Below are 56,992 nucleotides of genomic sequence, written 5' to 3' on the forward strand. Positions count from 1 at the left end.
GCATGTATTAGGCACGCCGCCAGCGTTCGTCCTGAGCCAGGATCAAACTCTCCATAAAAGTGTTTGAGTTGCTTCACGTTTGTGTTACAACATAGCTCAAAAGCATCGCTAACGATACTAATTTATTTCAACCTATCTAAATGATAGGATTTAATTGACGAGATAACATGTATCTCTATTTCGCTTGGCTTTTGTTCAGTTTTCAAAGAACTACTTGTCACTCGTTAGCGACTTGAACATCATAACATCAATACTTAAAATGTGTCAAATGTTTTTTCGCGCCTCGTCAGCGACAAGTAATAATATATCATGACCCAATCATTCCGTCAACACTATTTCAAAACTTTTTCACCTGATAAAATGTTTTTACGATTCCGTCTGCTTTTGTTTCTACTTTCTTAATTGAAATAAAGCCTTTTTCAACTAAATGGCGGATCAGTAGTTCAAGGTCCACACAATAGTCTTCCACCTCATTTAAGGACATCCAATCAGAGATCGAAAAAATATCATTCGACCCTTGCACAAGAGAGAGGAAATGCTGACTACCTATTTCTGTTTTCGAATGAATGGCAAGTTCCGTTGCTAAAATAAGAAGTTCAATGCGCTTCTCTAAAGTCTCTTCACTTTTTAAAAGCTCTTGATACAACTTATATGTTTGAGGTTCAATATGTCGCACCTGTTCCCAAACTGTCACCTCAGGATAAAAGCCATGATGGATAACTGACAAACGAGCGAGATGATGAAGCGAATGCATCATGTTACTAAACGCATCAAAATAATGACCATTGTGAAACAATGTTTTTCCTTCTTCAAATCTTCTTAACATCTTCGTAAATTGGATTGTCATTTTTTTCGTGCGATCTCCTGGAGGAAACGATTCAATTCGTTCTTTCACGTCTTTAAGAAACTCATTACGATCAAAGACAATCCTCCCGTTGACTAACCAATCTACTAAACGTCGATGGTTTCCTACTATTAATGTTTGATGCATCATCGCTTGACTAAGGGAGTGAAAAGAAACACGTCTTTCACCAACCTGATAATGTTTTACTTCCCATGAAATATCTTTGTTATGATTTATCAGTACAATAACAAATTCAAAGCCGTCTGTTACAGATAAAGGTAGTAGGTCTTTTTCTATAATAAGAATCGCGAGTGTTCCTTCCTCACTTGCCCGATCCTGATAAAGTTGCCGTAATAAAACGTCCATAAAATGTCCCCTCTCAAATAACTACTTCGACTCCTACATGTAACAGCTTAGAAACTAACATCTAACTCGCTACCAAAGGATTCAAACATAAATACGTTCTACAAAAGACTGTCATTTCCTGCAAAACATGAAAGGAATCTTCATAACCTGTTAACAATTCAATAAGAGAGAATGGACAATTTATATGCTATACTACTAGTGCATGTCCAATAAGGGTGCTGATTGCTTCAAGGTTTAGGAGGGACTATCTTGGCTTTAAAGTATACAAACAAAATAAATAAAATTAGAACATTTGCCTTATCACTTGTCTTTGTAGGTATCCTTGTCATGTATATTGGAATATTCTTTAGAGAGTCCTATATCATCATGACAATCGCTATGTTACTAGGTTTCCTATTTATTATCGGGAGTACAGTTGTTTACTTTTGGATTGGGATGCTCTCAACAAAGACCATTCAAGTAGTCTGTCCAAACTGTGGTGGTGCCACAAAAATGCTTGGTCGTGTAGATGCTTGCATGCATTGCAGCGAACCATTAACAATGGACAAGTCTCTTGAAGGCAAAGAATTCGACGAAAACTATAATCGCAAATCAAAGAAGTAGAAACATCTACTTCTTTTTTTCTTGAGCTCTTCTCTTTCAAAGTTTACGTTGTTTCCAACAACAAAAAACACCTCCTTGTAAGGAAGGTGCATAAACTATTCTTAATTCTTAATGCTTAACTTTATCTTTGCACTTCGAACAAGTTCCATAAATTTCCATGCGGTGATTATGAATCCTAAATCCAGTTACATGTTCAGCTAATGTTTCTACTTCGTCTAAACCAGGATAGTGAAAATCGACTATCTTTCCACAATCCTCACAAATAACGTGATAATGGTCAGATGTCACAGAATCAAATCTGCTCGATGCATCACCATACGTTAATTCTTTTACGATGCCAGCTTCCTTGAATACACGCAAATTATTATATACAGTCGCGACACTCATATTGGGAAACCGTCCCTCTAAAGCTTTGTATATATCATCAGCAGTTGGATGCGCAGTTGATTCATAAAGGAACTCTAGTATCGCATGACGTTGTGGAGTCATACGCACACGTGTGCTTTTTAAAGTATCAAGCGCATGTTGTAAGCGATGATCTGACATTGTCATGCACCTCTCTTTCAAGTAACCATTCTTACTTTGTAATTAGTATAATATAAAAGAGGGATTTTTGTCAACGTTCCCCTTGACACCCTACTTTCCAATCGTCATAAATGGAGCTGCATCTTTTACATCAAGTAAGAAGGAAGTATAGCGATGTGCTTGTTTACTTTTTCGTTGCTTTCTTTTCTCAAGATCAAGACAAGTAGACTTTAACGCTTCTTGCAATTGACCTATGTCATTTTCTTCCACTCCAAATAAGAAGGTTGTATTGCCCTTTCTCCAAAAACCTCCTGAACTTGCTAATTCTGTCATCCTGTACCCCTGCTTTTTTAACTGTAATTCCACTTCATCCGCATATACATTATCAATAATACACACAAGAAGTTTCACAGTTATCCCTCCATTCTAATTGCCTTTACCTACATTATTCGATTTCAAAGAGAGGTGTTCCTACTTAATAAAAACACCTTTCTCAATTCCTTTCTATTGCTGATAAGATGAGGTAAGTTACTAACAGGAAAGGATAAAGTCTGAATCTTCCCTTCTACACTCCCATTTAGGGTACTGTAGGAAATACCCCTATTCACCAAGCTCCTCTTTTACAAATGCAAGTGCATCTCCCACATGATCTTTCACCTTTACTTTTCGCCACTCTTTCACCAATTTTCCTTCTTTATCAATAATAAAAGTGGAACGTTCAATTCCCATATATTCTTTTCCGAAGTTCTTTTTTAATTTCCACACTCCATATTGCTCAGCAACTTTATGCTCTTCGTCAGCTAGTAGGATAAATGGAAGCTGATATTTTTCAATAAATTTCTCATGTCTTGCTACCGGATCGGGACTTACACCAATAATGACCGTATTAAGCGCGGAAAAAGTCTCCACCTCATCTTTAAAATCACAAGCCTGAGTCGTACAACCTGGTGTCATATCTTTAGGGTAAAAATAGAGAACAACATGTTTGCCACGATAATCTTCTAACGATACAACTTCACCATTATTTGCAGGTAAAGAAAATAAAGGAGCCTCTTGTCCAACTTGTAAATTCATGTACACTCATCCTTTCGGGTATTGTCTAAGATAAGCGTAGCCCAAGTTTACATTAAAGACAACTATTCTTCCTTCTTTGTTACATGTAAAAATGTTGTTACCACAAAGGCTGCCGGTAGTAAATAACCGAACAGCGCCTGAACTATCGCAATGAAACGACCTATGCCAATAGGAACTAAATCACCGTACCCCACAGAGAGAAGTGTGACTGCACTAAAATAAATGATATCTTCTAATAGATGGTTTACGGTTCCCTCCACATGAGAATTCCCTTCTTTCAACACTTCCACCCCGAGTAACTCTAACCCTAGATAAAGAATCGAAAATGATAAAATAACCGTAATATAAACAAGGACTAGCAATGTAAAATGCCTTAACGAAACTGAATGAGTACCGCGGATCGGACGATAACGCAAAAGCATTAATAGACTCACAATGGTACCAACAGTTGCAATAATTAACATCACAGATAATATCCAATTCACTTTATCACCTCTCCCCCTCAAATAAATTTATGAAGAGGTCACACTCTCTAGAAGAGGTTGTTCCAAAAGGACGGCTTTCCCTTTTGAAACAACCTCAAGGCATAGCCCGACCGTATCAACTTTTCAACCTGTCCTGTCACTAATAATGAAACATACTTGCTCTAGGTGCCTCTCTATGGTTGAATAACTTACAGAAGATACTTGAATCTACGGGAGGAACAATCATGAAGTGGACGCACTCAGAAGAGTTATATAAAGAAGCACAAGAACATATTGTTGGCGGAGTCAATAGTCCTTCTCGTGCTTATAAAGGTGTAGGTGGCGGGACTCCTATTTTTATGGAGCGAGCTAAAGGGGCTTATTTTTGGGATGTTGACGGGAACCGTTATATCGATTATTTAGCAGCTTATGGTCCTATTATTACCGGACATGCTCATCCTAACATTACAAAAGCAATTTCCCAGACAGCAGAAAACGGTGTGTTATATGGAACTCCGACAAAGTTAGAAAATCGATTTGCTAAAATGCTAAAAGATGCAATTCCATCTCTTGAAAAAGTTCGTTTCGTTAATTCTGGCACTGAAGCAGTCATGACGACCATTCGAGTTGCAAGAGCCTACACAGGTCGAGATAAAATCATTAAATTTGCTGGATGCTACCACGGGCATTCAGATCTTGTACTAGTAGCAGCTGGATCGGGACCTTCCACTCTTGGTACTCCTGATTCTGCAGGTGTTACAAAGAGTATCGCGAAAGAAGTTATTACCGTCCCTTTTAATGATATTGAGGCATATAAAGCAGCACTCGAAAAATGGGGAGATGATATTGCTGCAGTTCTTGTCGAGCCAATTGTCGGCAATTTCGGAATTGTTGAACCCGAGCAAGGCTTCTTAGAAGCAGTCAATAAACTAACCCATGAAGCGGGGGCACTTGTTATTTACGATGAAGTCATAACCGCTTTCCGATTCATGTATGGCGGGGCACAGAATTACCTTGGCGTTGAACCTGATATGACGGCACTTGGTAAGATTATTGGTGGCGGGCTCCCAATTGGCGCGTATGGTGGCAGAGTCGATATTATGGAAAAAGTCGCTCCACTAGGCCCTGCATATCAAGCGGGGACAATGGCTGGTAACCCTGCATCCATGAGTGCTGGTATCGCTTGTTTAGAGATTCTAAAAGAAGAAGGCATCTACGATAAATTAGATCAGTTAGGAGCGCTTTTAGAAACAGGCATTCTGGAGCTTGCCCAAAAGCATGAGCAGACCATTACGATTAACCGATTAAAAGGCGCACTTACCGTTTATTTCACTTCTGAAACGATAAAAAATTATAAGCAAGCTGAACAAACAAACGGCGAGCTCTTCGGAACCTTTTTTAAAGAATTGTTAAAAAGAGGAATCAATTTAGCCCCATCCAAATATGAAGCATGGTTTCTGACCACTGCTCATACAGAAAAGGATATTAATGAAACGTTGCATGCTGTAGATAAAGCATTTGCTGCTATGAAAAAATAATGTTTACCTAGGATGATGAATGTAGCCAAACTTTTTTTGTTAGAAGGCTTACATTTGTTATCCTCTTTTTTATTCCCACTAAAGACACTTGATTAACACGAACATCCATTGTATAGTACCATTCGGTATTAAAATTTAGGGTATTCTCCATCCGTATTTGCAATACTATTATAAGAGCGTCATCTCTACTATTTTCAAGCTTGCTATTTGCGGGTTTCTAATAGTCGAGATCACTGCTTCGCCTTTTTTGAACAAAGCTATTAGGTAAGAAAAACAATATGTTAAAAAGAAAGAATCGAAGGAGTTAATTCTATTTATGAAACTAGGAGCTCGTATCTTTAAAACAGGGCTTGCTGTAATGCTTTCACTTTATTTAGCGAAGTGGTTCGGACTCGAGCCACCGATGTTTGCAGCCCTCGCTGCAGCGATAGCTGTCCAGCCTTCTCTCTATAGGACATTCCAAACGATTTTAGAGCAAGTACAAGCGAATGTTATAGGTGCTGTTATAGCGATTATTTTCGTCATGACGTTTGGCCATGATCCTTTTGTTGTTGGTCTAGTTGTCGTACTTGCGATCGCGATTATTTTGAGAGTTAAACTAGAGCCTACTACAATTCCATTAGCAATCGTTACGGTCATTATTATTATGGAAAGTCCCTCAACAGATTTCATTCAATTTGCAACAGGAAGATTTTCACTTGTTATTCTTGGGGTTTTAGCAGCATTCATTATCAATCTTTTCTTTATTCCTCCAAGATATGAAACAAAGCTCTATCACAAGTTCCAAAAGGCAACTGAAGATATCAACCAGTGGACGATGTTGCTCATTCGGCACGCAGCTGACCACCGGGCATTAAAAAAAGATTTAAACCGTTTAGAAGAAGTAATGGTCAAACTAGAAAATGTCTACTTACTCTTTAAAGAAGAGAGAAATTACTTTATGAAGAACAAATACGGAAAAGCTCGTAAGGTTGTCCTTTATAGACAAATGCTCGTCACCGCTAAAAAATCGCTCTTTGTTTTAAAGAACTTAGAAAGACGTACAGAAGAGCTAAATTTAATGCCTGATGAGACTCATAAGAAATTTGAGAAACAACTTGATTACTTAACAACGTTTCATGACAGAATTTTATTAAGGTATGTTGGGAAAGTTCATTCTAGTCACTCAGACGGATTAATTGATAAGATGAATAAAGGAAAAAAGGATTTAATGAGCCACTTCATTTGTCTTAAAGATCAACCTTGCATTGATTACAACCAGTGGTTACATCTCTTACCTGCAGTATCACAAATGATTGAGTATCAGGAACAACTAGAGCATCTTGATCACTTAGTTGCTAGCTTTTTTGCTTATCATGAAAATGAAGTAAAAATTCAAGAACTGGAAGAATGAAAAGGGTATGACCTGAGGTCACACCCTTTTTGCTTTTTTTTAACAACCTCGTTAGGTTAACTGCTGCACTTCAAACAACTTTTTATAACTGCCCGCTCGGCTCATTAATTCGTCATGACTACCAACTTCAGCAATTTCTCCGTTTTCAATGACAACGATACGATCTGCATGTGTAATCGTAGATAAACGATGAGCCACGATAAAGGTCGTCCGGTCTTTTGCCAATTTTTCAAGAGCTTCCTGGATAAAATGTTCACTTTCTAAATCGAGAGCCGATGTAGCTTCATCAAAAATAAGGATTGGTGGATTTTTCAGGAAGACCCTTGCAATTGCCACACGTTGCTTTTGGCCTCCAGAGAGTTTCACTCCTCTTTCTCCAACCTCGGTGTTATATCCGTTTGCAAGTCCCATTATAAATTCATGAGCATTGGCAGCTCTTGCTGCTGCAATCACCTCTTCATCAGTTGCTCCTGGTCTTCCCATTAATATATTCTCTTTTACAGAATCACTAAATAATATATTATCTTGAAGAACCATTCCGATATTATCGCGCAAACTCCGTACTTGATACTGCCTTATATCTACTCCATCAAGTAAGATCTGACCAGACGAAACATCATAAAATCGTGGAATCAAGCTGATAATAGTACTCTTACCACCGCCACTCATCCCAACAAAAGCAATGGTCTCTCCCTGCCTCACATCTAATTGCAAATGCTTTAATACAGGCTTTTCCTCTTCACTATATTTAAATGTAACATCTTTAAATTCCAAATGGCCTTGTGCTCGGTTTAGAAATTTCGCATTAGGCTCATCTTCAATGTCATATTTCTCATCTATAAACTCAAACACCCGGTCCATTGATGCTATTGATTGCGTCAAAGTCGTTGAAGAATTAATCAGTCTCCGTAATGGACCATACAATCGCTCCATATAAAGAACAAAGGCTGTCATAGCACCGACTTCGAGACTACCTGTAATAACAAAATAACCCGCAGCAAAAATAACAAGTAATGGTGCAACATCTGTAATCGTATTAACAACAGAAAACGTTTTTGCGTTCCATTTTGTATGGTCAATTGCTCTGTCTAGAAAGCGTCTATTTCTTTTGGCAAACTGAGTTTGCTCATGATCCTCTAGAGCAAAACTTCGAATGACGCTCATTCCTTGTACACGTTCGTGCAAATGTCCTTGTACTTCAGCTAACGCTTGGGAACGAACCCTCGTTAAGTGTCGTAACTTCGCATAAAAATACTTGACTGAAAACCCGTAAAAAGGAAACATAGAAACAGCAACAAGCGTTAACCACACGTTAAGATTCAACATAATAATAATGGCAATAACAATCGTAAAAAGATCGAGCCAAATATTCATCAGGCCTGTAATAACAAAGTTCTTCGTTTGCTCAACATCATGTATGACACGAGAGATCACTTCTCCAACTTTTCGATTGGAATAAAATCTTAAGCTCAATTTTTGAATATGCGTAAATAATTGATCACGGATATCATACAGAACTTTACTGCCAATCCATTGCGCAAAATATTGGCGGAAATATTCAATGGGTGGTCGTAAAACAACAAATATCACAAACATAATAGCCATAATTTTCATTAGCAACGTGATTTTTTCATCCTGTGTCATCGCTTCTGCAAAAATAATATCATCAATGATATATTTCATGACAAGTGGGATTAATAATGGAATACCAAATTTGAATATTCCAATCATAATCGTAATCATGATCTGTTTCCAATATGGCTTGACGAATGCCATGTAGCGTTTCATGCTATCCAGCTTCGCCACCCCCTCTTTTTTAAGACAAAAGCCTGACTCATGACGAGAGGAAAACATGTACTCTCTAACAGGAGTCAGACTCTATTTTATAGTATCAAAACGTACAAACGTTCCTTCCCCTTCATAATCAAAGGAAAAAGATGTTTATGAAAAACTTAGGTTCTCGCTAGAATTCGGTCTTTAGCTTTTTTGAAAATAGAGAATTATCTTTGCATTTTCGGAGCTAGCGATAGCCACATTCTTCTATCGGTATTGTAAAAATCTTTCATACCAATTTTCAACAAATTGCGGTGCGAACGGTCCTTTTCTCTGGTGAATCCAAGAGATTAATTCATCTACACTTCTTTTTAAGATGTCATCAACAGCTGGTGGATAATTCATCTGTTTTCTGTGCAAATCATATTCATCTTCATCTAAGAGCTTAAAGGTCATGTCTGGGAACACCTTAATATCAAGGTCATAATCAATATATTTTAACGCTTCTTCGTCCCATGTAAAAGGTGACCCAAGGTTGCAATAGTAATAAATACCATCTGATCGAATCATACCGATTGTGTTAAACCATTGTTCGGAATCAAAATAACAAATAGCCGGCTCACGAGTTCTCCAATTCCTTCCATCCGATTCCTTCACTAGGATACGGTCATTCCCTCCAATTACAACCTTTGACGTCCCTTTAAGCACAATTGTTTCTTCCCAAATGCGATGAATCAATCCATTATGCTTATAGCTATGGATTTGAATATTGCTTCCTACTTTGGGAAAATTCATAATAAACTCCCTTCTGCAATTATTTCGGACGTCAGTAGGGTAGAGTAGAGCAAAATCACTTTATTCTTTAAACTATTTTGACCTCGTCATACTCTATTCTCTACTAATAATTCTGACTTAACCATTTCAATTGCTTCCATTCACTCTTATTATAACGTTTCCGTACTTATTTTGAAATGTTAAGATCATTTTTGAGTAAAATGCCTAAAAGAGATAGCATAAAAAAGGGTGGGGTTTCCCTTTTTTATGCTATCTCTCAGCAATGAGCGGAGCCGCTGCTTTGTTTTTAGCCCAATCTGAAATCCTAAACAAAAACAAACACCCTTTGGACGAAGATGCCAAAGGGTGCTTTGTTTTTGTGCATTATTGTTGCTGTTGGTTGGAAGATGCTTGCTTTTTGCGAGCAGCTGACTGAGCGTTTTGCTGACGAACTTCTTGTGCGTTTGTTTCGCTAGCAAACTCAGTGTTATAGCTGTTCCCTTGAGCAGAAGCTTGGTTTTGCTTTTTTACTTGTTGCGGATTTGTTTTTGACGCTTGTTGTTGGTTTTGTTGTTGTTGTTTATCCATGTGATATCACCTCCACGACTATTAAGATGTCCGGGGGGGCGACTCTTTATTCAATTAATTTTTTTATTTATGCTAAAAGTGAAATTCCACCATCGACAATAATTGTTTGACCACGTATCATTTGGGCTTCTTCAGATAACAAGAATAAAACCGTATTTGCTAAATCCTCAGCTTCTACAATACGTCCAGCTGGTGTTCTTGCTGCTGCATCGGCAAGTAATTCTTCGCGATTTGGGAAATGAGTTAATGCATCTGTGTCAACAGCTCCACCAGACACTGCATTCACAACAATTCCTTTTTCGGCAAGCTCAACAGCTAAATAACGTGTTAACGCCTCGACTGCCGCTTTTGATACCCCAACCGTTGTGTAATTCTTTAAATAGCGAATCGATCCTAACGAGCTTAAACTAACGATGTGACCACCACCCGTTTTCTCCATTCTTTTGGCTGCTTCTTGTGCACAAAAAAGTAAGGCTTTACTATTAATATCCATCGTCCAGTCCCAATGACTTTCTTCTAGCTCCATAAGAGGACGGAGCACTCCAGAGGCAGCATTATTGACTAAAATATCTAACCTTCCATATTCTTCATCAATCTTTTCAAAAAGTTCTTTAATCTTTTCTGGTTTTCCTACATTTGCTTTCACGACAAGAGCTTTACGGCCAAGGGTCTCAACTTCTTTTGCTGTATCTAACGCTGCTTGTTTACTTCTTGCATAATTAATGACAATGTCATATCCTTTGGCCGCTAATTTAAGTGCAATCATTCTTCCTATCCCTCGACTGCTTCCTGTTACTAAGGCTACTTTTTGTTCCATATTCAATCCTCCAATATACTCTTATGCTCCTCATTATATCGTATAGCCACACACACGAACAGGAACACTATCAGAAATAACGTTAGGAGGAATCAAATTATGTATGTTGGAAGAGATATGACAGAGCTTTCCATGATGTCCATTGATCAATGGACCGAGAAAGAGTTAGCTTATTTTCACCACGGTTTACAACAGATGACACCTTATTTAAACGCTGAAGGTAGTAGCATTCACAGAGAGATTATTCGTGAAATTGAGTCACGAGGCGGCATACACCAAGAAGCTACGTGGACACAAGGTACGAAACCTCATTACGATTAATGATATTCGTTTTTCTAGATGTTAAACGAGCAGAGACTGACTCCGTTACTGGAAAAATACAAAGACGAATAAACAGCTACTTTAAGAGTAGCTGTTTATTCAGTACAAATTCTTCCCATAGGAAAATGGCTATTTTTCGTTTAGAATTAAGAGAGAGAAAATCTATGTATATACATAAAAGGGGAGAGGTAAAAATGAGAGCGGTTGTTTATGAAACGTATGGTGATCCTAACGTACTTACTGTATCTGAAGTACCCAAGCCATCCATTAACTCAGATGAAGTGCTCGTTAAAGTGAAAGCGAGTGGCATTAATCCTGTCGATACGTACTTTCGAAAAGGAATTCGTCCAGTAGATTCTTTTCCTCACATTCCTCATTTTGATATAGCAGGAGAAATAGTTGAAATCGGCTCAGCTGTTAACAATGTTCACGTAGGAGATCGAATTTGGGCAACAAACGCCAAAGGAGCTTCCGCTGAATATGTAGCTACTTCTGCTGATCTTGTTTTTCCACTACCTGCTGATCATAAATTTGAGGAAGGTGCAGCCATTGCGATGCCTTTTATGACAGCTTATCTATCGTTGTTTAACAGAGGATATTTGCAATCAAATGAATCCGTGCTTATTTTTGGAGGTGCTGGCGCAGTTGGACACGCAGCTATTCAACTTGCTAAAAAAGCTGGTGCATATGTCATTGCAACTGCTAGTTCAAAAGATAAAACTATCATTGCTAAAGCAGCCGGCGCTGACGAAGTGATTGTTTATCAAAAAGAAGATCTCGTATCTCGAGTGAAAGAACTTACTAACGATGTTGGCGTTTCCCTTATTTTGGATATGTCACTTAGTGAAAACATGGAGAAAGATCTCGAGATGATAAAAGTGGGAGGCCGAATCATTACTGTCGGATCACCGGTCAATAACAATCCCCCTTTACTATGGAGGCAATTAAATATGAAGCATGCCTCACTTACAGGGGTATTTTTATTTACTGCTCCTAGAAATGAGTTGATCCATGCAGGAAAGGAAATAACTGAAGGTTTTGCTTCTCAGTCACTTACTGCACATATTGGAAAAGTTTTCTCATTAGAAGAGGCAGCTAAGGCTCATGATGCAGTAGAGAAAAAAGAATATGACGGTCGCATCATTCTCAATCATTTCTAATCCACTCTCATAATGGTTCTTTAAGCAACTACTGCAAAATTTCATTCCATAAATAATTTCAAAGTAAGATTTTAATTTCTGGAGAAAATAAAAATAGCTTACTTTGGAAAGGAGCTTTTTATGGAAAAGCAATTGTTCTATGTCAATTTAAACCCAATCAGCATGGATACGATTAACCCAACACGTGTGGATGACGGACAATTAATTGAATATGAAATTGAAGCAACTCCAGCAGAGAAAAAGGCTTTAGAAGATTTATTACATGAAGTACAATCACATGATCTCGAACTTGGCAATTTATTTACGTTTCGACATTTCGATGATAGGAAAGCAGACGAAGATCGTAACGAATTCCAACGAGGATTAAACGACGTTTACGAAGAGCTTTACCGATTAGGAACGGCAGAAACCAAAGAGAAAATAAAAGAAATTCATATGATAAACGACGATCAGTAAGGAAGTGGGGTCTGACCCCACTTCCTTACTATAAAGTGCCAAAGAGGGGTCTGACCCCATTAAAAGTTAGATTTCGATTGGCCTCCGTCTACATTGATTGTTGCACCGACAATCCAGCTTGCTTTTTCTGAAGCTAAAAATGTGACGACATTTGCGATTTCTTCTGCCGTACCAAATCGACCAGCTGGTATTTCATCTTGAACAAACTGCTTCATTTTTTCAGGACTTTGTTCTATTCTTTTTTGCCAATTCCCTGTAGGGTGCAAAATAGAACCTGGAGCAACCCCATTTACACGGATTCCGTCTTTAATGACCTCATCTGCGAGTGATTTTGTAAAGCTAATCATAGCTGCCTTCGCGCTATTATACGTTACTTTCCCACCAGACTCCCGACCAAAAATTGAAGAAATATTAATAATGCTTCCGGTCTTTTTCGCTTTTAAATAAGGCAATACAAGCTTACTGAAATGAACAGCAGAGAAATAATTGACTTCAAACGCTTCGTGGAATAAACATAAATCTGTTTCTTCTGTTGTTGTACCATTGCTACCACCAACATTGTTTATAAGGATGTCAATGGTGCCAAAATACTCAATAATGTCTTCAAATACCTTCTCCCGCTGGTTTTCAATTGATAGATTTGCTTGAAAGATATAAATACCTTCTATCTCACTTTGGGCAAACTCCAACGCTTTCTTATCTCTTGCCACGATAGCAACTAGAGCACCTTCATCTTTGAATCCTTTTGCAATTGCTTTTCCGATTCCTTTTGAACCACCCGTAATCAATACAACTTTATCTTGTAAATGTAACTCCATTTATCAAAGCCTCCCAAATGTTATTTCTTAAATATTCTCAATATACCTCATGAGGAAACCTTCTTCCTTGCAACTATTGGATTACTGACTGCTGAATAATTTTTTGGTGAGATACCGGAAATGCATATTTTTCTAAATCCTTTTGTTCTATCCACTTTCTTGAAGCATGTTCGATCCCTGGTCGCCCTATTGCCTTTGTTTCATACACAGAAATATTCCATATGAGGTGCGAAAATACATGTTCAACTTTTTGTATCGGCTCTTGTATCTCAGCATCAATACCATATTCTTTCAACAAAATGTCTGCTAGAACATATGACTGATTATCGGTACTTTCCATTTCAAAATTGGGAAATTGCCAAAGTCTTGCTAAAAGACCAGAATCAGGCCTTTTCTCTATTAACACTTCACCAAAATTATTCCGAATAACGACAGCTGCCATTTGCTTTGACGTCTGTTTTTTCTTCTTTGACTTAATAGGTAACTCAGATTGCATTCCTTTATCATAAGCTTGACAATGTACACGTACTGGACATAGAAGACAGCCAGGTGAAGTCGGTGTGCAAATCAAAGCCCCAAGCTCCATCAAACCTTGGTTAAATGATGAGGGATCCTCTTTTGACACAAGATCATATAATATAGTTTCAAATACTTTCCGGGTCGATGACTTAGCAATATCATTATCAATCAATAATATTCTTGATAATACACGCATGACATTTCCATCAACAGCTGGTTCTGGTTTGCCGTATGCAATACTTAAGATAGCTCCTGCTGTATAGGGACCGACGCCTTTTAAACTAGATATTTCCTCTCTTGTATCTGGTACTTTTCCACTGTATTCGCTTACGACCTCTCTTACAGCTGTTTGTAAATTACGAACACGAGAATAATACCCAAGACCTTCCCACGCTTTTAAGATACGATCTTCCTCTGCATCAGCGAGGGCCTCAAGTGATGGAAATTCACGCATAAATGCCTGATAATAGGGGATAACCGTCTCAACCCTTGTTTGCTGCAGCATCACTTCAGAAACCCATACACGGTATGGATTCTTTGACTCGCGCCAAGGTAACTCACGTTGATTTTCTCTAAACCAATTGACTAAATCATGTTGAAATGTTGAAATGTTAAATCCATTAAGTTGCTCTTGCTCCACTTTCCTACTCACTATTCCTTCCTTTGAAAAGCCCAACAATGTATTTTTTCTACTCCGCCATTAATATAAGGAACGATTGCACTAAAAACAGGGTGTTCTTTGGATCTGCGTAATTTCTTTAATACTTGATAATGTGATGTTGTAGGGACTTCATACATTTCGACATATAGATGAGGTTGATCTTCAGCTACGTACCATTGAATGTTTTTTGCTTCATAGTCAGGAAGTGTGCTTATAATTTCTTTCATTGCACCTTCATATTCTTCAATTTTCGTCTGATCAACTTTATATTCCATAAAAATCTGTAAAGGTTTTGTCATTTCTTCATATCTCCCCTTTTTAATCAGCCATATTTCGGGTATAAATAAACTATATCATCTTTTAGTGATAGTTAGTAAACGGATCGTTTTCTCTTTATGAACTATCTCGAAACAATGAGCAGAAACATTTGTACACACTTTTTAAACAATAAGGAGGTATCTTACACGATGGACACAGGTACTCATGTAGTGATGGGTGTTGCATTAGGGGGATTAGCAACCATCGATTCAACTATAGCAAATGACCCCTTATTACCTACCACGGTCATGATAGCCACAATTATCGGCTCTCAAGCACCTGATTTTGATACCGTATTAAAATTACGAAATAATGCTGTGTATATACGAAACCATCGTGGATTAACACATTCCCTACCAGCGGTAATTCTGTGGCCAATACTAATTACATGTGGAATTGTCTCATTCACACCCGAAACAAATTGGTCTACTGTCTTACTTTGGTCATTCATCGCAGTTTTTTTGCATGTATTTGTCGATATTTTCAATGCGTATGGAACACAAGCGCTAAGACCTCTTTCAAATAAGTGGGTTGCACTCGGTGTTATCAACATTTTTGATCCTTTTATATTTTTTAGTCATCTTGTTGCATTTGCAATATGGGGATTAGGGGTAGCTTCACCAGGTCCAACCATCCTTGTTCTTTATTTACTTTTAATTTGTTACTATGCATGGCGTATCGCGGAGAAACAGCGAGTTGTTAACGATGCCAAGAAACTACATCCAGATGCAACACATGTTTTTGTTTCACCGACGATTCGTTGGAATCAATGGCACGTTGTCATTAGAACCCCTGAAATTATGTTTGTGACAGAGTCCCGTAATCACGAAATTGAATATTTTGAACAATACTCATTTGACCCTATTCCAAATATTCCCGTTATAAACGTAGCTAAACAAGACTCTAACTTATCTGCTTTTTTATCTTTTTCACCAACATATCGCTGGGAAGTCGAAGATAAAGAAAATGGAGTTACTGAGGTTCGTTTTATTGATTTACGCTATCGTAGTAAAGGACACTATCCATTTGTAGCCATCGTTCAGCTTAATCAAGATCTTACTATTATAAGCTCTTATACGGGATGGGTATTCAGCGAAGAAACACTTCAAAAGAAGTTAAACATTGTTACGGAGTAGAGGGTAAGGGTGTGTGAACGAGCCCACTGAAAAAGTTAAAAAGCAACCTTTTTCAGTGGGCTCGCGTGAACACATCCACATCCTCTTTTAGTGTTTACGTTGATCATCTTGATTTAAATGCGAAAATTTTTCTTTGTTTGAGGCATACTTGTGTAAGAAAGGTCCATATTGTTCTATCCACTTGACAACAATTTTTTCCGTAGCATCCTGCCCTTTATAAGACCAACCACCTTTTGCTCGTGTTGTTTCAAAATCTTCCCACAAACTTTCTACCCATGTTCTTGCTTGAGTAACTGTAATATTGGAATTTATTGATAATAATTGTTCTGTTAAGCGTTGGAAACGATCCTCCATACTCTTTCCTCCTTTGACAATGTTTTCGTCTTATAACTCAGGTTGCAAATGTTTATACTAGTACTGAACACGTTGGAAAGGGGGTCCACTAATGCGAAACAAAGCAACAGGCTTTCCAAATCATATTAAATTCGAGGGGAACTCACCAAAGGATATCAGAAATAATAACGAATCGAAACGCGCTGATTTAAGTATTCAAACACGACCTAGAGAGCGTATGCGAAATTCTGATGGTGATACGAACAATTAATATTAGTAATTAATATACATCATTAATTACACCAACGTATTCTGGAGGTGCCAAACTATGGGTAAGAGGAGTCAGAATTTCCAAGCTGGACAAGAGTATAAAAGTCCCTTTGATTCACCACGTGCTAATCCAAAGCATTCAGCTCACCAAATAGGCGGCGAGACCCAAATGAGTCAAACAGATATAAAGGTAAGATCTCACCGTAAAGCACAAAGATAATGACATTAGGTTTTAAAAGGAGAAGCTCCTCTAAGCTTCTCCTTCTTTTTTCAAAAATATTGAAATAGGAACTGCTTCAAGAGTCGTTTGATTATCACGATAACCCCAGGCGAAGTAACCATTCATATAGGAAATTTGAAAGCTTGATCCTCCTTCAATTTCATACGTTTTTCCAGGCTCGTAATCATTTGGATCAAGTAAGTATGCTTTTGCTAAAAGTACTCTACGTTCATAAACAGCAAATTCACTTGACATCCCTAACTGTTCCGCTTTTTTCGCTTTTTCGTTTAAGCGTGCAATTTCTGTTCGAAGTTCATACTCTGTCATTTCGCTAAATCTTTTTTGTTGTTCCATGTCCTTTTATCCCTCATTTCATCATCCTATATTATAGAGGAAAGAACTTATTACAACAAATATGGATAATACAAGACCAATAATCCCTGAAGCACCCGAATGATTGCTCTTTCTTTCCCAGCAAGACCTACAACAAAAGCAGCAGCTACTACATATACAACACATATATCATACATATGCCTGCATTAGCTTGTGTTAATGTAATGAGTGTCACCATTTATTTTCCTCTCCTTCAACAACTGTATAAGTCATATAATTAGTATGTCTTCTCACTTCTATTTTTTACAACTTGACTTGCGCATCATCCACAAACTTTGCGAACAAAAAAGGAGAAATCATCCTCCCTCTTCTTCTATATAGCGATCAATTAACTCCATTGAAAAACCTTTACGATATAAATTCTGTTTTACTCTTTGCCAATATTCCCATCCGGTATATTTATTCTCGTACTTCCTTCTAATTTTTTCTCCTTGAAAACAAATGGCTTCCCACTCTTCAATTTGTTCACTTTGAAAATCAATTAACTTGAATGCTTCAACGATCACTTGGTGAGAAAATCCTTTTGCTAACAGTTGAGTCGAAAGTTTATCTTTAAATGCGTTAATCGATAATTTATTACTACGCTTCGTCTGTTGCTTTTCTAACCATTTGGCTAATTGGTCGATTTGCTCAAGTACTGAATAGGATTGCAAGGCTTTATCAATAATTGAGTCGTTTACTCCTTTTTGCTTAAGCTCTTGTTTTAATTTCAAAGGTCCTTTCATAAGTGTTAATCGTTTTGAGCGAATATAGGCAGAAGCAAACTCTTCATCGTTAAGTAACCGCTGATTCACTAAATGGTCAAGTACTTGATCGATGTGCCTTGGCTCTTTTTCCTTTTTCTCTAAATACTGTCGCATTTCTAGAATCGAACGCGGACGGTAAGATAGATAATGAATAGCAAGGTTGTACGCTTTCTTTTTTTCATCTTCATCAATTAATTTAATTAATTGATCCTCATCTATTTCAAGTCCTTTTGTTAATCCATACTTAAGTAACAAATCCTCATCGACACTAAGGGCATACTCAGTTTTTTGCCCTTTACTTAGAAAAATGTTGTAGCGACCTTTATTTCTTTTTTGAATTTCAATTTTCGCAATAACAGCCAATTAGATCACTCCACACGTAACTACTTATTTTTTTTGCAAACATTTTACAATTAAACGTACACTATTTATACAACAGTTGAACTGGAAGTCTTGCATTATGAATATTGCGATTGCCGGGGCTCAGGTTTTCTCAGAACCAAATTAACCGATCACTTAATTGAACAAAAACATACTATTTTCATTTTAACAAGAGAAACCTCAAACAAACCAGCTAAACCTCACGTTCAATATGTCGAATAGCTCAACGAACATACTACTCCAGTAGAAAATCTCGAAATCTCGAACCAATTTTTATTCTTGCCGAGGAATCAATTCGTTCAGGAAGATGGATCTCAAAGCGAAAAGAAAAAAACCTTCAAAGTCGCATCTACTCAACTCGTCTTTCGTTGATCTAATAAATTTTAACAAACCTGACGTACTTATTTCCTACCTTACAGTCAGCTTAAGAAGATACCCTCAAACCGTAACGTTACTCTTTACAATTTGAGAGATTTTTTCACGAAAAATTTATAAAAAACAGGTATCTTTTTCAGAAAAAAACATTTAATATATAAGAGTATTAAAGAGTAAATGAGCGTATTACACTCATATTACATCGTTCACCTAATATAAGGACGCTAGAATACCCTATACTGCTTTATAAACATTTATATGAGCATTGGGAAGGCAATTGGTGCGCCACCAGCGATGCTGGTTCTAGTGGGTTCGATTCCCACCCCGAATTTGATATGAACGACTATTAAATTCGAGGGTGGAGCGACATCTCTGCCCTCATCAAGAGGAGGGCTTTTTGTGATTTTAAAAAAACGAGACGTCGCTGATTGTCATGCTTTGTTCGAATTATTAGTGGACCCGGCCGTGTTTCCATTTGTTCGTCAGAAGGCACATTCATATGATGAATTTGTGTTCTTAACAAAACAGACAATAGAAGCTGAAGAGCGTGGCGAACTCATCTCCCGCACAATTGTCGATGAGTGGGGCGCACCAATTGGCACGATTAATTTGTTTGACATTTCGAATAAGAGTGGTTTTTTAGGAACGTGGATAGGAAAACCTTACTTTGGCAAAGGCTATAATAAGACAGCAAAAGACGCATTCTTTGAGGAACTCTTTTTCTCTTGTGATATTCAAACTGTATTTATGCGCATACGAAAAGAAAACATTCGTTCCAACATGGCTGCAAATAAATTGCCTTATTGCACACTTGCGAACGAATTCAGACGCGATGTATATGAACAACTTAATGCTGCAAATGATGTTTATAATCTATTCCAAATAGAAAAAGATCAATACCATCTACACTTGATGAGAGCGCAACAAGATTCTCTTGAAATTAAAGAAGCCTAAGACGATTAACATAATTCAACTTTGACCATACTGAAACTAATCTTATAGAAAGTGGTGATCAGTATGGAAAGTAAGAAACGACGTGCTCAAGAAGAACGTAGTACATTACGAAAGGCTCAAGAAGTTCGTTACGGATCAGAGTTTAAAGCAGCTGATCGCATAGCAAATAGGAGTAAGTCGTAAGAATACACTGACCTAAAAAGAGAAAGAAAGCCTTTTTTAAAGGTTTATCTTTCTCTTTTTATTTATCTGCACATTTCCCGAAGCTTCAAAACCGCTATTCCATAAGGGTTCTGAAGCTTAAGATCAATCTATCTATTTCAATTAGTTAGAAAACTTAACCATTCAGAAGCATTTTCAGCAATGGTTGCCCCCACATACCTTAATCACAGCTAAGCGTTCCTCATGCTAGTTAATCCCTGTTAAGCTAAGTTGCGTCCTTTTCCTACTCCCCTTATGATTATACAAGTAAACAAAATATTGATGTAAGGGGGACACCAACATTAAAAGTCAAATGGCTCCTGCTCTTGAGAAAATAGATACGGTTTGCTTTGATAAACCAACTGTTGAAGATGGAGCAGCAATGTGGGAATTAGTAAATGAGTCGACACTCGACCAAAACTCTGCTTACAAATATATTATGATGTGTGAGTTTTTTGCTGAAACATGTGTTGTTGCGAAAGAAGACGATCAAGTTGTTGGATTCGTCACTGCTTTTATTCCTCCAGAGCGACAAGATGTTGTATTTGTTTGGCAAATCGGTGTTCATTCTTCGCAAAGAGGAAAAGGATTAGCTTCAAAATTATTAGAAGAGCTCGTGCAGCGAGATGGCTGCACAGAGGTAAAATATGTTGAAGCTACGGTTACTCCATCAAATGAAGCATCTCAAGCGCTATTCCGTCGCTTAGCCCGTAGTTATGATACCGAATGTGAAGTACATGATTGTTTTTCAGAAGATCTCTTCCCGGAAGATGGTCATGAAAAAGAACTTACTTTCCGAGTAGGTCCGATTAAATAACGACAAAAGGCTAAATATGACGAACAAACAAAAATACATTACCTAGTATAGGTATTATAGGAGGAGAAATAGATAATGAGTCAAACAGATATGACAATTTTTGAAAAACTTGAATCTGAAGTACGCAGTTATTGCCGTAGTTTTCCTACTGTATTCACAAAGGCAAAAGGATATAAAATGTGGGATGAAAAAGGAAAAGAATATCTAGATTTCTTTTCAGGTGCAGGAGCACTCAATTATGGGCATAATGACCCAATGATGAAAGCAAAGTTAGTCGATTATATCTTAAGTGACGGCATCACACATTCTCTTGATATGGCTACAGCACCGAAGGCAGAATTCTTAACAACATTTAACGAAGTTATCTTAAAACCAAGAAACTTAGAATATAAAATTATGTTCCCCGGTCCTACTGGAACAAATACGGTTGAAAGTGCTTTAAAATTAGCACGAAAAGTTACCGGACGTACAGATATTATTAGTTTCACAAATGGTTTCCATGGTATGACAATTGGGGCACTTTCTGTTACTGGTAATGCTTTTAAACGTAAAGGTGCTGGAATTCCATTACAAAATGTTGTGACAATGCCTTATGATAGCTTTGTTAATGACAACCTCGACACTCTGGAGTATCTCGAGCGTTTCCTAGAGGATGGAGGTAGCGGAGTTGACATTCCTGCTGCAATGATCCTCGAGACAGTCCAAGGTGAAGGCGGTATTAATGCTGCAAGTTTCGAGTGGTTACAACGCGTAGATCAAATTTGTAAGCGTTGGGACATTCTGCTTATCGTTGATGACGTTCAAGCAGGTGTAGGTCGTACTGGAACATTCTTTAGTTTTGAAAAAGCTGGAATTAAACCTGATATCGTATGTATGTCTAAATCAATTGGTGGTTATGGAATACCATTTGCCATTACATTAATTCGTCCTGACTTAGATATTTGGGCTCCAGGTGAGCATAACGGTACCTTCCGTGGGAACAATCATGCTTTTGTTACAGCAACTGCTGCCCTATCATATTGGGAAGATGAAAACTTTGAAAAGAATATTCAAGAAAATTCGAAGAAAATCTTCAATTTTCTTGAAAGAATTGTTGCTGAATACCCTGAATTAAAAGGTAAGGCTCGCGGTCGCGGATACATGGTTGGGATTAAGTCTGATGTCGAAGGGTTATCAGGACAAATTGCAGCAGAAGCATTTCAGCGTGGATTAATTATGGAAACATCTGGTCCTAAAGATGAAGTCTTTAAGCTCTTCCCACCACTTACTATTGATAATGAGGGCTTAGAAAAAGGATTTGAAATCATTGAAGACAGTGTGAAAGCTGTTCTTGGAGCAAAAGAATTAGTAACATCTTAATAAAAGAGGAGTTAGTTACTCCTCTCTCAAATATTTTTCGTAATAATACTTGGAGGTAATAGACATGAAAGTAGTTAAACTAGCAGATGTACTTGGAACAGATCAAGAAGTAGATGGCGGTACTTGGGTCAGCCGTCGCCTTGTATTAAAAAAGGACGAGATGGGTTATTCCGTTCACGACACAATTATTAAAGCTGGTACAGAAACTCATATTTGGTACCAAAATCACCTTGAATCTGTTTATTGTATTGAAGGTGAAGGAGAAGTCGAGACTCTTGCAGATGGTAAAGTATGGCCTATTAAGAAAGATGAAATCTATGTATTAGATAAACATGATGAGCATCTACTTCGCGCAAGTGAAAAGGGCGATATGCGTATGGTTTGTGTATTTAACCCACCAATTACAGGTAGAGAAGTACATGATGAGAATGGTGTTTATCCTGTTGATGAAGACTAGTTATAAAATCATGATTTAAAAAGAACAGCTGACTTATTATCAAGTCAGCTGTTCTTTTATTTGTTTATTCCTTTTAACTGAAAGTTGATCTCTCTAAAAGGATTACAATGGCTTCACTCTCTGCACGCATTGATCGAGGTAGTTCAAAAAGGGCAAAATCGGCCTTTTTGAACTACCTCTTTAATGAATATACAATTGTTGAAATGTCAGATCATTTTTTTCAACTCCAAGCGTCTCCAAAAATTCATACACATCATGAAAAGACTCCACAGGATATTGAGTTTCACATATATGAGAAGCTTGGCTTAGATTCTCAAGAAATTGCTTATCTTGAGCTAATTCTTTTTGGAGCTTAAGCAAAAGTTCGAGTATTTCATTATCTTTTTCAAAGGTGACATGTCCATTACTCTGATTAAAATAAACAATTAATGGCACCTGAGTATGTGGGTGAACAAAATGGGCTTTATACAGGTTCATCTTTCCCCTCCTTTTCACTCTTTCTCTATCTTACGAACAAGTATGCAATAAAATCATGTTACTAACAAATGTAATTAATGCTACAACTATTTTAATTCGACAAATTCCAACGAAAACCTCCTAAATTACTGATTAACTAAAGGGAACTTAGCCAGTTTTGGTGGATTCATATGAATTATGTCATTATTATATGTCCAAAGGTCTAGGAGAAGCAATCTGCTCTCAATTACTTAGCGAAAAAGAAACAACTCACAATATTTATAACTTTTCATGAAAATAAATTAAAACGCATTTATTACCCTTTCTTATAATACGCTTAAATGTAACAGCTATTATATGGAGGGATGCTCAATGTCTACAGAACCTGCTCAACCTTTAAAAAATGCAGGACTAGCCGCAGTTCTTAGTGCTCTTTGGTGCGGACTTGGCCAAATATACAATGGCCAAATAGGAAAGGGAATTGCCTTTATGATTATTCAATTTATTAACGCACTACTCATGTTCATTATTATTGGCTTCATCACTTATCCAATCATGTGGATTTGGGGAATGGTAGATGCATATCGACATGCTGAACAAATGAATATGCAGTCTCGAAACGTAGATAATTAACTTAAAGGGTCTGGCTCCAATTGCAACACAATTGGAGCCAGACCCTTTTCAACTTTATTCAGAAAAATACTTTTGTAAGATAAAGAACGTTTGCTCTTTTATCACTTCTGATTCGTTCAATAGCTGGTGACGTCCATTTTCAATCAATATGATGATACTTTTCGGATATAACATAATTACTTTTTTTATTCCAAACGTTCCATTAACAGTCCGATCGTTCTGCCCTTGGATCATTAAAAAAGAGAGATCTTCTCGTACCTCTTCATGTTCATCCTTCAACCATCTACCTAAAGCATGAAGCCAACTTACTGGTAAGACCTTTTCCTGTAGTGGGTCCTCTTTTGTAAAAGAAAGATACGCCTCTTCACTAGAATTTTGTGAGAATATCCGTTTGAACTTCTTTAAGAATGGTTTTGCTACAACTAGACCTACATGAGAAGTTCGCCATAAATGCGGACGAAACAATGGAGCAATGAGTGCTATTTTAGCAAAAGAACCCTTGTTTCGCTTTTCAAATTCAAGTCCAATCATCGCACCCGTACTATGTGCAACAAGAAGGAGCGAATCGGTTTTCGATAATACGAGTGAATCATACACTACTTTTAATGTATCGATATATTCTTCAAAATGATTAATCGTCATTCGTTCCCCACTAGACAGTCCATGCCCAGGTAAATCATAGCAAATCACTTCATACTGCTGCTTGAGTAAATAAGAAATCGTCTTACTTAATGATCCAGCATGATCAAGATAACCATGCAGTAACAATACCGTTCCTCTGCTTTTTTGGGGATTAAACTGTTGAGCAAATAAATCATAACCAAGTGCCTCGATGTATCCGTACCGGTGAACACCATTTGGAAACAATAAATCATAGAACTCTTTATATACTTTTATATGAAGAGATTCTTTCCCAAATGGAAGACGTTCAGCTTGAATCATTTTAATGGCTCGTGAAATCATTCTTTTCTCACAAGCTCTGTCACACTTTCAACCTGTGATGTCCATGGAAACATATCAACCGGTTGGATTGATTTGACTCTATAGCCTTTTTTACATAAGCGATCCACATCTTTCGCTAGCGTAGACGGATTACAAGAAACATACACCAATTGCTTTGGTTTCACTTCAATAATTGTCTGAAGCAATGTATCATCACAGCCTGACCTAGGGGGATCCACAACTACAACATCAGGCTTCCATCCTTCTTTTTTCCAACGTGGGAGCCACGTTTCAGCTTTTCCTACTTCATAGGTTACGTGATCATACCCATGATTTTTCGCATTGACCCTTGCATCTTCAATCGATGCTTCAATGACATCCATCCCTCGCACTTCAGCCGCTTCACTTGCCAACCATAAACCTATCGTTCCAACCCCACAATAGGCGTCCACAACCTTTTCATGACCTGTTAAGTTTGCAGCCTTTTTGACAACATTATAGAGCTTTATCGTCTGTGTTGGATTTAATTGAAAAAAAGCACGCGCAGATAAAGAAAAAGAGAGATCACCAAGCTTTTCTTCGATCACTTCTTCGCCAGCCAAATGAACCGTTTTATCCCCAAAAATGACCGATGTTTTCTGCCCATTTATATTTTGAACAATTGATGTAACTTCTGGTAGTCGTTTTTGTATTTCCCCAACAATTGCCTCTTTACGAGGTAGTGTTTCGTCTTTTGTAACAAGAACAACTTGCACTTGTCCTGTCGCAAATCCCACACGTGTCACAATTGTTCTTACAATGCCTTTATGCTTTCGTTCGTTATAGATCGATACATTAAGGTCCGCTAATATTTGTTTAACGATTTGCGTCACCTTATTTGTTGCTTTGTGTTGCACCTTGCACTCTGAAAGGTCTATTAATTTATGGGAGTTCATTGCATAAAGACCAGCAATTACGTCTTCACCTTTTTTAGCTACTTGAAGCTGACTTTTATTTCGATAATCCCACGGATCTTCCATTCCGATGGTTTGATGGATTGATATGTGATTAATATTTAGCTTCGTATGACGTTCAAAAGCTTGTCTTACAATATCTCGTTTTTCTCGAAGCGTTGCCTGATAATCCATATGCTGCAACTGACATCCCCCGCACTCAGCATAGACAGGACATGGCGGCTCAATCCTCTCGTTTGAACGCTTACGAATTTTCACCACTTTTGCTTCAGCAAAACGTGGATTTACCTTCGTCACCTCTGCTACAATCTCTTCATTTGGAAGAGCTCCAGGAACAAAAACGACTTGCTTTTTAAAATAGCCTACTCCTTCTCCATTAATCCCAAGACGTTTAATGGTAAGTGGAAATTGCTGGCCTATTTGCATACTAACTGTTTTCTCTATTTGTTTTTGTTTCATCATATTCAACTCCGTCCTTATTTGCGCCCCTATTATAGCATGTTCCCACATTTCTTCCTAAACTTACTAGACCGAAAGTTGCTGTATATCTGCTAAAATAGACAAGGAGATTTAAAAAGAGGAGAGATTATTTTGTCTATACCTACAGATGTAGCATCACTACAAATTATGGCCCACGTCTACAAGCGGGAAAGTTTACAGTCGGTATTCAATAAAACTGTTGAAAGCCTTGTAGAACAAGTACTTTATATTGATTGGGTCGGTATTTATATGTATGAAAATTTAGATCATAAATTGGTGGCTGCTTCTTCCTTTGAAGATGACATTAAGTGGGAATGCAACGGAGAATTAAAATTCCCTATTACAAATTCAATGAAAGAAGAAATTGGAATGATGGTTGTTCGTAGTCGTCAACCAATAGCATTTGATGTAACGGATGTTAGTACGCTAGAAACAATTGCTGCAGCAATTGGCCAAGAAAGTTTTGCAAATTAAAATATGTAAGTCAGTTAAAAAGGGTCTGACCATCCTAGTGTATATATTCTGCACTAGGAGTCAGACCCTTTTCTTTCGATTATTACGGAAATGGTAAACTTTCTGTTTGTTTTGTAAACATTAAATCATCTAAGCTTTTGAATTCGTAGCCCTTCTTTCTCGCATCTTCAATTACGCGAGGCAACGCTTCGGCATTATCACTTGATACGGAATGGATTAACATAATCGCACCTGGGTGAATTCGTTTCATAATTTGATTGTAGGCATACTCTCCACCCTTTTGTTTATCTACTTCCCAATCTTTATAAGCCATTGACCAAAAAACATTCGTATAGCCTAGCTTATCTGAAAGAACTAATGAACGTTCACTAAATTGTCCTCTTGGCGGACGAAGGTAATTCATTTCTTTCACTCCTGTAATTTCCGTAAAACGCTCTTTCACATTGTTTAATTCATTCATTAAACGCCCGTCCCCAACTTCTGGCAAGCTTGGGTGATGCCAAGAATGATTACCCACAATATGTCCTTCCTCAACCATTCGTTTTACCAAATCTGTTGAATTATTTAAATAATGACCCGTTACAAAAAAGGTGGCTGGAACCTCCTTTTCTTTTAGGACATCTAGAACTTTTGCCGTATAGCCATTTTCATACCCATTATCAAATGTTAGATAAAGTTCTTTTTTTGATGTATCACCGATGAAAAAACCATTTGTCTTCTCGAGCAACTCTAAATACAGAGGTTCGGTACTAACGGGTTTGTTTTCTTTTTCTGGCTTATAGCTCCAATTGTGAGTCGTGTTGCTGTAAGCCGAAGCTAAAGGCGTTACGCATCCCATAAGTGCTACGAAAATGAGCGTCGCTACGACTGTTGTTTTCTTTAGCATCAAGCATCATTCTCCCTCATTTTTTTGTTAGTTTATCACTTTTGAAAATCGTTTATGTATGTTGACCGATTAATATTATAGAATGTATTAAACGCAACGTGCGGTGCCATTTCCTCTTCTTAGAAGATCTCATTTTTTGTTTTTTCAGTGCCCTCTTGTTTTCCTGTTTTCTTTGAAACGATTAGTAATCCATATATATCCCTTTACTGTTATCCTACTTATTTTTTGTTTCAAAAAAAGAAGGAATCGCTAGTAACGACTCCTTCTTTGCTGTCTTAATTAAAAACGGGCTCTTTAAACTGCGCTAGCTTTTCAAGTGATGACTGATCAACATCAGCGTGTAGGCTATTGCCATGAGAATCCATCGTTACAATCGCGGCAAACCCCTCAACTTCTAAATGCCACATTGCTTCAGGAATTCCAAATTCCATTAAGTCTACACCTTTTACCTTCTTAATACAGTTTGCATAGTATTGTGCTGCTCCCCCAATTGCATTGAGGTATACACCACCATGTTCTTCTAGTGCTTTTAATGTCTTAGGTCCCATTCCACCTTTTCCGATAACAGCACGAATACCAAATTTCTTCATAATATCACCTTGATAAGGTTCCTCGCGAATACTCGTTGTTGGTCCAGCTGCCTTCACGTGCCACTCCCCTTGCTCGTCTTTCATCATAACAGGACCACAGTGATAAATAACTTGACCATTTAAATCAATTGGTGCATCATGATCCATTAAATGGTGGTGAATCGCATCTCGTCCTGTATGCATCATTCCATTAATGATAACAACGTCGCCAACTTTTAGCTCACGAATTTGATCTTCGGTGATCGGTGCTTGCAAAACAACTTCACGAACTTCACTTTTCTCTTCAACTGCATCTGAAATTTCCTTATCTGATTTGTTTAAATCAATTTGTTCGCCATCTTTGTAAAGCCACTCTTGAATTTCTCCTGTGTCTTGATCAAGGATCACACCTAAACGGCGGTATGCCCAACAGTTATAGGCGACTGATACAAAAAAGCTTGCTGGCAAACGATTCATCGCACCTACTTTACAGCCAAGTAGCGTTGCTTCGCCACCAAACCCCATTGTTCCAATACCAAGCTTATTCGCATTTTCTAACACATAATCTTCGAGAGTACGAAGTTCTTCATTTTCATTTACATCATCAACCGTACGGAATAGCTGTTCCTTTGCTAATGAATAACTAGTTGTCCGGTCTCCTCCAATACCAACTCCGATGAAGCCCGCACTACAGCCTTGACCTTGAGCTTGATAAACAGAATGCATAATACATTTGCGAATTCCATCTAAATCACGTCCAGCTCGTCCCAAACCTTCTAATTCTGTTGGCAGGCTGTATTGGATATTTTTATTTTCACAGCCCCCACCTTTTAAAATAAGGCGCACATCAATCACATCTTTTTCCCACTGTTCAAAATGAATAACTGGAGTTCCTTCTCCTAAGTTATTACCTGAGTTTTTCCCTGTAAGCGAGTCGACTGAATTGGGACGAAGCTTGGTATCAGCTGTTGCTTTTTCAATCGCTCGATAAATTGCTTTCTTTATTTCAATTTGGTTTACACCAACTGGGACTTTGATTTCAAAAGTCGGCATCCCAGTATCTTGACAGATTGGAGATACATTCACATCGGCCATACTAACATTTTCCGAAATGGTTGATAGTGACAATGCAGCTCGTGTGCCTGCGTTTTCTTTTTCTTTTGCAGCGGCAATAGCTCGTCGTACATCATTTGGTAGATTCGTAGATGTATCAACAATTAGTTGATACATGCTTTCTTCTAATTTCTTCAATTCATCCATCTCCCTTTTTACGTACAATCAAAATTTCTTCCACTACTATTATAATGTTAGTCTAAAAATTCCGAAAGAGTAAAGTGGAAGCGCGTTCAAGAAAATGTTGAAATAGTAGACTTTTTCGCTTATATCAAACAACAAAAGACGCAACTCACAAATTATTAGAGAGCGCCTTAGTCAGTTGTAATTTTTAGAGAAAACCTAATTGAGCCTGATCATCGATTAGCGATTCTAAATGCTCAGTTCGATTCGTATAATGGATCAAGGGTTTCTTGCGCTTTTTTGACCATTCGATGTGTGTAATACTCGTGTTGCTTATTTGAAACGGTCGGTGAAACACATGCCACTGATTTCCTGTTAACAAATACATGAGAAGAATACTTATAAACCCTCCATGAGATACGATAGCGACATGGTCAGCCTCATGAGCCAGCTGCAATTGACTGATTACATATTGACATCGTTTTGTTAGTTGGTCAGTCGTTTCCGTCCCCTTAATTCCAGAGGTTAAAATAGATCTTTCTATTGTCATCGGATAGGTTTCATATATTTCGGCTCGAGATAACCCTTGCATTGGACCAAGGTTTACTTCTCTTATTTTATCCCATTTGTGTACTGTAAGGTTTTTTGATTTACCAATTATCCTAGCCGTTTCATACGCCCTAGTTAGATCACTACTATAGATATAATTAAGCTGAACATCTTTTAAATAATGGGCGACAGACCTCACTTGTTGTTTACCCAATTCTGATAATGGATAGTCCATACAACCTTGAATCTTACCAGTTAAATTCCCAAGTGATTCACCATGTCGAATCAGGTACAAGTTCATGATTTCAACTCCTTATTCTGACCAATCGTAACGGAATTGTTTACACTTCGTCTCAATGTCATCTAACATTGCGAGAAGGCGGTCAATTTCTTCCACTCCTGCTTCTTCTGGATTTATACTTTCAAGAACGTTCATCACCATATCAAGTCTGTTGTGCAAGTAGTTCATTTGTTCTTTTCTATCATGAATTGCTCCACCCAATTACGTTCTCTCCTTTAGCTAACAAGTCTTCTTCTTATATTTAAAGTGTAACAGATTTGATCTTCGTCCACAATGAAGCGAAACCCTTCAAAGAAACTAGCCCTTTTGAAACAATGGTTTTTACGTTATGATTAATAATAGTAATGATAAAAAAGGAGTACGATCTTTGTGATTGACATTTATCCAAAAATAACCCCTTCCTATGATCCTTGGGAAGCGTACGAAGATATAAAAGAGTTTGGAAAACTACAACTGACAAATATTGAATTTACAACAACAACATTATGTAATATGCGTTGTGAGCATTGCGCAGTTGGGTATACATTGCAACCGAAAGACCCAGTTCCTCTTCCCCTTGACCTGCTTATTAAGAGATTAGAGGAAATTCCAACTTTGCGTTCCTTTAGTATCACAGGCGGAGAACCGATGCTCTCCATGTATTCAGTTGATCATTATGTTGTCCCCCTCCTAAAATATGCTCATGAAAGAGGAGTCCGCACTCAAATTAATTCGAATTTAACTCTTGATTTAAAGCGATATGAGAAAATCATTCCATACTTAGATGTTCTTCACATTTCTCATAATTATGGTAGTGTTGATGATTTTGCTGAGATTGGATTTGCCGTGATGGACCGAAAGCCTAGCTTTGCACAACGGGAAAAGTTATTCAATCGAATGGTTGAAAATGCAAAGATACTAACGAGTCGAGGTGTGATTGTTTCAGCCGAAACAATGATTAATAAGCGTACACTGCCTCACCTTGAAAAAATCCATAATCAAATTGTCGAAATGGGATGTCAACGACACGAAGTTCATCCAATGTATCCAAGCGACTTTGCAAGCCAACTAGAAGTTGCATCTCTTGCAGAAATTCGTTCAGGAATCCACCGACTACTTGATTCACGAAATAAGAATATTTGGATGCTATTTGGTACTCTTCCTTTTTATCCTTGTAGTGAAAACATGGAAGACCTTCTCTTACAAAAAAGGCTTATGGCAGAGCTAAATGTTACCGTTCGAAACGACCCAGACGGACGCTCCCGCCTTAATGTGAATATATTTGATGGGAACATTATTGTAACGGACTTTGGTGATACCCCTGCTTTAGGAAATATTCGAAATACGAAGTTGGAAGACGCTTATGCAACATGGATGAATTCTGACCTTGCTAATTCCTTAAACTGTCATTGTCCTTCTGTAAACTGCTTAGGTCCTAATGTACTTGTAAAAGAAGCTTATTATAAAGATCTAGACTTTACCAAACGCAAATCAAATATCTAAAAAAGAGGTTGACTCAAATCAAGGGTCTCACCCAAGCCGCACAGTATATGGGATCTTCATACTCCATAAGAGGTCAACATCCATATATTGCGCTGACTTGTTGGGCTCAGACCCTCATAAGAAAACATCACTTATTTGGGTTGATTTGCCGCTACAAACGCAAAGGAAAGATGGTCTTGGACTGGGATCCATGCACCAATTCCTTGTTGTGTTACATTTTTCACCTCAAGCTTGCGCTTTCCTCCTTTAAACGTCAAATAGACCTCGCCATACGTCACTTTCCCTTTTTCATTAGCAGCAGGAACGTAACTATGCAAATAACCTACTTGTTTAGGTGCTATGTTATAAGTATTATTTTTTTTCGTTCCTTGACCAATAACGGTTTCAAACGATAAAGGTAAATTGGTATGCTCTGTCGCTTTAATCATCATCATCTTTTTAACTGCTTCACTATTCGGAATCTTAGCCGTTAACCCCCCACTCACTTTCTTTTGTTGTTCTTGATAATACGTTAATTTTTGCGGTGAACGTCCGCCACGATTATCTGTATAGTTTGTATTCACTTTTTGATACTCCCAGTTCACCTCGGTTCCCTCTGATTCATAAGCCAACGGCCACTCCCCTAAATAAATGGAAGCTCTAAAACCTAATGCTAATTTAGAATCATTTATCGTTGATTCATTTAGTATCCGAACTAAATCTGGGTTCTCTATTTGGACATCAGTTGTTTCTAATAACTCTTCTGCCAATGCACTTGGTTGTAGATAAGGCAAATCTTGAGCAGGATTGGTGTACGTATTTTCTTTTGAAATCTTTACAACTGAATCAGGAACTTTAAATTCTTTATCTTCAACTTTTTTCCCATCTCCTTCTGCAAATACTTGTACAGATGTTGCTAAAAAGAACATCGTAATAAGTACTATGATCACTCGTTTCATCATAATAACCTCCTCATTTCAATTAGGGACATTGTTGTTCATTAGTTTGATCGTTCCAACAAAAATTATCCATCCCGACCGCAACCTTAATTTTTCTAGTACACTCTCCCAAGGATCAAGGTTCTTCATAAAATAAAAGAAGAAGCAGCTCTTAAACTGAGCTGCTTCTTCTTTATATTGAATATTGAAAGCCCCTCAACTGCCAACTCTTTTTTTATTGCGCAGTTTTCCAGTTGAGTTTTTTCCCAATTCTCGGAAAGAACCACTGAATTAGTGGTCCCAGTAAAAAGGTAACAATAATGGTTCCTAAACCAATAGGTCCTCCGAAAAGAAAGGCTGCTACTAATGCAATTAATTCAGCGATTGTTTTGGCGATCATTAATTTCACACCTAGTAAATCTTTAATTGCAAACATGAAACCATCAATTGGTAAAAGAGCAAATTCTGCCTGCAAATAAATAGATGCGCCAAATGCTAGAATCACAATGCCTAGCAATAACATCATCAATTGTAAGACTAAACCACTAAATAAAGTATGTTGAAAAACGACGATTAACCAAAAATCAATAAAATAACCTAGAAGGATAATTGTAAGTAAAGATACAACTATTGGACGTGCCCTAGTTATAAGTGCATTCAATATAATTAAAATGATCCCTACAAAGATCACCCAATTCCCAACCGAAAAGGGAGTTTTTATTGCTAATCCAACATTTAAGGCATCCCAAGCACCCGTACCCAGGCCAGCTAAAATGGTTATTGTTATACCAAACGAAACAATTAGTAATCCGCCTCCGTAACATAAGACTCTAATTAAAGTAGACTTCATCTGTATAATTCCTCAATTCTTTTATTTCCATTACGATTCTTCATTTTTTGTATTATTTCCTGTTTTTTCGCCGATCTTCACACTAACATTACGCCAATTTCCGAGGAAATAGTACCCTACTGCAATTAGACTACTTATAATAAAACTTACTCCCATTCCTAACGCAATTCCTCTTTCGCCAAACCATATTGAGAAAAGCGCAGTTAAAGGATATCTTAAAATCCAAAATGAGATAATATTTAAAATTAATATGGGAAACATAGCACCCGCTGCTCTAGCTATCCCATTTAAAACAAAGTTAACACCTAAAAATGGATAGAAGAATGCAATCGTTTTTACGTACATCGCACCAAACTGAATGGTTTCTTCATCTTGTACAAACATTCTAATAAAAAAGTCTGCACCAAAAAAGATAATTGTGCTTATGGTTACCGAAACTAACGTAATTAAAAGAAGTGCTTGTTTGGCTATTTCATCGACTCTTCCCCATAATTTCGCTCCGATATTTTGACCTGCCATACTGTTCACTGCTGATCCTAAGGTTAGTGCTGGGAGCATAATAAGACTATCTAACCTCTGTGCTGCTCCAAAACCAGCTACAACCACTCCACCAAATCCTGTGACAATCGTCATGATTGCTAAGATACCTGCAGAAATCGCCATCATTGACAACCCTGCTGGCAACCCCATCTTAAATAAAACTAAAAAGTATCTTCTTTCAGGCAGGGTTGGAATTTGAAACGGTACATTCACTTTATAGATTGAATACCATAAACCATAAACAAAAGCCGTTCCTTGGGATATAATCGTTGCATAGGCCGCTCCGTTTATTCCTAGCTGAAAAACATGAATAAGCAATGGATCGAGCACGACATTCAGCAGGACAGCAATCACAATAAAGCGAATTGGTGTTTTACTATCACCCAAAGCTCTTAAAACTGTGCCAATGAAATTATAGCCAAATAAAAACAATATACCAATGAAATTAATCTGTAAGTATGACTGTGCTAACGGCAAGATATCATCCGGTGTTCCCATTGCTCGTAAAATGGCACCTGAAAATAGAAAGCCAATCAAACCAAGTAAAACAGCTAATACTCCTAATACGAAAACAAAGGCATTTAATGAATCTTTTAACCCTTCTTCATCATTTGCTCCCCTTCTTTGACTAATCACCGTTAACGTCGCTCCATTTAAACCAATAATAAATGAGAGAGTAGTAAATACAACGGTTGCCGAAATGGTAATAGCTCCTAGTGCACTAGGTCCAAGAAGATTACCCACCCAAAGTGAATCAACAAAATGGTACGATGCTTGAAGGATATTGCTAAGAAAAATTGGCCACGAGAACATGACCATTTTGCCGATTATTTTCCCTTTAGTAAAATCAATTTGCTTTGTTTCTGACATGCTGATCTCCTTCTTTAATATACAAGAGGCGTCCAAAAGGGGTTATTCAAAAGAAAAGGATTATAATTGATGAACCTTTGTTGTACAACAAGGGCTTTACTCATCTTCCTTACGTTCAAATGTCTCAGTAATATGAATTGAATTTTTAACGGTTTGGTAAATGGGACAGTTCTTCCTTGTTATATCCATTATTTTGTCTATCTTTTCATCTGACGCATCAACATTATATAAAATGAAATGAAGATGAATATTCATTACTTCATTTGCCCCTTCTTCATTCCTCTTAACATCTGCTTTAATCCGAATATCTTTATATGCAATTCGTTTCTTATCTAAAATTTTTCTTAGAACTCCACCACTACATACAGCAACTGACGATACAAGTAGTTGATATGGTCTAAAACCAAAATCAGCATTTCCTGACACTTCAAGCTGACCATATTCAAGATCAGTGACAAAACTATTTTCCTTCATTATAAATTCCATCTACTAACGCCTCCTTCGTTTCACACGTCTTCTATTGTACCAGTCTGCACTTACAACGTCATGTCCTTTTGCTTTTTTTGCAAGTAGTCAATGATGAAAGAAGAAGAAGCTAATATAGTAAAAAGTTGGCAAACCCTATTTAGGTGTTCTTTTTAACCAATTCATAGATAGAATTAGTTTCTTATCATAATAAGTAACTATAATTACGAGTATAAATCCTGTAACGTTACTTACCTTCATAGTTACAGACCCTTCTTTCAGCGCTCAAAGAGGTGACCTATTCAGGTCACCTCTTTGATAATGAGAGCTACGTATAGTTTATTTTCGTAAGCTCTTCATCTCTTCTGCTGCTTCTCTTGTCGCTTTGACAATTTCTTCAGAGCTTTCTCTTAAATGTGAAGCTGTTTCTCCGATAACTTTCACATCATTTGAAATATCTCGTACAACACTAGATACCTCACTCGCGGTTGTCTTTACTTGATCAAAAATCTGTTCTCGGTTCTCTCGAATAAAATGAATCGCATTACTCGTTTCTTCTCTTGCTTGTTTTAATTCAGAAAGGACCCTTACTCGCCATTCCTTTTTGATAAATACAATTGAAAGCAGTAGTACCCCAAAAATCCATAACATCCTTAAAGAATTGGTTTGTGTTTTCGGTTCCATTTTATTCCTCCTCTTTTCGTTCTTGGTTTTATTTTATCAAGAAAGATAGAGAAAAGGAAAGAATAGGAACACTCATTTTCATGAATGAATAATCACTCATTATAAAACAAAAAGTAATTTCCCTCTTTCTTCATTTGAATCTCTCCTCGTTCTACTAACATGTCGATGTGCCCAAATGTTTCAGAGAAAGTTAAATCAGGTTGAATCGTATGCTTTTTCATAAATAGTTCATAACTAATGTCATTAGCGGACATCCTATCACCAGTAATAATCGTTTTAATTGCTCTTGCACGCTCTAAATGACCTTGGAGTCTTTGATTAATTAGCTCATTTACTTCATATATAATCTCTCCATGCCCAGGATATAATTTCTTAATGTTTAACTCTTTTACGACTTGTAGCGAGTGTCGATATTGCAGTAATGTCTTTGGTCTCTCTTCCCCTTTCATTGGAGCCTCTAGTAGAGCGTTGGATGAGATTGAAGCTAATAAGACATCTGCTCCTATAGCGGTATGATCATGTTCACGAATAATCATAATATGATTTTGAGCATGGCCTGGAACTTCAATAACTTTCCAACCAGAAAGACCTGGCACTTTATCACCATGTTTCACTATAACGTTAAGGTCAGCTTGTTCTATGAAGCTTATGTACGCTTGACTAGTTCGTCTTACTTTTTCTACTACTTCCATTGGAACACCATGCTCGTTATAGAACTTTTGAAAAAATTCTATACATCCGTTTAAAAAGGCACGATCTTTCGTAAGCCACGGTCGTAAATAGCGATGTCCAATTATTGTCGCATGGCCAAATAGTCCAGCTAGTCCGACATGATCAGGGTGATGGTGTGTTAAAATAACTTGCTCAATGTCTTTAATCGAATAGCCAAAGTTTTTCAATTCACTTATTAGTACTTCTTTTCCTTCCTTTGTCAGTGGTCCTGTATCTACCAATGTTATTGTATCTCCACAAATTAAGTAGACGTGAACAGGACCAACATGAAAAGGTGTAGGTATCGTTAATTGATGTATTGACTCGGCACAAACTCCCACTTAAAAGTCCCCTTTTTTCATTTATCACACAAAAAGAGTGACACTATTCGTTCAGTCAAACTAAAACAATTTCCTTCAAAAAAGGAATTAGTTTAGTTCAAAAACAAAACTAGGCACCCTCATTTATGCGTTAATTATAAGCTTGAGTCAAGAAATGATCGGTTTCTAGTTTTTCAAAACCGTCATGACCTGCTTTCTTTAATTCATTTAGTTCACTGGCTAGTCTGTCTAATTTCTTCTGCATCTCTTCAATCATTTTTTTTTCTGAAACTGTCATGATTTCTCTCTCCCTTTTTTGCTAGTATTTTGCAAGTGATTGAGCAGTCGCTCAGTTTCCACTCACACTTACTGAGCTATCTTTTTATAATGGTAAGAATATTCTAACAATAATTTAAGCAATTGTAAAGGTATTTTTTCATTTTTTATTGTTCAGTTTATTCACAGGGTTGTTAATAAGATTGTGAATAACTTATCCCACCCTGTGAATAATATTTTTCTTATAAGATATTCAGGTCCTCTACTTATTTTCACTTTCATAATGTTTTTTCACTTGAATTTTATTCGGTTTGCTTGACATTAGAACACCAGAAATCATTCGACAATTTTATACATATTTCATTTATTTGAAAAATTGTAACAATTCATCACTCTATTGACATTCAATGATTGATAAACTGTAACAAGGAAGCAACTAATATAAGATAAGGTGGGAATATATTTGAGAAGACAATCCACTTCATTTGAAGAACTGGTTTTAGAAAATAAAAAACAACTTCTAAACGATCCAGAAGCATTGGCTAAAATTGAAGAGCGAATCGATGAACGGTCGATGAATGATAAAGAACAAAACATGGATACAAAATAAAAAGAGCGAGATTACCAATTTAGGTATCTCGCTCTTTTTATTTTAAAAAATGGAAATTATAACGAATAGAACCAATCCGTTTAACACACAGTAAGAGCATGATTAACTACATAACTTTAACGGTGTGAAAGGAAGTAACGAATGGATAATGTTATGCTTGCACGAATGATTTTTGGTTCTTCTATAGCTTTTCATATTATCTTCGCAACATTAGGTGTTGGGATTACATTGATGATTTTAATAGCCGAAATCATGCGAGTTATTCGAAAAGATGAAGATTACGGCACACTTGCAAAGCGGTGGACAAAAGGGGTAGCTATTTTGCTTGGGGTAGCTATTCCATCAGGCACAATTGTTGCTGTTATGCTTAGCTTACTCTGGCCTGGATTTATGGAAATTGTTGGCCAGGTGATTGCTTTGCCATTCCAGGTTGAAATTTTCGCCTTCTTTCTAGAAGCTCTCTTTCTTTCTATTTATATTTATGCTGCTGATCGCCTTTCACCAGTTATGAGAATTGTTAGTGTATTTTTCGTGGCACTCGGGGCGACTGCTTCTGCTGTCTTAATCACAAATGCACATGCTTGGATGAATACACCAAGAGGCTTTGATATGGTTGATGGACAGGTAATAAATGTAAATCCTATCGCCGCTGTCTTTAATCCTAGCTTCTTTGTGACTTCTTTGCACGTCGTTGGTAGTGCATATATGACAGGTGCATTTATCCTAGCAGCCGTTGCAGCTTTTAAACTATTTCGTGGTGGATTAACAGATAGGGAGATATCTTATCATCGAAAGGGACTAACGCTCTCTCTTGCTATTGCGCTTATTATGTCTGTTTACACATTAAACAACGGTCACGATACTGCGATTATGTTGCATGAGCATATTCCTGTAAAACTTGCTGCGGCCGAAGGGTTATTTGAAACACAATCTAACGCTCCCCTTGCAATTATGGGGACACCTGACCCCGAAGCTGGAAGAGTGATCGGAGGAATTGAAATACCAGGCATGCTTAGCTGGCTTGCTACCGGAACAACAGATGGTGTTGTACAAGGGCTAAATGACTATCCTCGTGATGAATGGCCTCCATTATTTGTTCATACATTATTCAATGTTATGGTCGGCATCGGTTCTGCACTACTTGGATTAGCTTCTATTTTTTGGGTCATTTGGTTTATAAGAAGAAAAAAACAAAAACCATACCCTAAATGGTTATTATCTGGAATTATTGCCTCTGGTCCCCTTGCTATGGTTGGCATTGAGACAGGTTGGATTTTCAGTTGTACCGGCAGACAGCCATGGACGATTTACGGTGTCCAACGTACTGGTGAAGCTGCCACTAATTCAGGTAATTTAGGAATGTTGTTTGTGCTTTTTATATCACTTTACGTCGTACTTCTAGTATTAACTGCTCTTGTCATGCATTTCTACTTTAATCGAAACCCTGTTTCAAACGAGTTACACACAATTTAAAGAGAGGGGATTATTATGCAGGATGTTTATATTGCGATTATTATTTTATGGGTATTTCTCTTTATGTACGCCATAGCCGGATCGATTGATTTTGGAGCTGGCTTTTGGGCGATGTATTACCGGAGAAGAACAGACACAAAGGCGGCTAGTATTGCTAATCGCTATTTATCTCCATCATGGGAAGTAACAAATGTCTTTCTCGTGTTACTCGTTGTAGCTTTGGTTAGCTTTTTTCCAGGTGCAGCATCAACACTTGGAACCTTAATGATTGTTCCGTTTTGTCTCGTCCTATTCCTCCTAACCATTCGAAGTGCTTTTATGGTCTATTCTTATTCCGTTCAGAAATACACGAATATGCTCATCATGATATCGGGTATTACTGGGTTGCTCATACCTGCACTACTTATTAGTATTTTACCCGCTGCGATTGGAGGGTTTGTCGAAATAGTTGGAGATAGACAATATATCCTTGTAGATCAGTTGTTTAAAAGTCCAACCTTTTATACACATCTCGGTTTTGGTTTGAGCACAGAATTATTTTTATCTTCTTTGCTCTTAAGCGATTATGCCAAAGAAGCAAACTCAGAAGAAACGTACCATGTTTATAGAAGGAATGCGATCATCTTAGGTCCGATCACGTTATCCTTTGCCGTTGGTGCGATTTTCACGTTAATTCCTGAAGCGTTTTGGATGTTTGAAAATATAGCGAATGAGTGGTTATGGTTTACTCTATCTTTGCTTGCCTTTTCTATTGGCTATAGTTCCCTCTGGTGGCCTTCAAAGAAATTCGAAGTTGGTCGTCCTAGAATTGCCGTTCTGCTCATAGCTTTGCAGTTTGGGTTGGCGAGCTTTGCCTATGGTTCTGCGCATATGCCTTATTTCCTTTATCCAGATGTAACGATTTACGATGCGTTTACGAATGAAGTGATGTTCCGGTCACTTCTCATTGGATACGGTATTGGTATGGCCATTCTCATTCCTGTATTTATTTGGTTCTGGCGTCTGTTTATGAAAGATAAACGATACTTACGCCAAGAGGGTTCACCTCATTGACTAAATAGTAAGAGGGTATCTCCATAGAGTCTGACTCCGACTAGTTAGTACGATATATAGAAGTTGAGCATTTGCACAACATCATATATTGTACACTAGGGGTCAGGCCATTGGTTTGAGTCACCCTCTTTTTGAATTCTTTTCCTCTATTTTCTTTTTGTTAACTCCATAAACTCATCCACATCAACTAGGATCAACTCGATCGCCTCTTGCCAAAATGCTTTGCTTGTTAAATCAACATTAAGATGCTTCTTAGCTAAATCTTCAACCGTCATGCTTGCTGTATCTTGAAGCAATGCAACGTAGTCATCTTCAAATGACCGTCCAACCTCAAATGCTTTTTTGTAAATTCCCAAACTGAATAAAAAGCCAAACGTATAAGGGAAATTATAAAACGGTACTCCTGTAATATGAAAATGAAGTTTTGATGCCCAAAATGTTGGTGAATAAGAAGTAAGTTGGTTGCCATATGCTTCTTTTTGAGCTTCCTCCATTAAGGTATTTAACTCTTCTACCGATAACAATTTCTCCTTACGAGCTTCATAAAATCTCGTTTCAAATAAGAAGCGAGCATGAATATCCATAAAGAATACTAGCGACCGTGATATTTTATTTTCAAGCAATGATAGTTTAACATCTTCAGTTGGTGCTTCTTTTACCAATGCATCAGCAATAATTGTCTCAGCAAATGTTGAAGCGGTTTCAGCGACATTCATCGCATAACGTTGAGCCAGAGGATCCATTTCTTTTAAACAATGACCATGGTAAGCATGCCCAAGTTCATGAGCAAGAGTGGCGACGTTAGCCATCGTGCCATCATACGTCATAAAAATACGTGATTGCTTTGACAAAGGAAATGATGTACAAAAACCACCAGGACGTTTCCCTGCTCGGTCTTCTGCTTCAATCCAACCATCACGAAGTGCACCTTCTGTAAAAGTTGCAAGCTTAGGGCTAAATGTTTTAAAGTGCTTAATGATTAAGTCAAAAGCATCTTCATAGGAAATCGTTGTATCTCCTTCAACAGGAAGAGGCGCATGAACATCATGCATAGCTAGTTTCGTAACACCTAATAAACTAGCTTTACGCTCCATAAACTCATATAATCTTGGCTTGTTTTCTGTAATCGTTTCCCACATTGAACGAAGTGTCTCTTCCTCCATACGATTTATTGCAAGGGGCTCTTTTAGTACATTCCCCCAACCTCTTACACCGTATAAGTTAAGACGAAATCCTGCTAAATGATTTAGAGTTGAAGCGAATAAATCCGATTCTTTCTCCCACGCTTTTTCTAAAGCATCGGCGGCACGCTCTCTTACTGTGCGGTTTGAACTGTTTAAACGATTTTGTATTTGTCCAACTGACAAGAGTTTCTCTACTCCATTTTCTTCGAATGGAATTTGCATGCGTCCAACCGCTCCATTATAGACAGTTCCCCAAGCATGGTACCCGTCAATCGCTAATTGTGCAGCAAGTTTCTCCTCCCTAGGTGGTAATTTTTCTTGTGCTTGCTGACGACGTTCCTCAAGATTAAATGTCACACCCTTTAATGACGGATAAGTCACCAATTTATTCCACTGTTCATCTGTTAAAACTCCAAGTATGTCTTCAATGGCTCCCCAAACATTTTGCAACTTTGTCATCTGTTCTGTTATTTTCCCTTGCCAAAGCGTTGCTTCTTTATCTTTGACATTCTGAGCCGTTAAGCAACTAATGAATGCACTCGCTTGTCGTGTACGTTGCATCTGCAATTGTACGTTATATATAGAACTTTCTATTTGATCGAGTGATACTTCTTCTTCAATTGACTGATCTAGCTCATCAATGAAATGGTCTGTTTCCTCAACAAATTGTTGAAAATCTTTAGACGTACTTCCACCTTCAAAAATGGAGTCTAAATCCCACACCTCTTGATACTTCATTATGTTCAACCCCTCTTCGTTATTTCGAAACTCGTAATAATAATATTTTATCAGAAAATTACTAAAATTAACATGATGAAATCTCTACCTGTTTGATGTGAATTTACGCGGAATGATGCGTAGGATCCATTACTTCATTTATAATAGGAATCATAACAATACATAAAGGTGTGGATTGAAATGAAACTAGACACTACCGATAAACGTATTCTAGAGCTTTTAACGATTAATGGACGAATGTCTTATGTTGATATTGCAAAAGAGCTTGGTCTTTCACGAGTGGCTATTAGGGAACGTATTAATCAATTAATTGAAGAGGAAATCATTGAAAAGTTTAGCGTTGTTATTAATTCCGACAAAGTAGGGAAAAAAGTCTCTGCGTTTTTTGAAGTAGATTGTGAACCAACGTCTCTTGTCGCCGTAGCAGAAACACTAGCAGAGAACGCCAAAGTCGCTAGTTGCTATCAAATGACTGGTCCTAGCACTCTTCACATGCATGTTCTTGTTGAGGATTTTGAACAGCTCGAACATTTTATTAACGAGGAACTATACGCTTTAAAAGGAATTACGAGAGTAGAAAGTCATATCTTATTAAGACGTTTTAAAAGTCGTAGTGGAATGAAGCTTTAAAAATCAATTAGTGAGGTTGCCTCAACATGATTTGAGACACCCCAATTGTTTTTTAGATTACATTTTTCAAACTAGTTCGGTAGCAAATGTCATTGACTTCTTCTTTGGTGGATAATAAGAGGAAGGCTCAACGTTGAGCCTTCCTCTTATTTATTAATATGTTGTAAGTATGGTGTTAAATCAATGCCAAGTTTTTTTGCTAAACGGTTTCCTAATTCTTCATCTGCACGGTAGAAGTTACAAATAGCAAGAAGCTTTGTTTGCTCTGCAACGGATGAAATATCGGCCGTAATATTTTTCACAAGTGCATCTTGCTCCTCCTTAGAGTAACGACGATACACTTGACCCGCTTGACCAAAGTTGTTTGTTTTATCAATTTCTTGTCTACCTGCAACGCCTTGAACTGGCATTTGTGGATCAACAAACGCACCATCCTCTTTTGGTGTATACTCATAGCGATTCGGCTCATAGTTAATGTGATCGGTTTGTTGTTTGAAAGCCATCGCACCATCACGTTGGTTATTATTCACTTGGGCAAATGGGCAGTTAATTGGAAGCTGTAAGTAATTAGGCCCAACACGATAACGTTGTGTATCCGAGTATGAGAACAACCGACCTTGAAGCAATTTATCCTCAGAAGGCTCAATTCCTGGTACCAATACGCCTGGGTTAAACCCTACTTGTTCCGTTTCTGCAAATACATTTTCAGGATTTTTATTCAGTGTCATTGTTCCCACAAGTTGATAAGGGATATCTTCTTCAAACCAATCTTTCGTTGCATCTAATGGATCAAAATCAAATTTGTCCATATCAGCTGGATCTAAAATCTGAACATAGAAATCCCACTCAGGGTAATCACCGTTTTCAATTGCCTCATAGAGATCTTCGCTGGCATGATTGAAGTTGTCAGCTTGGATCTTAGCTGCTTCTTCTGCTGATAAGTTCTTCACACCTTGCTTTGGAACCCAACGGAATTTTGCATAAACCGTGTTACCAAACTCATTAACTAGTTTAAGAGCATGAACACTTGAACCACGCATATGGCGGTAATCAGCAGGAATTCCTTCGTCAGATAAAAGATGCATAAGCATGTTTGTTGTTTCAGGTCTTAGTGACCAGAAATCCCAATAACGATCAGGGTCTTGTCGGTTTGTACGTGGATCCGGTTTTAACGAATGAACCAAATCAGGGAACTTCATTGCATCGCGAATAAAAAACACAGGCAAGTTATTTCCAACTAAATCCCAGTTCCCTTCCTCCGTGTAGAACTTAGTAGAGAAACCACGTGGATCACGTAATGTTTCAGGTGAATGGGTTCCATGAATTACCGTTGAGAACCGAACAAATACAGGCGTTTCTTTGCCTTCATCTTGGAATAAAGCAGCTTTTGAGTAACGCTTCAAGCTATTCTTCACGTTAAATACACCATGAGCACCAGCACCACGAGCATGAACAACTCGCTCAGGAATACGCTCTCGGTCAAAATGAGCTAACTTTTCAATTAGTTGATAGTCTTCTAGTAACGTAGGTCCATTTTGACCAGCTGTACGAGAATTTTGATTATCATAAATTGGAGCGCCTTGGTTCGTTGATAACTTTTTCATTCATTTTCCTCCTTTAAAAAAACCTTTTAATTTTCAACCCTAAACTCGAAATCACAATAACAAAAAACCTCTACTATGCTATTTAACTTCTTGGCCTAAAATGCGGTTAACACGCTTTCTTAACATATCCATACCACTTCCTCCAGCTTGAAAATGTCTTAGCTTCCCTTCAACATCAAACACATAATAGGCAGGAACATACTTGTTTTCAAAAGCATCCGTTAATTTATGCTCACTATCAACAAAAGTAGGTTGAATAATGTCATGACCTTGAGCCATCGCTTCAATGACAGACATATCCAAATCATTCTCTGATCTTGGCATATGAACAGCAATGACATTTAAATCATCATCGTACTCGTCACGAAATTCATTAATATCAGGCATTGCTTCTTTACATAAACCACAACTAACAGACCAAAAATGAATTAATGTTGCTTTTCCGCTTTCTAACAATTCTTCTTTCGTTACTTCTCCATTCAACCAAGCTGTTGCTCCTGTTAATTCTGGCATCTCTTCACGTAGTTTCATAAATTCCGCTCCCTGACATGTATATTCTTTTTTACGAATTCTATTAATAAGAAAAGAAAAAAACGTTTATTATTTTATAGTGTGTACTTTAAAGAGTCATACCTCTACAAATGCTAAATGGCATCTCTAGAAGATTCAAATCCTCATGTAAGTACGAGATCAAACTCATCTTAGTACCTTACAGTGTTGATTGACCAGGTTTCCAATTCGCTGGACATAAGCCTCCTGTTTGAAGAGCTTGCAACACACGTAATGTCTCGTCTACATCACGACCAATATTATTGTGGTTTACAACAGAATACATTAATTCACCTTCTGGATTAATGATAAAAAGACCTCGCAAAGCGACTCCATCATTCTCAATTAAAACGCCATACTCACGTGAAACGACATGATTGGTATCTGTAGCTAACGGATAGTTCAATTCACCAAGACCATTGTCTTCTCGTGATGTTCTGATCCACGCCTTGTGTGTGTGGATCGTGTCAGTTGATACTCCAATTACCTCTGCATCTAAATCCTCAAACTCATCATAGCGATCACTCAAAGAGGTGATTTCTGTTGGACAAACGAATGTGAAATCCATTGGATAAAAGAAAAGAACGGTCCATTTATCATTTTTTATATATATTTTCTTCTAAGCTTACCTTTGCAAATTCTAGATTCGGCATTATTGCATCCATTTCAAAGCGAGGTTCTTGCTTCGCCACCATACGTTTGTCAGTCATCTATAACAACTCCTTAATAATAATTATTATTAATTGATTACGTTTATCATTGTATAAAACCTTTCTATTGTTGTCAACAGCTAATGATAATTATTTTTAAGAAAGAATAATCATTGTTAATTTACCTACATGAAAAACCCCTTGGATCTGTTGGCTCCACGGGGTTAACAAAGTATTTTTTACAACCATTCTCTTCTCATTTCAAATGAAATTATTGAAAATAACCATTAAATAAGAGTTTTGGTTTTGCCTACTTAGGTAAATGTTTCTTCATATTTATTAAACAAAATGGAGATTCTAACTCAACCCATTTGAACGTTTTACTTGAAATTAATTCTTTGGTTAACAAGCACACCAATACCAGTAAGAGAACAAGTCCCCCCGACAACAAATACCATGCGTACCCTCCTTACTTGCGTCCATAATCAGCCTTAATTTCTCCCCATTTCTCCGTATGCCACTTTGCAATTTTATTGTTATAACGATTTGCCTGTAGCCATTTTTCAGCTCGGTCCATCAGAGACCAAATATACGCCGTTTTCTCATTTCTCTCTAATGTTGATTTTGCTTTTTTTTGCTTTACCCATTTAATAGCTGTAATTGAATCAGAGTAAATCGTCTTTGAACTTCCTTTCTCTTTTAAATAGGCTAGTCCATGCACAATCGCAAGAAACTCACCCATATTATTCGTTCCAATATGAATCTCATCATGTGCAAACAAAATCTCGCCGGTTTTCGTATCGACACCCTTGTATTCAACAATACCCGGGTTGCCGCGACAGCCAACATCAACGGAAATGCTATCCCAATCAACTTCCTCACTGATTTCTTGTGTTGACGTTTTCACTTTTGATTTAGACGTATTTGGGCTACTCCCTCCTGTAAAAGCAGAATCAGCTTCTTCTTTACTCGGAAATGATTTAAACCTCGCCCCTGTATACCCTTTCACTTGCGCCTCACACTCTGCCCAAGTTTTATAAATCCCAGGTTTTCTCCCTTTCCAAACGACATAGAACTTCTTTTTCGCCACAACGACACCTACTCTTGCATAAGATTTTGATCTAAAGAAATAGTAACAGTGAAACCATTTTTAAACAATCAAAAGGAGGATATACAATTGGATAAACGAAACCGACAAAAAGGCAAAGCACTTACAAATAATCAAACACCGAAAGAATCTTTGTTTAATGAAGAAGTTGCAAGCGAAATGATCGATAACGGCACGAACAAATCGAATCATAAAAAGAAAAAATAAATTTTCCTTTTTTTGAATATTTCTTGTTGTTTTGACCGATAATGGTGCTAAAAAAGAGGTGTTATCCGGCGTGAATGTGACGATTAACCGCAAGCGTTCAGTTAAGGAGCCAGGTGACCTTATAAGCACAAAAAAAAATAAACTCTATGCCATTATTGAAGACCAGGGTGAAAAATACCCCTACCACCTACTATGCCTAGAGACTTTCATCATTATCCAGAGCTACGACACAGTCCCAAGCAACCAAGAAATCGAAGAGGACATCGGAGAAAAGCTCGAAGGCATTTACCAACACAAAGACTCACATATAACATTGAATTAGAAAAACTTGACCTCTGCCAGATCATTCTCAAAGAAAGAGCACCTCATTCCTAGCTCCTTCTCGACCGAAGACCGAATTCGGCGGAGGTCTCAGTTTTTCTCACCTCTCCATCTACTCTAATCACTGCATTCGATCGGTGACCGTGTGAAATTTAAGAGTACGTAAGAGCGCTTCCCACCAATAAGATAAAGTGCGACTGTTCCTCTCTACACTTCCTTATTCCAAGGCTTTCCCCTCTAACGTCACAAACGAATATCCTTTCTCTCGTAACTCTCGAACAGCTAGCCTCACCCCTTCTGCCGTTCCGCTACTCGGTTGATTCATATGAAGAAGGGCAATAGATCCATTAGTAGCTTCGATTAATGCCTGATGAACTTGAGATGCAGAGTACGTCGCCCCTGCATCTCCCAATATGTCGAAATTAACTACTTCAAGACCCAATTCATTAACCATTTCAACTGCCACTTCATCATAAAAGGCCGTCCCCGACCTGAATAGCATAGGGGCTCGTCCAGTTAAACTCTTAATTGTTACTTGATTCCCCATAACCTCCTCTTTTACATCAGCTGGACTTGCCGTTCCTTCTATCCCCCAAGCCAATTGACCTGATACAGACAAAGGGACATGCGCTGTACCGTGGTTTTCAATTTGAAATAGAGGGTCACTAGCTAACTCTAATAAGAGGCCTTCATGCTCCAGTATCCACCTTTCATTTATAAACAGCGTAGCAGGAACTTCTTCTTCTCTTAAAAAATCTATAAGCTTTTCATCATAACCGTTTCCATAAGGCCCACCACATGCATCAAAGGTTAAGGCGATCATTTTTTCATCTGTAACCATCCGTGTGTTCACACCATCTACATTCTCACCCCACTGCATAGCCTTACGGTGTTCAAAAGCAGATGAATCGATTTCTTGATTTTCTTCTATTTCATTCATACTCTCGCCACTTTTATTAGGTATTTCTTTTTCAGCAACAACTTTGTCTTCCTTTGAGACTATCTCCTCAGGCCTCTCTTTTTGTGCACATGCCGCCAAGCCTATAATTAGAGCAATGACAATTAACCATCTCATCTATATCCCTTCCTTTTTAGAAAAAACAAATAAACCCCCTAAGAATTATACCTTAGGGGGATTACCATTACTCATTTTTAGACGATTCTTTTTCGTGTTTCTCTGACTCTTCATACCAATCATCTAATACTTTCGCATCTAGAACTCTTCCTTCAACAAAAGAAGATTGCTTATCCAAAAACAAACTTTTCCATTCTACATCCATATCTTCAGCAATCTTTACTACTGTTAATAACTCCTGCCACGCAACATAACGTTTGTACCAGAAAAATTGAGGTTGCTCCGTCATGTACGGGTAAAGATCGTCAAATTCAGTATGCTTACAATCAACTGTTCTTTCAAATTGGCGCTTCGCTTCCGACACTCGCTTTTCAAAATACTCATTCACATTTACTTCCATTTGCAATCCCTCCCAGAAAATCCTATCCTATATATCTAAGACTCAAAACACGACAACAATTTATAATAGTTATAGTCTATGCATTATCACTATGATAAAGAATAACTATCTCACTTTAATATTAATAATAACACGAGATATGAACATACTAAATGAAAAACATTTAGAAAATTATAGAGATTGTTCCAAAAGGTCGCTTTTTACCTTTGGAACAATCTCTAAGCAATGAGTGGAGCCATTGCAACAACCATTTACGCTTTCAAGACCTCGAACTCTTCCTGTAACAAAATCGGTAAATAATTCACATCAGCTGTATCATTTGGATAGGTAAAGCCAAGCTCGCTGTCATCGACCACTTCCAGGATCTCTTGAATGACCTCATCCATCCCTTGAACATAAAAACGATGCAAAAATTCATAACTAACTGGTTCTTTTGGGAGAATCTCATTAGCACAAACAGATACATCCACGTAATTAGCATACGTTCGACAAGGAATCGGGCGAACTTCATAAGCCATACACTTGTTAGTTTCAAGATTAAGAAAGACGCACGGAAGTGTTAAGTGTTTATATTTTCTTTTGAAGTCTTGATCTTGCTGAAAATCAAGCTTTTTTACATCATTTAAATTTGACGAAAATTGATGTAAGTACGATTCGAACTGATCTAACACGGTCTGCTTTCTCTCTTTTGGTAGTTGCCCAACGAACAGTAACATTAATTTCACTTCTAAACGAGTTACTATTATGGGAAAATAACAGCAATGTGCACAGCCCGCTTGGCAAGTAGGTGTTAAATCAATTTCTCTTTCGATTGTTTCGATCTCCGTGTTCACTTGTGCTAAGAGTTTCTGAAAGGATTCGGTTAAAACTGATTTAACATGCTTGCCTGCACTTTCGTCTAAAATGTCATCCACTGTATTAAAAAAAGGTTGTTCATAATCATAGCTTCGACGATTGATTTTTTCTACTTTTCTTCTTACATCTTCATATGTTAATTGGGGATTCACATCATTCACTCCTTACTATCTTTCACTCTCATACTAGTGAATATCATCACATAAATCGACTCTTTTTTCGATGTAGAAACGATTGTCTTTTACATTACGAGTAATTACCATTGACGTCTCATTTTTTTATCGCTATGATAAAAATGGAAATTAGTGTAGTTTTGACAAAATTTTTGATCTTGAAAGGAGGAAACATGTTAACAGTAAAAAAAGTACTTAATAATAATGTCTTAGTAGCTGAGCACCCTAATTATGAAGAAGTGGTTTTAATTGGAAAAGGGCTTGGCTTTGGAAAAAAGGCCGGCGATTACGTTGCTGGGGAGCAAGCTGAAAAGTTCTTTGTTTTAAAAGAAGCCAAAGAACAAGAACAATATAAACAACTATTGGATTACGTAGACGAACATTTCATTGGTTTGATGAACGATATTATTGAACTGGTTGAAGATCGATTTTCAGTTCAGCTTCATGAACATATTCACATTGCATTGACTGATCATCTTTATTATGCAATTAAACGAGTCAAACAAGGGTTAGATCTCACAAATCCATTTCTTCCTGAGACCGAACTTGCTTATCCAAAAGAATTTTCTGTAGCTACTGAACTAATTGACTATTTGAGTAATGAATTACATTTGGAAATTCCTCCTGGGGAAATTGGTTTTGTTGCTCTACATATTCACAGCGCGTTAACTAGACGTTCATTAAAAGAAGTGAACCGACACACTCAACTAATTGCCGAATTAGTTCAAGTGATTGAAAAGTCATTACACCTTCAAATTGATCGAAAAGATGTCAACTACTTACGACTTGTCCGACATCTTCACCATGCGATCGAACGGATTACAAAAGGTCAATACTTTGATAATCAAGAAACTTTAAATAATGTCTTGCAAACAGAATATCCGATATGCTATAATTTGTCTTGGAAATTGATAAAAATCATGCAACAAACATTAAAGAAAGCGATTCCAGAGGCTGAAGCTGTATACTTAACATTGCATCTTCAAAGACTCTCAAAGCAATAATACTTCTTTTCACGTGTTACTGGTTATGCAGGCATGAGGGGAAAGGATTAGCTAGTACAAGAAAAAATGATAAGAGGATCCCTTATCATTTCTCTGTGCTACCGTCCTTGCCACTCATGCCTTTTTTGTTGCATAAAAATCAATTAACATCTTCAAACTAATTATACAAGGAGGAATTATTATGTTTAAAAATTCGTTTGGTGTTATGCAACGTGTTGGAAAAGCACTTATGCTTCCTGTTGCATTATTACCAGCAGCCGGTATTTTGCTTGCGTTTGGTAACGCACTTCAGAATCCTGATTTAATTGCTCGAATCCCAGCTCTTGAAGCTAATTGGGTTGTTATGCTAGCTAGTATTATGGAGAGTGCTGGCGATATCGTCTTTGCTAACCTTGCACTTCTATTTGCGGTTGGGGTTGCCATCGGTCTTTCAAATGGCGATGGAGTTGCGGGTCTTGCTGCACTCATTGGATATTTAATTATTAATGTGACGATGAGTGTTACTGGCGGGATTACTCCTGAAATGGTTGCTGAGGATCCTGGTATTTCAAACGTACTAGGTATCCCAACCCTGCAAACAGGGGTTTTCGGCGGGATTATTGCCGGGTTGCTAGCCGCCTTTACGTATAAAAGGTACTTTAATATTGAGTTACCTTCTTACCTTGGGTTCTTTGCCGGAAAGCGCTTTGTCCCAATTGCGACAGCTTTCTTTGCCCTATTTATTGGGATTATTCTTCATTTCATATGGCCAACGATTCAAATTGGCTTAAACAATCTATCTTACTTAATGGTTGAATCCAATCAAACCATATCAGCCTTTATCTTCGGGGTAATTGAACGTGCATTAATTCCGTTTGGTTTGCACCATATTTTTTATTCCCCATTTTGGTTTGAATTTGGCCAATATACAAACGCAGCAGGAGAAATTATTCGTGGTGACCAACGAATTTTCTTTGCACAACTACGAGATGGTGCTGAGATAACTGCAGGTACGTTTATGACAGGAAAATTCCCATTTATGATGTTTGGACTTCCGGCAGCCGCACTTGCTATTTATCACTGTGCTCGTCCTGAGCAAAAGAAATTAGTGGCTGGTATTATGGGGTCTGCTGCTTTAACATCCTTTTTAACTGGTATTACTGAACCTATCGAATTCAGTTTTTTATTTGTCGCACCAGTATTATTCGCAATTCACACTGTATTTGCTGGACTTTCTTTTATGGTGATGCAAATCCTTAATGTGAAAATTGGGATGACTTTCTCAGGTGGGGTAATTGACTTCTTACTATTTGGGGTGCTTCCAAACCGAAGTGATTGGTGGCTTGTTATTCCAGTAGGGTTAATTTTCGCTGTTATTTACTACTTCGGCTTCCGTTTTGCCATTAAGAAGTTTAACTTAATGACTCCTGGTCGCGAAGAAGTGACAGAGGAGGAAGGCACACCTTCTTCAGCTACTACTTCCGAACTACCATATGAAGTGTTAAAAGCTTTAGGCGGAAAAGAAAACTTAACAAACTTAGACGCTTGTATTACTCGGCTTCGTGTTAGTGTCAATGAAGTTGATAAAGTTCAAAAAGACACTTTAAAGAAGCTTGGTGCTTCTGGTGTTATGACGATGGGGAACAACATTCAAGCAATCTTTGGCCCTCGTTCTGACCAGATTAAATCACAAATGCAAGATATCATCAGTGGACGTACTCCTGTTCCGACTGAAGAGCCAGCTCAAACAAAGGATGCAGTTGCCGGTGATGTTTCATTCATTTCTCCTTTAGCAGGAAAAGTGATGCCAATAACAGAAGTACCAGATCAGGTCTTTTCAGGTAAAATGATGGGTGATGGCTTTGCAATCGAGCCGACAGAGGGTATCGTAAATTCACCGGTTTCTGGTACCATCATGAACCTTTTTCCTACTAAGCATGCGATCGGTATTTTATCCGAAGAAGGAAAAGAAATTTTGATCCATGTTGGCCTTGATACTGTTAATCTAAAAGGTGAAGGGTTTGAAACACTTGTGAAACAAGATGATAAAGTTCGACAAGGACAAGAGCTACTTCGTTTTGATTTGAAGTATATTAAAGATAATGCAACTTCAACGATTACACCAATTGTCTTTACAAACTTAGCTGAAGGTGAATTCATCCACATCAACAAGCAGAAACAAGTTGAGTCGAAAGAAGAAAATGTCATATCAATTAAACAAAAATAACGATCTTTTTCATCTTTTAGAAACGGGTAAGCAGGTTTGCTTACTCGTTTTTGTTTGTAATACATCGAAAGGGTTAGGTATATTCGCCTACTCAAAAAGAACCTAATCTATCAAAATTACTAATCCTTTCCTTTTTTCTAAGCAAATCCCTTAGTACTTCCGTATTCCTCACATATTCTTACATACAAGATGAGAAAAATGCCTCTATGATTTTAATCTAACCATTGTTACAATCAATACTTACCTAGAAGTATGTGCTCAAAAATATTAAAACCACCCTTTTTGAACAAATTCTAGAATTAGATATTATAAAGTTGGTGAAAACATGTTTGCAAATACAGAAATAGGAATTGACTTAGGAACAGCCAATATCCTTGTATACAGTAAAGGTAAAGGTATTATCTTAAATGAACCGTCAGTCGTTGCAGTCCATCTTGATACAAATGAAGTTTTAGCAGTTGGAATTGAAGCAAAAAATATGGTAGGGAAAACACCTGCAAATATTGTAGCGGTACGTCCACTTCGAGATGGCGTTATTGCAGATTTCGATATGACAGCAAGTATGTTAAAAGCGATTTTGAAAAAGGCAAGTAAAAATCTGGGCTTATCACTCCGAAAACCGAATGTTGTCGTGTGCGCACCATCTGGCTCTACATCTGTGGAACGCCGTGCTATTCTTGATGCTGTGCGTAGCTGTGGCGCAAAAAACGTTCACATTATTGAAGAGCCTGTGGCTGCAGCTATTGGAGCTGGTCTACCAGTAGATGAGCCTATTGCAAATGTAGTAGTTGACATAGGTGGCGGAACAACTGAAGTGGCTATTATTTCGTTCGGCGGTGTTGTTAATTGTCATTCGATCAGAGTTGGTGGAGATAAGCTTGATGAATCGATCATTCATCATGTTCGAAAAACATATAATATGTTAATTGGAGAGCGTACAGCTGAGCAAATTAAAATAGAAATCGGTTATTCACCAATTAAGCATGAAGAATTAGAGATGGATATTCGTGGACGTGACCTTGTTCATGGTTTACCGAAAACGATCACTTTACACTCAACTGAAATCCAGCAAGCCCTTACTGAATCCATGTTTCAGCTTCTTGAATCAGTTAGAACAACGCTCGAAGATTGTCCACCAGAACTAAGTGGAGATATCGTCGATCAAGGCGTTATGCTTACAGGTGGAGGAGCTTTATTAAACGGTATTCAAGAATGGCTTTCAAGTGAAATATCAGTACCCGTCCATATCGCTCAAGACCCCCTAGAATGTGTTGCAATTGGGACAGGCCGTTCGTTAAAATTTATTGATAAACTTCAAACCGTTTCAGTATAATCAAACCAAAAAGAGCACTAAACGGTGCTCTTTTTGTGTTAAACAAACGTTTATTTAACTAAACTACAAGTCACCATATAACTTCGGAACTCTACTTGCAAAGACGGGCACTTCCTTACGAATACGAGTAACTTCATTTAAATCAAGAGTAGTACTAAGCGTCTCCTCTTCTAACAACAAAGAGGCTTTTTCCAGCACCTCTCCCCACGGGCTAACAACCATAGAAAGTCCAGCAAACTCAACATCATCATACGTTCCAATTCTATTACAACTCACGATAAAGAGCTGATTCTCAATCGCTCTAGCTTGTTGAAGAATTTCCCAATGGTTCGCTCTTGCAGAAGGCCACTCTGCAACGACAAAGACCACTTCTGCTCCTTGTAATGCCAAAGAACGAACAAGCTCAGGGAAGCGCAAATCGTAGCAAATAATGACTCCCATCTTGTGCCCATCAAGTTCAAACACTTGAACAGCACTATTACCACCTTTTAGATAACGATGTTCATCTAGCATTGGGACAAGGTGAATTTTATCATAAGTATGAATAATGTCTCCTTCACGATTGAGAATGTACGAGCGATTAACAATTTCTCCATCTTCTTCAAGCGCAATAGAACCAGCAACAACATTGACACGATTATCATTCGCTACCTTTTTTAGAAACGATTCACTTTCCCTTTTATCCTCTTTAACAACCTCTCCTAAAGTAGAAAGCGTATAGGCCGTCGTCCACATTTCAGGTAAGACAAGAACATCAGGTTGTTGGTCCTTACAAACTTGACCCACCCAATTTAGTACTTTTTTACGATTTTCTGCTGGTTTACCTGGGACAATGTCCATTTGATATGTAGCTATCTTCATATTCCTGTCCTCCCTCACTTTTTGAATAATTCCCTTATTCCTGTTTCGTCCGTTCTTTACCTTTTTCCGTTACGGCAAATGTCCGTTTCATCGTTTTAATTTTATCAACTTGGCGGAATCGTAAAGCTGACCAATCTTCATCAATGGCGACTTGCCTAACCGGCTCGTATCCTTCTTCACCAAGAATAGCACCAACCGTGTCTCTACTGCAATCCGAGCCTTTGTATTTCTTTGCAGACTTCTTTGGATAACTAAGCCAGAGTATCCCATCTTCTTCAATGACATCAACTACTTTTACGGCCACGTCTTGAATCTCTTGATTTGTTGCTCCAAAAATATGAATAAACTGATATATGTCGCTTTTGATTTCAGTATGTACTTTTGCTTCAAACTGGGTGATAACTTCTTCATATTCTTTCGGTGCTCCTAAAATCAAAACTTCCGTCATATGATCTTTCCACTGTAGTTTTTTAATAACAGGATGCATTTCGATAATCCAACCCCTTACGCATTATTGTCTCTCTATTATATCACTGAACAATAATGAAAAAAGATTATACTGAATCTTTCGTAACAACACTAGTATGATACGTTCAACCTAAATAAGCAAAAGAAGGAGAGACAGATATCGCCTCTCCTTCTAACCAATATTATCAAACTGTCTTTTTCTTCCAAATCCCTAACATCGTTGCTGTTACAATGGCACCAACAATGATAGCAAGTAAATACATAAACCAACCACCGGACACAAGTCCGACTACAAATATTCCACCGTGAGGAGCAGGTAACCCAATACCGAATAAAGCAGTAAGTCCACCTGCAACAGCTGCACCAACAACTGCTGATGGAATCACTCGACCAGGATCAGCCGCCGCGAATGGAATCGCACCTTCGGTAATAAACGAAGCACCTAAAATATAATTCGTCTTACCTGCTTCCTGCTCTTGTTTCGTAAACTTACGCTTAAAGAACGTTGTAGCTAACGCTATTCCAAGAGGTGGAACCATCCCACCTGCCATAACAGCAGCATGCGGACCAAAGTTACCTGCATCAATCATCGCAATACCAAATGTAAAGGCTGCTTTGTTAATTGGGCCACCCATATCAATTGCCATCATTCCACCAAGAATGATACCTAGTAACATCATATTCGTTGTACCCATTCCGCCTAACCAGCTTTCTAAGCCATTGTTAATGGCACTGAGTGGCGTAACAAACAGAAGCATAATCATACCCGTAAAGAAAATATTTAAAACAGGATAAAGGAGAATGGTTGTAATTCCAGCTAAAGATTGCGGCATACCAGCTAATAACTTCTTTACTAATAGTGCTATATATCCTCCTAAGAAACCAGCAATCAAACCACCTAAGAAACCAGCCTCTCCATTAAAGGCAATCAATCCACCAACCATACCAGCAGCAAAACCAGGGCGGTCAGCAATACTCATTGCAATAAAGGCAGAAAGGACAGGGATCATAAGAGCAAAAGCTGTTCCACCGCCAATATCCATTAACATTTGGGCAAATTCATTATTTAAGTCAATATCAATTAAAAAAGAAAGGGCAATGAGAATACCGCCACCGACAACAAATGGAAGCATATTGGAAACACCGTTCATTAAGTGTTTATAGAAACTTCCACCTTTTTTTCCTTTTTCTTGATTTTTTTCACTGCCACTAGCTTCACCTGTTCCTTTATAAACCGGAGCA

The 56,992-nt window shown here is 37.7% G+C and carries 65 protein-coding genes, 1 rRNA gene and 1 pseudogene (1 of these 67 cut by a window edge); 26 read left to right on the plus strand and 41 right to left on the minus strand.

Going from position 1 to position 56,992, the window contains the following annotated elements:
* Together SAZ04_RS03960 and SAZ04_RS03965 are read right to left on the minus strand one after the other, a co-directional pair.
* Positions 1-58: ribosomal RNA gene (locus SAZ04_RS03960) — 16S ribosomal RNA — on the minus strand; the annotation flags it as partial.
* Between the two features lie 279 nt (positions 59-337).
* Positions 338-1,210, minus strand: a complete 873-nt coding sequence (locus SAZ04_RS03965; RefSeq protein ID WP_332691410.1) for a nucleotidyltransferase-like protein — start codon at positions 1,208-1,210, stop codon at positions 338-340.
* A 249-nt stretch (positions 1,211-1,459) separates the two neighbouring features.
* Between SAZ04_RS03965 and SAZ04_RS03970 the strand changes: the two genes are divergently transcribed.
* Entirely contained in the window at positions 1,460-1,813 is a 354-nt protein-coding gene (locus SAZ04_RS03970; RefSeq protein WP_332691413.1) for a YgzB family protein, read from the plus strand.
* Positions 1,814-1,921: 108 nt separating this feature from the next.
* Here the strand turns inward: SAZ04_RS03970 and perR are convergent, their stop codons facing one another.
* The 4 genes from perR to SAZ04_RS03990 all read right to left on the minus strand — a co-directional run bounded on the left by perR (position 1,922) and on the right by SAZ04_RS03990 (position 3,897).
* On the minus strand, positions 1,922-2,359 hold the full coding sequence (perR, locus tag SAZ04_RS03975) for a peroxide-responsive transcriptional repressor PerR (protein ID WP_332691416.1): 438 nt from the start codon (positions 2,357-2,359) through the stop codon (positions 1,922-1,924).
* Positions 2,360-2,449: 90 nt separating this feature from the next.
* The gene (locus SAZ04_RS03980; protein WP_332691421.1) at positions 2,450-2,749 is read right to left on the minus strand and encodes a cyclic-di-AMP receptor; all 300 of its coding nucleotides are present in this window, start codon (positions 2,747-2,749) and stop codon (positions 2,450-2,452) included.
* Between the two features lie 189 nt (positions 2,750-2,938).
* On the minus strand, positions 2,939-3,412 hold the full coding sequence (gene bcp, locus SAZ04_RS03985; protein ID WP_332691424.1) for a thioredoxin-dependent thiol peroxidase: 474 nt from the start codon (positions 3,410-3,412) through the stop codon (positions 2,939-2,941).
* Positions 3,413-3,474: 62 nt separating this feature from the next.
* The gene (locus tag SAZ04_RS03990; RefSeq protein ID WP_332691427.1) at positions 3,475-3,897 is read right to left on the minus strand and encodes an ion channel; all 423 of its coding nucleotides are present in this window, start codon (positions 3,895-3,897) and stop codon (positions 3,475-3,477) included.
* A gap of 224 nt (positions 3,898-4,121) precedes the next feature.
* Between SAZ04_RS03990 and SAZ04_RS03995 the strand changes: the two genes are divergently transcribed.
* Entirely contained in the window at positions 4,122-5,414 is a 1,293-nt protein-coding gene (locus SAZ04_RS03995; RefSeq protein ID WP_332691430.1) for a glutamate-1-semialdehyde 2,1-aminomutase, read from the plus strand.
* A gap of 316 nt (positions 5,415-5,730) precedes the next feature.
* Positions 5,731-6,807 carry an FUSC family protein gene (locus SAZ04_RS04000; RefSeq protein WP_332691433.1) on the plus strand — a complete coding sequence of 359 codons (1,077 nt, stop codon included), beginning with the start codon at positions 5,731-5,733 and terminating at the stop codon, positions 6,805-6,807.
* 51 nt (positions 6,808-6,858) lie between these two features.
* Here the strand turns inward: SAZ04_RS04000 and SAZ04_RS04005 are convergent, their stop codons facing one another.
* The 4 genes from SAZ04_RS04005 to fabL all read right to left on the minus strand — a co-directional run bounded on the left by SAZ04_RS04005 (position 6,859) and on the right by fabL (position 10,759).
* Entirely contained in the window at positions 6,859-8,604 is a 1,746-nt protein-coding gene (locus tag SAZ04_RS04005; protein WP_332691925.1) for an ABC transporter ATP-binding protein, read from the minus strand.
* Positions 8,605-8,847: 243 nt separating this feature from the next.
* Positions 8,848-9,375, minus strand: a complete 528-nt coding sequence (gene ntdP, locus SAZ04_RS04010; protein WP_332691436.1) for a nucleoside tri-diphosphate phosphatase — start codon at positions 9,373-9,375, stop codon at positions 8,848-8,850.
* Between the two features lie 363 nt (positions 9,376-9,738).
* A complete protein-coding gene (locus SAZ04_RS04015; protein ID WP_332691439.1) occupies positions 9,739-9,942 on the minus strand; it encodes a gamma-type small acid-soluble spore protein in 204 nt (67 codons plus the stop codon).
* A 67-nt stretch (positions 9,943-10,009) separates the two neighbouring features.
* The gene (gene fabL, locus SAZ04_RS04020; protein WP_332691442.1) at positions 10,010-10,759 is read right to left on the minus strand and encodes an enoyl-[acyl-carrier-protein] reductase FabL; all 750 of its coding nucleotides are present in this window, start codon (positions 10,757-10,759) and stop codon (positions 10,010-10,012) included.
* Positions 10,760-10,858: 99 nt separating this feature from the next.
* Between fabL and SAZ04_RS04025 the strand changes: the two genes are divergently transcribed.
* From SAZ04_RS04025 to SAZ04_RS04035, 3 genes are all read left to right on the plus strand, one after another.
* Complete coding sequence (locus tag SAZ04_RS04025) at positions 10,859-11,080, plus strand: cytosolic protein (protein WP_332691445.1); 222 nt, start codon at positions 10,859-10,861, stop codon at positions 11,078-11,080.
* Positions 11,081-11,274: 194 nt separating this feature from the next.
* On the plus strand, positions 11,275-12,240 hold the full coding sequence (locus SAZ04_RS04030; RefSeq protein ID WP_332691448.1) for an NADPH:quinone reductase: 966 nt from the start codon (positions 11,275-11,277) through the stop codon (positions 12,238-12,240).
* A 120-nt stretch (positions 12,241-12,360) separates the two neighbouring features.
* On the plus strand, positions 12,361-12,696 hold the full coding sequence (locus tag SAZ04_RS04035) for a hypothetical protein (protein ID WP_332691451.1): 336 nt from the start codon (positions 12,361-12,363) through the stop codon (positions 12,694-12,696).
* 59 nt (positions 12,697-12,755) lie between these two features.
* Here the strand turns inward: SAZ04_RS04035 and SAZ04_RS04040 are convergent, their stop codons facing one another.
* The 3 genes from SAZ04_RS04040 to SAZ04_RS04050 form a co-directional block, all read right to left on the minus strand.
* On the minus strand, positions 12,756-13,514 hold the full coding sequence (locus tag SAZ04_RS04040) for an SDR family NAD(P)-dependent oxidoreductase (protein WP_332691454.1): 759 nt from the start codon (positions 13,512-13,514) through the stop codon (positions 12,756-12,758).
* A gap of 73 nt (positions 13,515-13,587) precedes the next feature.
* Entirely contained in the window at positions 13,588-14,685 is a 1,098-nt protein-coding gene (mutY, locus tag SAZ04_RS04045; RefSeq protein ID WP_332691457.1) for an A/G-specific adenine glycosylase, read from the minus strand.
* Positions 14,685-14,993 (minus strand): hypothetical protein, encoded by a 309-nt coding sequence (locus SAZ04_RS04050; RefSeq protein ID WP_332691460.1) that lies wholly within the window; start codon positions 14,991-14,993, stop codon positions 14,685-14,687. The genes mutY and SAZ04_RS04050 overlap by 1 nt, the downstream gene beginning before the upstream one ends.
* 168 nt (positions 14,994-15,161) lie before the next feature.
* Here SAZ04_RS04050 and SAZ04_RS04055 point away from each other — a divergent pair, with 168 nt between their 5' ends.
* Positions 15,162-16,148, plus strand: a complete 987-nt coding sequence (locus SAZ04_RS04055; RefSeq protein WP_332691463.1) for a metal-dependent hydrolase — start codon at positions 15,162-15,164, stop codon at positions 16,146-16,148.
* A gap of 87 nt (positions 16,149-16,235) precedes the next feature.
* Here the strand turns inward: SAZ04_RS04055 and SAZ04_RS04060 are convergent, their stop codons facing one another.
* Positions 16,236-16,502: a YfhJ family protein gene (locus SAZ04_RS04060; protein ID WP_332691466.1), complete on the minus strand. Its 267-nt coding sequence runs from the start codon at positions 16,500-16,502 to the stop codon at positions 16,236-16,238.
* 91 nt (positions 16,503-16,593) lie between these two features.
* Here SAZ04_RS04060 and sspK point away from each other — a divergent pair, with 91 nt between their 5' ends.
* The gene (gene sspK / locus SAZ04_RS04065) at positions 16,594-16,752 is read left to right on the plus strand and encodes a small acid-soluble spore protein K (RefSeq protein ID WP_332691469.1); all 159 of its coding nucleotides are present in this window, start codon (positions 16,594-16,596) and stop codon (positions 16,750-16,752) included.
* A 57-nt stretch (positions 16,753-16,809) separates the two neighbouring features.
* A complete protein-coding gene (locus tag SAZ04_RS04070) occupies positions 16,810-16,971 on the plus strand; it encodes a YpzG family protein (RefSeq protein WP_332691472.1) in 162 nt (53 codons plus the stop codon).
* Between the two features lie 30 nt (positions 16,972-17,001).
* On the opposite strand, the gene SAZ04_RS04075 is transcribed toward SAZ04_RS04070, so the two are convergent.
* Positions 17,002-17,325: a YfhH family protein gene (locus tag SAZ04_RS04075; RefSeq protein WP_332691475.1), complete on the minus strand. Its 324-nt coding sequence runs from the start codon at positions 17,323-17,325 to the stop codon at positions 17,002-17,004.
* A gap of 335 nt (positions 17,326-17,660) precedes the next feature.
* Positions 17,661-18,473, minus strand: a complete 813-nt coding sequence (gene recX / locus SAZ04_RS04080; RefSeq protein WP_332691478.1) for a recombination regulator RecX — start codon at positions 18,471-18,473, stop codon at positions 17,661-17,663.
* A 795-nt stretch (positions 18,474-19,268) separates the two neighbouring features.
* Here recX and SAZ04_RS04085 point away from each other — a divergent pair.
* From SAZ04_RS04085 to SAZ04_RS04105, 5 genes are all read left to right on the plus strand, one after another.
* Positions 19,269-19,820, plus strand: coding sequence for a GNAT family N-acetyltransferase (locus tag SAZ04_RS04085; protein ID WP_332691928.1), 552 nt, complete (start codon positions 19,269-19,271; stop codon positions 19,818-19,820).
* Positions 19,821-19,883: 63 nt separating this feature from the next.
* Positions 19,884-20,003, plus strand: a complete 120-nt coding sequence (locus SAZ04_RS04090) for a YfhE family protein (protein WP_332691481.1) — start codon at positions 19,884-19,886, stop codon at positions 20,001-20,003.
* A gap of 331 nt (positions 20,004-20,334) precedes the next feature.
* Positions 20,335-20,838, plus strand: a complete 504-nt coding sequence (ectA, locus tag SAZ04_RS04095; RefSeq protein ID WP_332691484.1) for a diaminobutyrate acetyltransferase — start codon at positions 20,335-20,337, stop codon at positions 20,836-20,838.
* Between the two features lie 75 nt (positions 20,839-20,913).
* Entirely contained in the window at positions 20,914-22,197 is a 1,284-nt protein-coding gene (ectB, locus tag SAZ04_RS04100; RefSeq protein ID WP_332691487.1) for a diaminobutyrate--2-oxoglutarate transaminase, read from the plus strand.
* Between the two features lie 64 nt (positions 22,198-22,261).
* A complete protein-coding gene (locus tag SAZ04_RS04105) occupies positions 22,262-22,654 on the plus strand; it encodes an ectoine synthase (RefSeq protein ID WP_332691490.1) in 393 nt (130 codons plus the stop codon).
* A 180-nt stretch (positions 22,655-22,834) separates the two neighbouring features.
* Here the strand turns inward: SAZ04_RS04105 and SAZ04_RS04110 are convergent, their stop codons facing one another.
* A complete protein-coding gene (locus SAZ04_RS04110) occupies positions 22,835-23,131 on the minus strand; it encodes a hypothetical protein (protein ID WP_332691493.1) in 297 nt (98 codons plus the stop codon).
* Between the two features lie 351 nt (positions 23,132-23,482).
* Here SAZ04_RS04110 and SAZ04_RS04115 point away from each other — a divergent pair, with 351 nt between their 5' ends.
* Positions 23,483-23,743 carry a hypothetical protein gene (locus SAZ04_RS04115; RefSeq protein WP_332691495.1) on the plus strand — a complete coding sequence of 87 codons (261 nt, stop codon included), beginning with the start codon at positions 23,483-23,485 and terminating at the stop codon, positions 23,741-23,743.
* A 54-nt stretch (positions 23,744-23,797) separates the two neighbouring features.
* Here the strand turns inward: SAZ04_RS04115 and SAZ04_RS04120 are convergent, their stop codons facing one another.
* The gene (locus SAZ04_RS04120; protein WP_332691498.1) at positions 23,798-24,706 is read right to left on the minus strand and encodes an alpha/beta hydrolase; all 909 of its coding nucleotides are present in this window, start codon (positions 24,704-24,706) and stop codon (positions 23,798-23,800) included.
* On the minus strand, positions 24,703-26,100 hold the full coding sequence (gene rlmD, locus SAZ04_RS04125) for a 23S rRNA (uracil(1939)-C(5))-methyltransferase RlmD (RefSeq protein WP_332691501.1): 1,398 nt from the start codon (positions 26,098-26,100) through the stop codon (positions 24,703-24,705). Before rlmD ends, SAZ04_RS04120 begins: the two co-directional genes overlap by 4 nt.
* A gap of 129 nt (positions 26,101-26,229) precedes the next feature.
* Between rlmD and SAZ04_RS04130 the strand changes: the two genes are divergently transcribed.
* Positions 26,230-26,592 carry a GAF domain-containing protein gene (locus SAZ04_RS04130; RefSeq protein WP_332691504.1) on the plus strand — a complete coding sequence of 121 codons (363 nt, stop codon included), beginning with the start codon at positions 26,230-26,232 and terminating at the stop codon, positions 26,590-26,592.
* Between the two features lie 82 nt (positions 26,593-26,674).
* Here the strand turns inward: SAZ04_RS04130 and pdaA are convergent, their stop codons facing one another.
* The 4 genes from pdaA to SAZ04_RS04150 all read right to left on the minus strand — a co-directional run bounded on the left by pdaA (position 26,675) and on the right by SAZ04_RS04150 (position 30,334).
* Complete coding sequence (pdaA, locus tag SAZ04_RS04135) at positions 26,675-27,478, minus strand: delta-lactam-biosynthetic de-N-acetylase (protein WP_431308953.1); 804 nt, start codon at positions 27,476-27,478, stop codon at positions 26,675-26,677.
* Between the two features lie 275 nt (positions 27,479-27,753).
* On the minus strand, positions 27,754-29,298 hold the full coding sequence (locus SAZ04_RS04140; RefSeq protein ID WP_431308954.1) for a fumarate hydratase: 1,545 nt from the start codon (positions 29,296-29,298) through the stop codon (positions 27,754-27,756).
* A gap of 193 nt (positions 29,299-29,491) precedes the next feature.
* Entirely contained in the window at positions 29,492-30,133 is a 642-nt protein-coding gene (locus SAZ04_RS04145; protein WP_332691506.1) for a histidine phosphatase family protein, read from the minus strand.
* 12 nt (positions 30,134-30,145) lie between these two features.
* A complete protein-coding gene (locus SAZ04_RS04150) occupies positions 30,146-30,334 on the minus strand; it encodes an SE1561 family protein (protein ID WP_332691509.1) in 189 nt (62 codons plus the stop codon).
* A 171-nt stretch (positions 30,335-30,505) separates the two neighbouring features.
* Here SAZ04_RS04150 and yfkAB point away from each other — a divergent pair, with 171 nt between their 5' ends.
* Positions 30,506-31,615 carry a radical SAM/CxCxxxxC motif protein YfkAB gene (yfkAB, locus tag SAZ04_RS04155; protein WP_431308961.1) on the plus strand — a complete coding sequence of 370 codons (1,110 nt, stop codon included), beginning with the start codon at positions 30,506-30,508 and terminating at the stop codon, positions 31,613-31,615.
* Between the two features lie 131 nt (positions 31,616-31,746).
* Here yfkAB and SAZ04_RS04160 read toward each other — a convergent pair whose 3' ends face one another.
* The 7 genes from SAZ04_RS04160 to SAZ04_RS04190 form a co-directional block, all read right to left on the minus strand.
* Positions 31,747-32,553 (minus strand): YfkD famly protein, encoded by an 807-nt coding sequence (locus tag SAZ04_RS04160; RefSeq protein ID WP_332691937.1) that lies wholly within the window; start codon positions 32,551-32,553, stop codon positions 31,747-31,749.
* A 214-nt stretch (positions 32,554-32,767) separates the two neighbouring features.
* Entirely contained in the window at positions 32,768-33,382 is a 615-nt protein-coding gene (locus tag SAZ04_RS04165; protein WP_332691515.1) for a YczE/YyaS/YitT family protein, read from the minus strand.
* A gap of 30 nt (positions 33,383-33,412) precedes the next feature.
* Positions 33,413-34,792: an MATE family efflux transporter gene (locus SAZ04_RS04170; protein ID WP_332691518.1), complete on the minus strand. Its 1,380-nt coding sequence runs from the start codon at positions 34,790-34,792 to the stop codon at positions 33,413-33,415.
* 96 nt (positions 34,793-34,888) lie between these two features.
* A complete protein-coding gene (locus tag SAZ04_RS04175) occupies positions 34,889-35,278 on the minus strand; it encodes an OsmC family protein (protein ID WP_332691521.1) in 390 nt (129 codons plus the stop codon).
* A gap of 318 nt (positions 35,279-35,596) precedes the next feature.
* On the minus strand, positions 35,597-35,941 hold the full coding sequence (locus SAZ04_RS04180) for a hypothetical protein (RefSeq protein ID WP_332691524.1): 345 nt from the start codon (positions 35,939-35,941) through the stop codon (positions 35,597-35,599).
* Between the two features lie 92 nt (positions 35,942-36,033).
* Positions 36,034-36,993, minus strand: a complete 960-nt coding sequence (locus SAZ04_RS04185; RefSeq protein ID WP_332691527.1) for an MBL fold metallo-hydrolase — start codon at positions 36,991-36,993, stop codon at positions 36,034-36,036.
* A gap of 130 nt (positions 36,994-37,123) precedes the next feature.
* Complete coding sequence (locus tag SAZ04_RS04190; protein WP_332691530.1) at positions 37,124-37,270, minus strand: hypothetical protein; 147 nt, start codon at positions 37,268-37,270, stop codon at positions 37,124-37,126.
* A 441-nt stretch (positions 37,271-37,711) separates the two neighbouring features.
* Between SAZ04_RS04190 and SAZ04_RS04195 the strand changes: the two genes are divergently transcribed.
* The 3 genes from SAZ04_RS04195 to SAZ04_RS04205 all read left to right on the plus strand — a co-directional run bounded on the left by SAZ04_RS04195 (position 37,712) and on the right by SAZ04_RS04205 (position 40,384).
* A complete protein-coding gene (locus tag SAZ04_RS04195; protein WP_332691533.1) occupies positions 37,712-37,858 on the plus strand; it encodes an FbpB family small basic protein in 147 nt (48 codons plus the stop codon).
* A 141-nt stretch (positions 37,859-37,999) separates the two neighbouring features.
* Complete coding sequence (locus SAZ04_RS04200) at positions 38,000-39,331, plus strand: cytochrome ubiquinol oxidase subunit I (RefSeq protein ID WP_332691536.1); 1,332 nt, start codon at positions 38,000-38,002, stop codon at positions 39,329-39,331.
* A 15-nt stretch (positions 39,332-39,346) separates the two neighbouring features.
* Complete coding sequence (locus SAZ04_RS04205) at positions 39,347-40,384, plus strand: cytochrome d ubiquinol oxidase subunit II (RefSeq protein ID WP_332691539.1); 1,038 nt, start codon at positions 39,347-39,349, stop codon at positions 40,382-40,384.
* A gap of 146 nt (positions 40,385-40,530) precedes the next feature.
* Here the strand turns inward: SAZ04_RS04205 and SAZ04_RS04210 are convergent, their stop codons facing one another.
* Positions 40,531-42,306, minus strand: coding sequence for a M3 family oligoendopeptidase (locus SAZ04_RS04210; protein ID WP_332691542.1), 1,776 nt, complete (start codon positions 42,304-42,306; stop codon positions 40,531-40,533).
* Positions 42,307-42,486: 180 nt separating this feature from the next.
* Between SAZ04_RS04210 and SAZ04_RS04215 the strand changes: the two genes are divergently transcribed.
* Positions 42,487-42,936 (plus strand): Lrp/AsnC family transcriptional regulator, encoded by a 450-nt coding sequence (locus tag SAZ04_RS04215; protein ID WP_332691545.1) that lies wholly within the window; start codon positions 42,487-42,489, stop codon positions 42,934-42,936.
* Between the two features lie 146 nt (positions 42,937-43,082).
* Here SAZ04_RS04215 and SAZ04_RS04220 read toward each other — a convergent pair whose 3' ends face one another.
* The 4 genes and pseudogenes from SAZ04_RS04220 to rnhA form a co-directional block, all read right to left on the minus strand.
* Complete coding sequence (locus SAZ04_RS04220) at positions 43,083-44,540, minus strand: catalase (RefSeq protein WP_332691548.1); 1,458 nt, start codon at positions 44,538-44,540, stop codon at positions 43,083-43,085.
* Between the two features lie 78 nt (positions 44,541-44,618).
* Entirely contained in the window at positions 44,619-45,071 is a 453-nt protein-coding gene (locus SAZ04_RS04225) for a TlpA family protein disulfide reductase (protein ID WP_332691551.1), read from the minus strand.
* 178 nt (positions 45,072-45,249) lie between these two features.
* Positions 45,250-45,799, minus strand: a pseudogene (locus SAZ04_RS04230) (peroxiredoxin).
* Positions 45,800-46,208: 409 nt separating this feature from the next.
* On the minus strand, positions 46,209-46,829 hold the full coding sequence (gene rnhA, locus SAZ04_RS04235) for a ribonuclease H (RefSeq protein WP_332691554.1): 621 nt from the start codon (positions 46,827-46,829) through the stop codon (positions 46,209-46,211).
* 87 nt (positions 46,830-46,916) lie between these two features.
* Here rnhA and SAZ04_RS04240 point away from each other — a divergent pair, with 87 nt between their 5' ends.
* Both SAZ04_RS04240 and SAZ04_RS04245 read left to right on the plus strand, forming a co-directional pair.
* Positions 46,917-47,054: a hypothetical protein gene (locus SAZ04_RS04240; RefSeq protein WP_332691557.1), complete on the plus strand. Its 138-nt coding sequence runs from the start codon at positions 46,917-46,919 to the stop codon at positions 47,052-47,054.
* Between the two features lie 70 nt (positions 47,055-47,124).
* Complete coding sequence (locus tag SAZ04_RS04245; RefSeq protein WP_332691560.1) at positions 47,125-47,376, plus strand: hypothetical protein; 252 nt, start codon at positions 47,125-47,127, stop codon at positions 47,374-47,376.
* A gap of 216 nt (positions 47,377-47,592) precedes the next feature.
* On the opposite strand, the gene SAZ04_RS04250 is transcribed toward SAZ04_RS04245, so the two are convergent.
* The 3 genes from SAZ04_RS04250 to SAZ04_RS04260 all read right to left on the minus strand — a co-directional run bounded on the left by SAZ04_RS04250 (position 47,593) and on the right by SAZ04_RS04260 (position 49,857).
* Positions 47,593-48,450, minus strand: a complete 858-nt coding sequence (locus SAZ04_RS04250) for a polysaccharide deacetylase family protein (protein ID WP_332691563.1) — start codon at positions 48,448-48,450, stop codon at positions 47,593-47,595.
* 67 nt (positions 48,451-48,517) lie between these two features.
* A complete protein-coding gene (locus tag SAZ04_RS04255) occupies positions 48,518-48,850 on the minus strand; it encodes a hypothetical protein (RefSeq protein ID WP_332691566.1) in 333 nt (110 codons plus the stop codon).
* Between the two features lie 251 nt (positions 48,851-49,101).
* Positions 49,102-49,857, minus strand: coding sequence for a YkgJ family cysteine cluster protein (locus tag SAZ04_RS04260; RefSeq protein WP_332691569.1), 756 nt, complete (start codon positions 49,855-49,857; stop codon positions 49,102-49,104).
* 194 nt (positions 49,858-50,051) lie between these two features.
* Between SAZ04_RS04260 and glcT the strand changes: the two genes are divergently transcribed.
* From glcT to mreBH, 3 genes are all read left to right on the plus strand, one after another.
* Positions 50,052-50,882: a glucose PTS transporter transcription antiterminator GlcT gene (glcT, locus tag SAZ04_RS04265; protein WP_332691572.1), complete on the plus strand. Its 831-nt coding sequence runs from the start codon at positions 50,052-50,054 to the stop codon at positions 50,880-50,882.
* Positions 50,883-51,063: 181 nt separating this feature from the next.
* On the plus strand, positions 51,064-53,088 hold the full coding sequence (gene ptsG, locus SAZ04_RS04270) for a glucose-specific PTS transporter subunit IIBC (protein ID WP_332691575.1): 2,025 nt from the start codon (positions 51,064-51,066) through the stop codon (positions 53,086-53,088).
* Positions 53,089-53,413: 325 nt separating this feature from the next.
* Positions 53,414-54,421, plus strand: a complete 1,008-nt coding sequence (gene mreBH, locus SAZ04_RS04275) for a rod-share determining protein MreBH (protein WP_332691578.1) — start codon at positions 53,414-53,416, stop codon at positions 54,419-54,421.
* 63 nt (positions 54,422-54,484) lie between these two features.
* On the opposite strand, the gene SAZ04_RS04280 is transcribed toward mreBH, so the two are convergent.
* From SAZ04_RS04280 to SAZ04_RS04290, 3 genes are all read right to left on the minus strand, one after another.
* On the minus strand, positions 54,485-55,282 hold the full coding sequence (locus SAZ04_RS04280) for a carbon-nitrogen family hydrolase (protein ID WP_332691582.1): 798 nt from the start codon (positions 55,280-55,282) through the stop codon (positions 54,485-54,487).
* Between the two features lie 34 nt (positions 55,283-55,316).
* The gene (locus SAZ04_RS04285) at positions 55,317-55,769 is read right to left on the minus strand and encodes a DUF3052 domain-containing protein (protein WP_332691584.1); all 453 of its coding nucleotides are present in this window, start codon (positions 55,767-55,769) and stop codon (positions 55,317-55,319) included.
* Positions 55,770-55,935: 166 nt separating this feature from the next.
* A protein-coding gene (locus SAZ04_RS04290) for a PTS fructose transporter subunit IIABC (RefSeq protein ID WP_332691586.1) crosses the window boundary here: on the minus strand, positions 55,936-56,992 show its 3' portion. 800 nt of this gene lie beyond the right edge of the window; the window shows 1,057 of its 1,857 coding nt (coding positions 801-1,857); the start codon falls outside the window, past its right edge; it ends in the stop codon at positions 55,936-55,938.

Origin of the sequence: Halalkalibacter lacteus, assembly GCF_036663595.1 — a bacterium.
Classification (GTDB): Bacteria; Bacillota; Bacilli; order Bacillales; family Bacillaceae_D; genus Halalkalibacter; species Halalkalibacter lacteus.

Excerpts from the sequence above, each read along its gene's own strand:
- SAZ04_RS04160 (WP_332691937.1), bottom strand. The coding sequence starts at position 32,553 with ATGAAACGAGTGATCATAGTACTTATTACGATGTTCTTTTTAGCAACA.
- SAZ04_RS04175 (WP_332691521.1), bottom strand. The coding sequence starts at position 35,278 with ATGGAATTTATAATGAAGGAAAATAGTTTTGTCACTGATCTTGAATAT.
- SAZ04_RS04090 (WP_332691481.1), top strand. The coding sequence starts at position 19,884 with ATGGAAAGTAAGAAACGACGTGCTCAAGAAGAACGTAGTACATTACGA.
- bcp (WP_332691424.1), bottom strand. The coding sequence starts at position 3,412 with ATGAATTTACAAGTTGGACAAGAGGCTCCTTTATTTTCTTTACCTGCA.
- SAZ04_RS04115 (WP_332691495.1), top strand. The coding sequence starts at position 23,483 with ATGTCTACAGAACCTGCTCAACCTTTAAAAAATGCAGGACTAGCCGCA.
- SAZ04_RS04205 (WP_332691539.1), top strand. The coding sequence starts at position 39,347 with ATGCAGGATGTTTATATTGCGATTATTATTTTATGGGTATTTCTCTTT.
- ntdP (WP_332691436.1), bottom strand. The coding sequence starts at position 9,375 with ATGAATTTTCCCAAAGTAGGAAGCAATATTCAAATCCATAGCTATAAG.
- SAZ04_RS04055 (WP_332691463.1), top strand. The coding sequence starts at position 15,162 with ATGGACACAGGTACTCATGTAGTGATGGGTGTTGCATTAGGGGGATTA.
- glcT (WP_332691572.1), top strand. The coding sequence starts at position 50,052 with ATGTTAACAGTAAAAAAAGTACTTAATAATAATGTCTTAGTAGCTGAG.
- SAZ04_RS04210 (WP_332691542.1), bottom strand. The coding sequence starts at position 42,306 with ATGAAGTATCAAGAGGTGTGGGATTTAGACTCCATTTTTGAAGGTGGA.
- ptsG (WP_332691575.1), top strand. The coding sequence starts at position 51,064 with ATGTTTAAAAATTCGTTTGGTGTTATGCAACGTGTTGGAAAAGCACTT.
- SAZ04_RS04060 (WP_332691466.1), bottom strand. The coding sequence starts at position 16,502 with ATGGAGGATCGTTTCCAACGCTTAACAGAACAATTATTATCAATAAAT.
- SAZ04_RS04075 (WP_332691475.1), bottom strand. The coding sequence starts at position 17,325 with ATGGAACAACAAAAAAGATTTAGCGAAATGACAGAGTATGAACTTCGA.
- SAZ04_RS04120 (WP_332691498.1), bottom strand. The coding sequence starts at position 24,706 with ATGATTTCACGAGCCATTAAAATGATTCAAGCTGAACGTCTTCCATTT.
- SAZ04_RS04110 (WP_332691493.1), bottom strand. The coding sequence starts at position 23,131 with ATGAACCTGTATAAAGCCCATTTTGTTCACCCACATACTCAGGTGCCA.
- SAZ04_RS04215 (WP_332691545.1), top strand. The coding sequence starts at position 42,487 with ATGAAACTAGACACTACCGATAAACGTATTCTAGAGCTTTTAACGATT.
- SAZ04_RS04030 (WP_332691448.1), top strand. The coding sequence starts at position 11,275 with ATGAGAGCGGTTGTTTATGAAACGTATGGTGATCCTAACGTACTTACT.
- SAZ04_RS04040 (WP_332691454.1), bottom strand. The coding sequence starts at position 13,514 with ATGGAGTTACATTTACAAGATAAAGTTGTATTGATTACGGGTGGTTCA.
- SAZ04_RS04280 (WP_332691582.1), bottom strand. The coding sequence starts at position 55,282 with ATGAAGATAGCTACATATCAAATGGACATTGTCCCAGGTAAACCAGCA.
- SAZ04_RS03965 (WP_332691410.1), bottom strand. The coding sequence starts at position 1,210 with ATGGACGTTTTATTACGGCAACTTTATCAGGATCGGGCAAGTGAGGAA.
- SAZ04_RS04145 (WP_332691506.1), bottom strand. The coding sequence starts at position 30,133 with ATGAACTTGTACCTGATTCGACATGGTGAATCACTTGGGAATTTAACT.
- SAZ04_RS04070 (WP_332691472.1), top strand. The coding sequence starts at position 16,810 with ATGGGTAAGAGGAGTCAGAATTTCCAAGCTGGACAAGAGTATAAAAGT.
- SAZ04_RS04190 (WP_332691530.1), bottom strand. The coding sequence starts at position 37,270 with ATGACAGTTTCAGAAAAAAAAATGATTGAAGAGATGCAGAAGAAATTA.
- SAZ04_RS04180 (WP_332691524.1), bottom strand. The coding sequence starts at position 35,941 with ATGGAACCGAAAACACAAACCAATTCTTTAAGGATGTTATGGATTTTT.
- SAZ04_RS04105 (WP_332691490.1), top strand. The coding sequence starts at position 22,262 with ATGAAAGTAGTTAAACTAGCAGATGTACTTGGAACAGATCAAGAAGTA.
- perR (WP_332691416.1), bottom strand. The coding sequence starts at position 2,359 with ATGTCAGATCATCGCTTACAACATGCGCTTGATACTTTAAAAAGCACA.
- SAZ04_RS04170 (WP_332691518.1), bottom strand. The coding sequence starts at position 34,792 with ATGTCAGAAACAAAGCAAATTGATTTTACTAAAGGGAAAATAATCGGC.
- SAZ04_RS03995 (WP_332691430.1), top strand. The coding sequence starts at position 4,122 with ATGAAGTGGACGCACTCAGAAGAGTTATATAAAGAAGCACAAGAACAT.
- SAZ04_RS04165 (WP_332691515.1), bottom strand. The coding sequence starts at position 33,382 with ATGAAGTCTACTTTAATTAGAGTCTTATGTTACGGAGGCGGATTACTA.
- SAZ04_RS04015 (WP_332691439.1), bottom strand. The coding sequence starts at position 9,942 with ATGGATAAACAACAACAACAAAACCAACAACAAGCGTCAAAAACAAAT.
- mreBH (WP_332691578.1), top strand. The coding sequence starts at position 53,414 with ATGTTTGCAAATACAGAAATAGGAATTGACTTAGGAACAGCCAATATC.
- rlmD (WP_332691501.1), bottom strand. The coding sequence starts at position 26,100 with ATGATGAAACAAAAACAAATAGAGAAAACAGTTAGTATGCAAATAGGC.
- SAZ04_RS04220 (WP_332691548.1), bottom strand. The coding sequence starts at position 44,540 with ATGAAAAAGTTATCAACGAACCAAGGCGCTCCAATTTATGATAATCAA.
- SAZ04_RS04050 (WP_332691460.1), bottom strand. The coding sequence starts at position 14,993 with ATGACAAAACCTTTACAGATTTTTATGGAATATAAAGTTGATCAGACG.
- SAZ04_RS04000 (WP_332691433.1), top strand. The coding sequence starts at position 5,731 with ATGAAACTAGGAGCTCGTATCTTTAAAACAGGGCTTGCTGTAATGCTT.
- SAZ04_RS04250 (WP_332691563.1), bottom strand. The coding sequence starts at position 48,450 with ATGAGATGGTTAATTGTCATTGCTCTAATTATAGGCTTGGCGGCATGT.
- pdaA (WP_431308953.1), bottom strand. The coding sequence starts at position 27,478 with ATGCTAAAGAAAACAACAGTCGTAGCGACGCTCATTTTCGTAGCACTT.
- ectA (WP_332691484.1), top strand. The coding sequence starts at position 20,335 with ATGGCTCCTGCTCTTGAGAAAATAGATACGGTTTGCTTTGATAAACCA.
- sspK (WP_332691469.1), top strand. The coding sequence starts at position 16,594 with ATGCGAAACAAAGCAACAGGCTTTCCAAATCATATTAAATTCGAGGGG.
- SAZ04_RS04025 (WP_332691445.1), top strand. The coding sequence starts at position 10,859 with ATGTATGTTGGAAGAGATATGACAGAGCTTTCCATGATGTCCATTGAT.
- fabL (WP_332691442.1), bottom strand. The coding sequence starts at position 10,759 with ATGGAACAAAAAGTAGCCTTAGTAACAGGAAGCAGTCGAGGGATAGGA.
- SAZ04_RS04200 (WP_332691536.1), top strand. The coding sequence starts at position 38,000 with ATGGATAATGTTATGCTTGCACGAATGATTTTTGGTTCTTCTATAGCT.
- SAZ04_RS04035 (WP_332691451.1), top strand. The coding sequence starts at position 12,361 with ATGGAAAAGCAATTGTTCTATGTCAATTTAAACCCAATCAGCATGGAT.
- ectB (WP_332691487.1), top strand. The coding sequence starts at position 20,914 with ATGAGTCAAACAGATATGACAATTTTTGAAAAACTTGAATCTGAAGTA.
- SAZ04_RS04225 (WP_332691551.1), bottom strand. The coding sequence starts at position 45,071 with ATGAAACTACGTGAAGAGATGCCAGAATTAACAGGAGCAACAGCTTGG.
- SAZ04_RS04255 (WP_332691566.1), bottom strand. The coding sequence starts at position 48,850 with ATGGAAGTAAATGTGAATGAGTATTTTGAAAAGCGAGTGTCGGAAGCG.
- SAZ04_RS04285 (WP_332691584.1), bottom strand. The coding sequence starts at position 55,769 with ATGCATCCTGTTATTAAAAAACTACAGTGGAAAGATCATATGACGGAA.